The organism is Mesorhizobium loti CJ3sym, assembly GCF_000472785.1.
GTDB lineage: Bacteria > Pseudomonadota > Alphaproteobacteria > Rhizobiales > Rhizobiaceae > Mesorhizobium > Mesorhizobium loti_E.
Genome location: NZ_AXAL01000032.1, coordinates 1 through 57,671 on the forward strand (window position 1 = coordinate 1; position 57,671 = coordinate 57,671).

A 57,671-nucleotide genomic window follows, 5' to 3' on the forward strand; every position below is an offset into this window, starting at 1 on the left:
TGCTCTTCCGTGAACCGCTTTCTCTTCATCAGTCCGTCCTTCGATCAAGGGCCGGACTCTAATCTCACATGGAGGAAATTCTCAGTGGCAGGTCACCGAATGGAAGGAGGACTTCAACACCGCGAGGCCGCATTCCTCGCTCGGCTACCAGACCCCGGCAGCCTATGCCGAGGTCATCACCGCAACCGGCTCCGACGCTGTGCTGATGGAAGGCTCCGCGCCTCCGCCGGTTGCTCAACCCGCGCCACATGGCGTAACAAAAACGGTCGAGGCTCTAATCGCAGCTGGATGACAGTTCAGAGGCAGGTCACCGCATGACGGTTCGCTACGAGACCAGCAGGCCGGACGACCGCGAGGTTCGCGAGCGGATGAAGGCGATCGCGCAGGAGCGTCGCCGGTTCGGCTACCGGCGTCTTCTCGTGATGCTGAGGCGGGAGGGCCTGGTCGTGAACCACAAGAAGCTGTTCCGGCTCTATCGGGAGAGAAGCTCGCCGTTCGCCGCCGTGGCGGCCGCAAGCGGGCGATCGGGACCAGGGCGCCGATGCTGGTGCCGCAGAGGCCCGACGAGCGCTGGTCGCTCGACTTCGTATCGGACCAGCTCACCGACGGGCGCCGCTTCCGCATCCTTCCAACTTCGACGCTAACTTCATCGGTGGTTACATCAAAAGGCACGCCCACATCCTCGCATTCAGCAACAACTCCCTAAAGAAAGGCCCACCGCCCCCGGAGCCTATCAATAAGGTGGCTTGCGACCTGCGAACCTGACAGGTGAACGCCCAATTCCCCCATCGGAAGGTCTGGGCTGATTGTTGCAGAGCCCATGTTGAGACTCGTGATCACCACGTCATCCTCGCCCCATAGGAGGAACTTCGCGTGGAAACTCTCTGTCGGTGACACGACCTGAACGCCTCTTGCCAGTGCTTCTACTGCGACCGACATAGCTGCGCTGGCCTCTGCGATGGCACCGGAGTTCTGACTGTATACGACTACGGGGGTTAAACCTGTCCTCGAATGGAAGTGTTCAGCAGGAATTATTGCATTGGCAAATGCGGCATTTCCTAGCCGATCACTGGCAATCAGGAAGCGTTTTTCGGCGGTTCCACTCGCGTGGCGCAAGAGGGCTTCATGCATCTGGCCCGATACTACTCCCGCGGTCATTTTTCCTTGTTGAGGCTGAAGCCTGAGAGCGTTCCCCAAAAGGTAAAGTTCACTACCGACTTCGGGCCGAAAGCCGGGTTGCGCTATAAGTTTACAGAAGCTGCTAACCAGCTGCGCCACGATACCCGGCGATCGCAATATTGCAGTGACTTCGAGGCGATCAAACTTGCTGAAGAGCCAGCTGCAAGATCCTATTGCTCCGATCCAACCACCAAGCCCATCGTCCGCAACAATCAGTTTGGCATGCGACCCGGTGGAGCGCAGATGAATAGTGACGCTTCCTCTAAGAGAGTCATCACCCGAGATCGCCTTTGAGATCGCAGTCGCCTCCAAAAGAGTCTTTTCTTTTGGCTCGTTCGAGCTTCCGGCTCCCCAAAATATATCTATGCGCGCCCCCCTCCTTACAGCGCCACGCATAAGGTCAACGACATTGTCGAAGCTGTCCTTTTTCAAGAATGACGAGTGGAGGTATATTCGACGGCTGGCCGTCGCAAGAATGGCATGGAATGCATCCATGTGCTCTTGACCACCCACGATCAGGTCTGTGCGCGGATCAAAATCAATTCGGGCCATCAACGGCACGATCGGTTCGTCGTCCTTCGAAATGAGAGAGTTCATCACGACCTTCTTTCCCGATACGGGAAGCGAAAGGGCATAAACAACTTGGGATTTTAGCTGCGCAGGTGCCTTTGCTGGCAGACCCCTTAGATCATGACCGTCAGCAGTCACGATGATGTATTCGTCATCTCGCTCGATTAGAGTATCGCCATCAAAATAAATTAAAGTCTCATCAGGATTAAGAATCTCCTGAAATCTTGCTACATTTTGAGACGGACTCGTTTGAACCTTTTGTCCACGTACTTCGATCTCATGGACAGCGGCCCCACTCTCTTTGAAAGCCGTCAGCGCCCCAGCATTCTCGACCCGAACGTCCCTTTTAGGAAAGACCGTTCCAGTTATCTTATCGACCACGAAGGCAATCTTGCGAGAAAATCTTCGCTGAAGTGTGGGGATTTCCTCACCATGAAGGACAATTGCCGACCCATATGCGGTGGCCTGAAATGCCGGAACGCCATGCAGCAACACCGCTTCGATCAGCCGGAAGCGCATCATCCGGTAGACGATTTCCAGGATAACGCGCCTCGGGAGGTTCAACTCTCTCGCCATCTGTGTTGCTGATCGTGCCTTAATTGAAAATGCCCATAGGACAAGCTCATCAATGGCACTCCAGCCCCGTCCCTTCTCAAGAACAACCCGGGCCGAAACACGAAGAATGGGGATTGCGGCAATCGCCAGTGGACGGCTTTTGCTCGTGATCAAAATGTCACTCCTTCAAGAGCATCAGCCGCCCTAGTGACAACCGCCGCGGGTCCACCTCGGTATGCTTTTTGTGTAGTAAGGTACTCTAGCGTGTCCAGGAACAAACGTATGAATGCGAGGTCATCCTGTTCGACGGCGGAGGCGTGCCGCGTGCTTTCTTTTAAGAACTCCAAAGACCCGACGACGATTAGCTGCATTTTTGCCCGGCTTAGAAGCACGTTCATCCGTCGCGGATCTCTTAGAAAGCCGAGCGAGGCGACGCCATTGCGGTGATTGTTTCGTACTAAAGAAACGATCACCAAGTCTGCCTCGCTGCCTTGAGAAGAATCGACCGTTCCATGCATGCGGCTATCGTGGGTGAAACCTGAGAACTGCGCGATAGAACTCGCACCGCTATCTCGCAACACGTCCAAGTCTCTGGCCATACGCTCAACCTGAGCCCTATAGGGGGATAACACAGCCAGAGTGTTCAGGTCGGCAGGGGCGGGTTTCAAATCCGCGACCTTCAGACGACGGAGTATCTCTAAGACAATCTTGCGCTCAGACGGATTATGCCATCGTGGCCGCCCCTTCTCAACCGGCTCAGCTCGACCAGATCGGCTGGCAAATGGCATGTCGATGAAGACGATCGGCGAGCTTGGAATTTTACTATCGAACGTAAAAGGCAATGGTAACTTGGCGCTCTCAATCCTGTCATCACCTGTGTAAAGCCGGTTTTTGTAAAAGCAACGTGAGACCAACTCGGCGATCGCCGGATCCATTCTATGTTGGCACCACAATTCGCTTGATACAGTGCGTCTCTGCCCTCCAGCCACGGTGCGCTTACGCTCCTCCTCCTCAACGAGTGAACGAAAGGGCTCGAGCATACGAAGTGCGAGTTGTGTCGTCGTTTCTAACACCGCTTCGTCTCGGACGGCAGATCTTAGCTCATCCAAACCGCTTTCAAAGAACGTGGCTCCAAGTACATGTTCGACTTGCTGTAGTGCATTACGGACTGCGGTGTTATTTGAAAGAATTGACGTCAGCCGCTCCGCATCGAAGGGGGGGAGCTGATGATGATCTCCTATCAGCAGCCGGCGCCCTGACAGCGATAATGGAGCTATCAATTCCGGGCCTGTCGCTTTAGCCGCTTCTTCTATTAGAACCCAATCAAATTGCGCACCATCTTCACATAAACGCTCAACGTCGAAAGAGTTACTTGTTGAAAAAACAACGTTTGCCGATTCTAAAACTAATGCGTCTAATGCACGTAAGCCAATTTCCTCACGGCGGTTAAGCGGTCGGGTAACCTTGCCTTCATCATCAAATGTGGCGTGCAGCACAGCCTCTTTGAGCGACGAGATCCCGAGCTGCAAGGGGCCTGGAGCCTCATTTATCAAAGCTGAACTCAGAACCCGATCGAGATAGCTAGCCGCGGTCTTTCGAAGATCTTCATCCGTCGAGACTGAATCATCTCCTCCCCTAGACCGAACTATGATCGTTTCCGGCAGCGCCGCGACAACCTTCTTTCGGACGGTTGAGAGTAGGTGATCAAGTGCTTGATGGCTTTGAGCACTCAGGAGAATTCGGGCGGCTGGGTCGCCTTCAAGGCGTCGCCTGACTACCTCGGCGCTTAGTCGCGTTTTCCCGACACCTGGGGGCCCGACGACTAGATGGTTGGGCAATGTTTTCCAGATCTGTTCCAATGCTTCCCGCTTTGGGCCATCTAGGTCACGATATTCACTATCCTCTACCAAGACGTCCTGTGAGCTTCTTATCCGCCTTCTCAAGTCGACAAACAGCGATGCCAAATCCCGCTGCTCGCCAAGCGCCTTGGTTGTTCGCAAACGGCGCCGGATCAACGCTTCCGTCCCCGCTTCTCCGCTGCGCTTGAGAAACAGGTTCTTTTCGTCACGGATGAGATCCAGAACGTCAAACTCGTAGAGCGGAGAGCCGTTGGGGCCTTCCACTACTCCGAGAAAACGCGCCCTTATCTCGGTTGCATTTTTTGAGGATAATGTTCCTGATACACTGAGCCTCCAATCGACGTCAGTTCCAAGATCTTCTTTTTCGAATATCCGATCCATAACCTCGGCGGTGTTGCGCTCTTCAATTTCGGCCGCGAGATTGTCGCGAGCTGTACCCAAACGAGGGGCAAGGCGAACAACATTTCTCCCTCCATCCGTCTTCGCTGACGCGACGCTGACAGGCAGGATGTCCAACGATTTGACTAACGCCTCGACGACTTGAACAAGCAATACTGCTCGCTGCAAAGGCACGCTCTCGCGATTGATATCGTCGACTTTTGCAGGGACTATTGGAATAGTCCAGTCAATCGCCATACTTCTCAAGCGGCCGAGCAATGCCAGCGCGTCGTGCTTGTTGCGGGCAACTAGGACTTCGTGGTTAAGGCGATGAACCTCTCGATCGCCAGGCAGTCGAGCTCGATCCCTCGGAACGATCGAAACCACAGTAGCGATTTGCCAGGTGGGTGGACCTTCGTCCGTGAACTGTCGAACGCGGTACGAGAGAGCCTCTGTAATGATTGTCAACGTATCGAGCGTCTCCAAATCGTTCTGGTTGGAAACGACAATCTTGGCGCCACTCGCAATATCGCCCTCTATGTATGCTATTTGACCATCCAAATCGTCGATTGGGATGCCCCCATCAGTAGCCTGATCGATAGCTTCCGCCATTTTTCGGTTAGGACGGGCAAGTAGAATGAAGCGGGCCGCTTTCGTGGTCCCAAACCGGACGAGCTCGCGTAGTAGCGCGTCGACCGAACGCATGACCCAACGTGCATCAGCGGCGTCTTCTCTATGGGGATCAGTTAGTCGACGCAGAAAATCGATCTCGCCTTCGCTTAGATCAATTACGGGTCGGCCCCGTTGAAAAGGGTCATCCGACCGAAGCCGAGTCACGTCCACACCCAATATATCAGCAAAAAGCGCGCCTAGAGCTTTCCAATCGTCACCATAGGAATAAATCAGCCGGTCGATCCGCGCGCGCGCTTTCGCCAACATCGGATCAAGGGGTTTGGCCTCCCCCATGCCAACGCACCACTCGAAGCCTCCAAGTTTGAAGTCCGCAGAATTGCTGCCGTTCGTGAACACTGCATGCCGGTCAAGCCTTCCGTGAACCAGTCCCCGGGCATGCAATAGCCCTATGGCCTTTGCTAAGCGGGAAAGGTTGCTCCAAAGGATTGCTCGATTGGAGACGATGTCCAGCCCCTTCAGCCAATGGCGAGAGCTTAAGGTGCGCAGACGTGCCGCCAGCGGAGTGGCTGCGGCCTCATATACCACGCAAAATGAATCTGCGGTCTCGATCATCTCGATGATTTCGACCATGACTTCATCGGCGTCAGGATAGTTCATTACCCGATCAACCTGAAGCCTTTCATGGTTCCAGAGCTCCCTAAATTCCCCGTCTGCCTGATCTCCAGCTTTCCACCAGATCTTAAGTGTTCGATCTTCGCCTGTCTCCTTGACGACAGCCGTGATCAATCCAGGGCGTAGCTCTTCGACTTGAGGACGTTGTAGATAGTCTTCTGAAAGCGAGAAGGTATCTTCCAGTCGAATTCTCTGATTGCGTCGGGCCATGATTATCCACTATCTAGATCAATCCATTAATTCGCGAGTTTAGAAGATCATGCAACCACATCCCGGCAGAACCACCGACCCGCTCCTAGGAAAGATGTGGAAAACAAAAAGTGCCCGCTTTAACGCCCACACACGGCTCAAAGCGAAACAGTCGCTGTCCACCACAGCAACATCTTTCCTCGCCTTTTACCTGGTAATCGTGGCGCTCATACCTCTGCTCTATGAGGCAAGCCTCCCGCCGGGCGGACCGAAATTTCTGTCGGTTGTGTCCCTCATTATATCCATTTTCCTAATTATCATCACTTTGCTGGAGAGCGCCAAAAATTACAGCGGCGAGGCAGACGGGATGCAGAAGTGCGCGCTGGAGATTTCTGAAATATACAACCAATTTCAGGCGCTGACTTTGGAGGAAGCAAACAGCCGTAGACCTGAATTTAGCGCAACTTACAGTGATATTCTAAAGAAACACCAACTAAATCACAAAGATGTTGACTATATTAGATTTGAATTGATGTTCCATAAAGATATGCAAATTGGAATATTTTCTCTGACGTTAATGTTTATTCGCTACGTAGCTCTGATCATTGCAGAATATTGGCTTTATTTTGTACTAATAATTGGCCCCACGGTATTGGGCTATTGCTATAGATCAGAAATAGGGCTCTGAACAATTTGGTTTCCGCGTGTGCCCCATCCCTCGATAAATCGGCGGTTCGACAGGCGCGTAAGCGACGCCTAGTTTGATCTTACTACGAGTGAGCTGCGAAGGACATTCAACTTCAAAGTACGGGCAAAACCCGATGACGGTGTGAAGCCGATCGTGCTCTCCTCCCGTCCTGCGCATTCAAGTTGAACGCTCACTCAGGACGCTCAAGCCGCTTTATCAATCCCCCGAACCCGCAGGCATCGTCGTCCCCAGTGCACCGCCGGAGCTGCCCCTTTGAGCGCCAAACTCAGTTCCAAGGCCCGTTTCTTCGGCCCGAAGCAGGCAGAGCGTTGCTCTAGGACATCGCAGGATGAATGATCGAGGCTGAACTCGGCAGCGGGCAACTGGTGCCCGTGCCGGCCCTGCCGGTAAGGCATAGCCATTCCCACTAACCTATGCTCACCCAGGCATTTTGACGCGCAGATTGTAGATCTCAGCGACTATCTGGCGATTGAACGCATCGTCGAAAAGGTTACGAATCTGAACATCGACGTCATCGAGCTGGCATGGCTGACAACAGCTTCCTGGTATGAGATCGATGGCAACAGCTGGCTGCCCACAGCCCTAAAGGAGCCAAACGAGGCAATCGAGACGGTGTCGATCGCCAGCGAATGGGAGATGGTCCCATCAAGCGAGCCGGGACAGCGATGCCCCGGCTTTGCGTGTTGTGCGAGATTGGTCCCGGTATTGAACCGTCTCCGGCGACGGTCCCCTGGACTCGACCCTCGCGCTCAGCGCAATGGATGTGCGATTTTGCCCCATTTGCCTAGTATTGGTAGGTCAGAGCAAGCTTCAGCTGCTAGTCTCGTTACTGTCCTTGTCGGTCCCGTTATCGTAGGTCAAGGCGAGCGTGGACGTGCCAAGCCCCCCGCCTTCCGGTCCCTCGCACAGATCGTTGCCGAAAGTCGCCTTGCTCGCGCCTAACGCGTAATCCACCTCGGCATGGTAATCGTGCTGCCCGCGCCCATTTATGGGGTCGCGCAGATACTCAAAGGACGTGTTAAAGCCGATGCGCCCGCATAGCAACGGACCCGCCTCTTTCATGTTTTGGAAGAGGATGCCGTAGAGGGCGACCCTGCCTCCTACCCTCGGGCATTCCGCCAGGCGCGATGTAGTAAACCGTCTCGAAGTGATCTTTGCGGATGAAGAGCCGTTTGCGCTCAGCAGAGGCCTTCGCTTTCTTCGCCGGATCGTCGGCGCTAGGCGTTGGGGACGGCGGCTGAGGCTGTGACTTCAGGGCGGTGAGCTCAGCCTTCAGCGCGGCGTTCTCAGCCCGAAGTTTTGCGAGCTCACTGCTTTGGGAGGCAAACACGGGCTGTGTAGCCACCAAACCAATGGCCATCGCCGCTGCAGGTCTCTTCAAAGCAGACAGGCCAATCCCGCTCATCAGAGCTTACCTCTTGCTTCGTCGAGCTTTACCTTGATGCGGCCAACCAACTCGCCGACTGTGTTGATGTCATCAATATCGTTAGATTGAATCGCCAACCCTCTGTCGTTGAACTCCTTGATATTGTTGAAGACATTCGCGATAAGCGATAGAGGGGCGCCCTGAGAGATAATGTTGAAAGCGCTACCTGTCTTTAGGTCCGGTCTGTGGAAAAACGTAGCAAGCACTTTTAGAATGCCAGCGTTATCAAGCGGGGGCGGGATCTTCTTGAGGAGTGTATCGAAATTCGCCTTCTCAAGAACATCCGAGATCCGGTGGAGCGCCTTTGTATGGGACTCCAACGCAGTAACTAGCGCGCCTTGGTCGGAGATCCCTCTGCGGCGAGTCTTCGCTTCAACACGTGCTCCGCCAGGTGGCGCCGTAGCGCCACTTACTTTCCTAGCCATTGATGTCCCCCGCGCCTATTCGGCTCCCCCAGCCCTATGTATTAGGAGAGGCTAGCAACTTCGGGCAGAGATTTAAAGTACGTCAAAACAAAATACTTGAGAGAACGGTTCTGCCATCCACAATGGCGTAACGAGGGTCCTGCTTTGCTTGATCGACCGCAGCTTTGGCCGCGTCACTTGTTCCTCATTCTTCCGTTCGCGTCCGGTACGCCTATCTTGCCAGGGTGAATGGCAACCATGCGTCCATCTGGCCCCTGGAGACCCAAACATCCTTTGGCAATCGCGACCATGCGGCCATCTTTGCCCTGCAAACCCAAGGCACCGGATGGAATGGCGGTCATTCGTCCATCCTTGCCTTGAAGTCCAAGCGCGCCCTTAGGGATGGCTACCATGCGGCCATCTCTGCCCTGCAGGCCGAGCGCTCCTTTGGGAACAGCTACCATGCGGCCGTCACGCCCCTGTAGGCCCAGGCCGCCACGCGGGATCGGCACCATTCTCCCATCCCTGCCTTGAAGTCCTGTCCATCCGTCCGGGATGGCAATAGATGTTCCGTCAGAACCGGTCAGTTTTGTAGGCAATCAAGCCTCCCAGCCGGAAATAGCCGGCGCCATGGTGCGTTGTCGTGGACGATTGCGGATCAAAATACCCCAGAAAATCTCTGCGTTTTGGCCGGATCAAGGCGCCTAAGCGAACAACTCGCGGTCTCGGATCTTGAACGGATCTTTATAGTCCTCTGCCCACCACGGGTCTTCGCCAGCCTGAGGTGCTTTTTGCAGTGACAACGTTTTCTTGGCCTTTGCTGCGTCTTCTTGCGTAACGCGGAAATGATAGTCGTCGAAGATGCGCACCCCTTCCACCATGTACGATGTCGCGATCTTCTGATCGCGTATGAGCAACAGATTCTCCCCATTTTGAAGGTCTGCTGCGGCACTGAAATTGTAGGACCCGGTCCACACCCGAGCGTCGGGGGTGTTGAAATCGATAACCAGAAACTTGTGATGCAGGTTCGGCCCCATCCCGCTGGAAGGCTCGACCTTGAATGGCGTCGGCACGTGCTTGTTGAGCCGGGCGAAGTAGACCGGCGCCATATTGCCATTGGGCTTATGCACGATGACACCGGTGTTTTTGTCAGAAATTCCGTAGGTGAAGATCGGACTGTTGGTAGCAGCCTCGACGGCATCGGTCACAGCTCCGGGCGTGATACTTAGAAAGGCCAGAGAATACAGCAGGCAGGTCTTGGCCTTTTCAACGTCCTTGCCGATCTCGGCCAGGCGCGCGCGGGCTTTGTCATGGGGCGAAAAAGTGATGTTGGCATCGATGCCGGCCAAGCGGAGTGGATGCCAGTCAGGTGAGGGACTGCCTATGAATCCATCTTTTTTCCAATAATCTTCGAACGCTGCCTTGAGAGGAGCCACGGCTTGAGCTCCGGTCAAGAGCAAAGCATTGTTCGACTGGACATACAGACCGCGCCAGCTGAAATTGGTTGATCCGCAGACGGCGCGCGGCACCGCCGTGTCGACGATTATCATTTTGTTATGCTGCAGGCCGCCCATGTGTTCACGTTTGACGTTGCTGGAGCCTGCGGAGGCGATGAGTAATGTTTCGGACTGGGTTTCACCGCTAGTTTTTAGCCCGTGCTTGTCACTGTCATCAATGATGATCCTGAGGCGCGGACCGAGCGCCAGCAGGCGGTCCATGATCTCTTTCTCGCTCATGTCGTAAGCGACCATGCTGACCTTGGCGGTAGGGTCAGCCACCGCCGCATCCAGCAGGGCGAGAATTTCCTTGCGGGCCTCTAAACCCATCCATTCGTAGGCCTCTGCCGACTTCGGATGCGTTGGGACAAATTTAGTGCCTTGATCTACCCGGGCAGGCAGAAGTGTCTTTAGAGAGCCGCCATCCTGATACCTATCTACGAAAGCTTGAGATGCCACATAGCCCCGTGTGAACGCCACGTTGATCTGACCAGGATAGGTTTCCTTCCCGAGATCGATCGTCGCAGTCTGAGCTTTGCCCGGGGAAAGAGCTCCTGCGGGATCCATAAACAAGGGGGTGACTATAAAAGCGTACGGACCCGGCGGCGGGTCATCGTGCGGGAAAACAACCCACCTGAATTTCTGGATAGGCGCCTCGGTCGTCCGAAAAGTCTTATACCCCTTGGGATTCGGAGATCCTTCAAAATTGAGCCTGTTATAGACCGTGGAGGGTTTAGCCGCTCCCGGAGCTTGGTACTGGATGGCAAACCCCACGAAGCTGGTCGGCGGCTTTCCGGTTCGCCAGTTCATGGCGACCAGTGCCATTCTCTCGCCGCGATGAACCTTGAGCGTAAATGCGGCTTTAGCGTTGCTTCCAGTAGCCTGAAAATTGCTTGCCATGACCGTTCCCCCCATTACAGTCTGCGACAAAGCATGGTGACGCGTTTCATCGAAAAGTGCAATCCTGGACCTCGCACAAAGTAAGTATACGAATTCTGGAGGATGGCTCGAATGCTTCATCAGCAAGGCAGTGGAGTTCCTTACAAAAAGTGATAGGAATGCTCTCAGATGACATAGCGACGGGTGCTAAGGAGCAGAAATAAATCAAATGGTGGTGCTGACATTATCGCCGTTGAGTGGGGGGACTATTTTATGATGAAAGCACTTCGGACTGCGGTCTGTTTGCTGGCTGCTTTTGGAATATTGGCGCCAGCGAGGGCAAAAGTTCGTCAGCTTTCGCCGGCGATGCTGCAGCAACGGATCGCGGCGTGGGCGGAGCCTCACGTGAGCGAGGACCACCATGAGGGCCAGTACATGCGACAAGGGTGCAGCCACGCAAACCTGGAGCAGCTTCCCGACTGGAAAGGCCTGCCCGTTAAAGTCTGTACCTATACGGACACCCAGTTTCCAAAGAATCCGGTGAAGGCCACCGCATATCTGCTGTTTCCCAGTGCAGACCAGCTCGCAAGCTGGATCGTCAACGCATGCGTCGACGCCGGCCGGGATGACCTTACCACTTGCACGGGTCGGTTAGCATCACGCCTCTGGATGGCTTCGAATGCTCAGTTTCCAGTCGCTGGTTACGTCGTTGAGCCCGCTCAGGACAAAAAGTGGAAGTACCCGAATGAACCTTATTGCTTCCTTTTTCGTGACGGTGTGAGCGTGACGACCGCGAGCTATCCAGATACCACCCATGCGGTTGACAAGGCCTGTGGGCCCCCCGCTGCCGCTTTTGAAGCTCCGGTGAAGGCGTTTTCCTACGGCAGGCCAGTATCAGCAACACGCAAGTCTTACACAGCGGCCGGCGGCACTGGTGATGTCGGCGACGCAGACCTCCGATCGCCCCAATGGGCCTTCGCAGTCGGACAAGCGTTCCGGGCCGGCTGGCGAGCTGAAAGGAATCTACTGTTTCGTGCGGCGGTCGCGGACCTGAGCGCTTGCGATGGCAACATCTGGACCGATGAACGAATACCGAGTTCTTGCCAATAGGAGGCTCACCGAAAATCGCTCTCATACAATCGGTCGCAGGGTGGGCATTTGCCGGGGCGTCGCTCATGGCTGCGCCAACGTTCGCTACAACCCCCAACCGAGCCGACGTATTTTGCGTTCGAGCAGGCGCCACCCGGTTCCACCGGGCAAAAATCGAACCGTTTCGTTTTCAAACTGGTTGACGCGCGGCGAATGGCCGAAGCCGCGCCATCCTCAAACCAGGAACCAGCCTTCATGTGCAGGGAACAATTGACCCTCACAAGGTGCCGTACGATCCCGATTGGTCAATGTTGTGCGTCGAACTCGTCGACGAGCGGTCTCGGCAAATCTGCCTAAGTGGAATTGTCAGGGCTACTTGCTCGCAACCTCTCCGGCGATATTCGTTCCGCTCTTCCGAAATAGAGCGAACTGTGCCTCATTGCCGAAGAAATAGTTGAAATCGACGGCGTTCTGGCTGCCCGGAATGCGACCCCGGCCCGTGTATTGCCACAGGGTCCAAGGTTCGCCAGGGCCGATTGCAGCCGCGTTGGCACTGTAGTTTGCGATCCACAGCGGGTAATCCGCGCTGTCGCCAACGATCTCCTTCACGGAAGACGAGACCAGGTAGATGAGAGGCTTCTTCCCGTAGTAGTCTTCGAGATCGCGCGCCAGCTCGTATATTTTTGCGTGGGCCTTGCTGGCGGTGGAGCCGCAGTTTCCGACAAGGGGGTTGGGTGCACCGTTGTACCATTCCACGTCTATCGCAATTGGGAGCATGCCTTCGGTTCGCGGAACACGCTCCTTGATGTATGCAAACTGGTCTTGGGCTTCTTCGCAAAACCGAAAGGTATGGTAGGTGCCGACTGACAAGCCAGCGGCTCGAGCCTTGTCCCATGCGCGCTTGACCAAACCAAACTTCTGGTCTTCCTTGCTTTGGTCCTCGGGGTTCGAAGGCTTCTGGCCCTCGCTTGCCTTGAAATACACGAAGGATATGCCGGCCTCGCTCTTGATTTTCTCGAAGTCGAAACTGTCCTTTATGTTTCCCGGCGAGAGATCGATTCCTCGAATTGAGTAGGTCGCAGGCGTGTGGACGACGGTGATGTCGGAGCGACCCTCGATGGACGACCCTGTGAAAGCAACCTTGTCAAGGTTGAGCCCGATGTTTTGCCCGACCTTGTCGGCCAGGTCTTGTCCGGCAACGAAGCGATACGCGGCACGCTTGCCACCGCTGAACTCAATGGTGTCCACCATAAAGGGCGGGTAGGGCTGGCCGGTTTCGGGGTTCTTTCCGCCGAAGAAGTTCCGAGTATTGATCAGAGTTGTGACGTCCCGCAATGTGGGCGCGTACTGGGTCATGTCTAGGGCGATATTCCCGCCCGGATCCTGCGGTACGAGATCGGCGCTTGCGCCGTGCCAGGTTTCCACGGCTCGGAACAGATTCGTGAAAAACACGGTGCCGCTGCGATCTTTGAGCTCCCAGGCTTCGATACCGCGCGGAGCGGCCGCCGCGATCCACGCGGCGCTGCCCGGTGCGAAATCCTCTTCGTGACCGGCGCCGTCCTCGAACACGCTGCCGGAATAGCACGAACCTAGTAGCGCTATACTGGCCTGCGTGTATTGCGATACGTCCTGGAGAAGCCCGCGCAATTCGGCCAGTGAAAAGCGGTGGTCGTAGTCGAGGTCGCGATCATCGGTTATCTCGGCCAGCGCCAAGGCGCCGGTGCCCCCGCTGGTCCGCGGCTGCCATCCGTGCCCGTCAAAAATGAACATGAACCTGATCTTTTGGCCAGCGGCAGCTGCCGATTCGAACTTAGGGATATAGTATTCCGTGAAAATCTTCCTGATCCGATCAGCTGTGGCGTCGCCATTGTTCAGGACGATGGCCTCGTCGAAGCCCTGTCCCGAAATAAACTTGAGGATGGCCGGCTTATCAGCCTTGATGCCCTCCACCTCGTCTTCATCGACCTGGCCTTTGCGATAGTCCCACACCGAGACCACGAAGGCGTAGCTCCTGATAGCCTTATCTGGCAGGTCGATTGCCGCCATCGACTCCTTCACCAGCCAATTGACCTTCCTCCCAAGGTCATCTTGCCGGGTGTATGGAAATTCATCGAAGTACTTGCACCAGTCAGCGTCGGCCACCGATACAGGGTGGTTCTCGCAATCATACGCCGCTGAGGCGTCATCGACGAACGCTCCCAAAAGCAGCGCTACAAGCAAGGCGATCTTGCGCATCTGTCCCCCTGAGCTAGACGAACTTGTTTGCCGGCGGCTCAAACTGGGGCAATGCCGAACGTTTTGCGGAAGTCGGCCTCCGTGCCATAAAACACCGATGCGTCAACCGTCTTCTTGTAGTCCGGCACCTTTGCGGAAGCGGTATACTGCCAGAGCGCCGCCGGCTTCGACGCATCCGGGAGCACCGGCTTTTCTTGGATCTTGCGCCGAGGGTTATAGTCGAAGACCCAGAGCGGGTAGTCAGCAAAGTTCTTGAAGCGGTCCAGGGGCAGCGTCTGATCGCTAAACCAGCTCTTTCCCGTATAGAGAATGGGCGTTCTTCCCAAACGGCTCTTCAAGGTCTCGAGGCACTCCAGCGCGACTTCCTGGATATGATCCGCACCCTTGCCGGCCCAGTGGTCCGTCTTTCCCGTGCTCTTGTAGACGTCCCACTCGAGGTCGACGCCGGGGGCCATGTCCTCAGGGCCGAGACCGTGGGGGTCGGCATTTTCGAGGCATTGAATAAACCAATCCGCCTGCTGCTTGCCCTTGGCTCCGTAAGCCAGGAAATGATATGGACCGCGATAGACTTTGGCATCTCCCGTCAGGCTGCCGCAGCGTTTCCAAAAATCCGGGAATCTTTTATCCCTGATGTCGTGCCGCTGGCTTGTCTTCATTTGCACGAAACGAACTTGCTGGCTACGCAACTCGTTGAACGAGAAGTTCGGATCCGTGTAGTGACTGATGTCGATGCCGAACATCATGTCTGCGGGCCGAGGCGTTTTTGGATCGGTCACGCACTCATTCCGGGCGTTGACCTTGCAGTCATACAGGGCGTCGTCAGGGAAACTGAATTTCGCTGGGATCGCGAGTGTCCCACCGTTGGCAGGATTTGCCGCATCCCAAGGTTTGACGAGGTATTCGTTGAATATCTCACTTCTGGTCAAATCGTCAGTCGGCAGCTGGCCCGCCGGGGCCTTCTTTGCCAGCGAATTGTTTGTTCCGACATAGATTGCCGAAGCCAAGGTGGATAACAAAACAGAGCGGCGATTCAGTCTAACGGCACACATTTCTTCATCCCCCAAATGTAAATGGAACCTGCGGGTAGAATGAACTATCTGATCCGCTTTGCATACGGGCCTTATGCCCCAAGAAGGTCGTCCGCGCCGGGCCGGGTGTGAAAAAGCGGTTCCCGGACAGGGCAGGAACCAACTGAAAAGGCTAGCGATTTGGCTGTGAATATAGGAGATGATAGAAGCTCAGCACATGTCGTATTCACGAAAATGTGACCCATGCAGAGACTTCGGAGGCGATCAAGTTGCTGGCCCCAATTGCCGCCCGTAAGCATTGCGGCCCGAAAGACAAGTTGCAGCCGCCTTGCGGCGCGACTGGCCATGTTAAAATCGTATGACTGATCGCCAAAATGTTTGGGGATTATGTTGAATTACAGTCCTTTTCTATAGAAATAACGATATGTTCCCACTTTGCAGAAACTGCGATGGGGGGAACCAACGTGCCGACGCCGCCGCCCGATCTAGCCGGACTCGCTCGATACCCCAAGATGACGGGTTGGTTCAGTCCAGGGCTCTTGCTGCGACTGTTGTGGCGCGTCGTCCTCTCGGATCTTTTCGGCCAATACGCGGACAGGCGGCTTATCGTGGCGGCCCTCGACACGGTGCCCGAGGACGAACTCGTGAAGCGGGCTAGGCAATTTTTGCCGGGGCAAGACAACCAGGAAGTTTGGAACTTCGGTCCCGATAGCGACGGAGCTGTTTGGGTCGACTTCGTGGCCGATTTGGGAGACGGGTTCGATGCGACCTACGCGATCGCGTCGCTAATTAGCCAGGAGAAATTAACCGTCGGCGGACAGCAGACGAGGCGCGGGCAACTCCTGGTCATGGGAGGCGATGAAGTTTATCCACGTGCCGCCTCCGAAACCTATCAGAAGCAACTCCGCGATCCGTATGACTGGGCCTTTCCAGACCCTAATCCGGGGCTGCTCAAGGGGCCGCCGGTCTACGCAGTACCAGGCAATCATGACTGGTATGACGGTCTCGTTCTGTTTCTTGCCCTGTTCTGCCGCAAGGACCACATGCACCTTGGTGGCTGGCGCACACATCAGCGCCGGAGCTATTTTGCCGTGCAATTGACGGATCAGTGGTGGTTGTGGGCGATCGATGCCCAGCTCGTGGACGATGTCGATCAACCCCAGAAAGAGTACTTCCTCGAAATAGCCAAGGCGATGCCTGACAACGCGAAAATCATTCTCTGCGGGCCGGAGCCGGGATGGCTCTATACGGGCAAGGCTGGGAACAGGGCGCTTAGAGTCATGAGCTACATTGGATCGATCGCCTTGAAGCAGCGCCGTGGGCTGACAATTCCGCTGGTGCTGTCCGGCGACACCCATCACTACAGCCGATACGTCGCTGACGACGGCAGCGCGCAGTTCGTGACGTCGGGCGGCGGCGGGGCCTTCCTTCATCCCACGCATCAGGTCGAGCCGAGCGTTAATCTCGACCGGGTCAGTGATGGGTATTCCTGGCTGAGCGGGCAAATCAAGGGGCTCCGCCTCGGCGCGAATGAACAGGGCAGGGAGGCGGTCTATCCCTCGAAGGCGGACAGCCTGTCGATGCTGCGAGGCAACTTTGTGTTCGTTGCTTACAATCCGGCATTCGCGCTCGTCCTGGGATCTGCCTATTGGCTAATATCGCTCATGGGGAAAGCGCTGACCTATGACATCTACTATATCGCCCCTATTCTGCTGGTCGCAGGTTTCTGGGGATACACAAAGAACCAGGAAGGTGGTGGCGCCAAAACGGGGCTGGTGTCGTTGGCGAACGGAATTGTACACAGTCTCTGCGTCGCGGCAACCGTAACTCTGGTCGCTTGGTTCAATGGCCGCTTTGGCGGACTGGGCGGGTGGCCTCGGACGTCCTTCCTGCTGACCGCTGCCGAGACGATCCTGATCGGCGGCTTGGTGGGTGGCTCGCTATTTGGCGCCTATCTCTACGTGACGTCGCGTTGGCTCAACATGAACCACAACGACGCCTTCAGCTCCATGCGGCGCGACAGCCACCGCCATTTTCTGAGGATGAGGATCAAGGGGGATACTGTTACCGTCTTCCCGGTTGGACTCACGGATGTTCCGAAACGGAGAGATTGGCGGCTTAATTCCGAGAAGCTGGGAAATCCGGCGCCAGTCTACACGCCGCAATCAGCGCTCAAGCCGCAACTGATCGAGCAGCCATTCTCAGTTGGAGCCACACCGGCTCAAAACGATACGGACAGCCTAGCATAGGTCTAGACACGCTCCATTGGCCGTATTGAGCAGGATAACACCTGATGGCAATGGGTGTTTCATACAAGCTAATATATCACAGTGAAAAGTCAAATTTGTACAAGTGTAATTACGGCACTTAGAAAATTAATCAAAACCAATAGGTTGTGAAAAATTGGTTCTATAATAAATGTAGGGACACCTCATTTCAATGTTTTAATATTTAGTGCCGCCGCAATGCAAGCGGTGTCCGACGGATCAGCTGCCAGCGAGCGCGACAAATCATAGGTCCCATCACCGCCGGGTGTTCCTTTTATAATCGCAAGTTTCTGTTTTTGCAGATACTGAGTGGCTATGCAGCGAGACGTGATGAGGCCTGTTGGATTGTCGTCAGAGTCGTAGCTTACCGCCGCCACAGGCGCAGGTAACTCAACCGACCATAGTGCGCTGCTGAGGTTCTTCAGCCAATCGGCCATGCTGTAAGATCCATAGAACCCAGGGTAAAATTTCCGGCTTTTCACCGCTTTGATCCAATTGTTGAGGTAGGGGGAAAGCTGCAGTTCCCCTGCCGGCTTTTCGATGTCCAGGTACACAACAGAACCTTGACCGAAGCCAACGTCCGTCATGAATTGCGCCGCCTCCAGTCCATGCTTTATGCCGAGCTCCGGCTTCGAAACCATCAGGCTGAGATCTCCGCCGATGTACGTGGGAAAAAAGCCCCAGCCGCTCATAGCCAGATCAGATCGCCGATCATAGGTCCAGGTGAGGTCGGGCGTACCGCGGACATGGTTGAGATAGAAGCCGACAATATCGAATTTGAGCTGCTCGCGGAGCTGTTTGATGGCGTCGTCGCCCGGGTATGAGTAGCAGTCGACTGCGCTGTAAGTTCGCGGAGTTTTATCGTCTGCTCGTGCAGTGGGGACGTTGCCCGATGGCAACAGCAGCGATGAAGCCGCTGACGCAGAAGCTGAGAGGAATGCTCGTCTGGAAAGGCGTCCCATGGTTCGTCACTTCGCCCTTACTGGCCGGTCCTCTGGCATTGTTGTTGCTTGGATTAAATATTGCTATCGAAAGGTCTTGCCTCGCAAGTGCGTTAGTGTGAAAATATCGATACTCTCTAACTATTTGATAATATTCGTATAATATCCATTATGTTAAATCGGGATGCGAGAAGCGACCCACAAAGGTGAACCGTGAGTGACGTGAACATGCTTCGGGACCCTACGATCGCACTCCACGGTTTGGTCAAGGCTGATGACGCTTATGCCGTTTACTACGATGAAACGAACAACATCCGCCGACTGCATGTCCGCGCAGACGGTCTCAACGAGCGAGACCCAAAATGTTTCGTCATTGCCGGTGTTGCACACCGAGGACCGCCTCGGCCGATATCACTGGAGGCTCTTCGGTCGGAGCTTAGGATCCAAGCCAGCGCCAAAGAGATCAAACTGAAGCACATCGCCACTGGTAGCTTTCTGGAGGCGCTCACCTCGCCAAAGATGGAGGCCTTCTTAGCTTGGCTGTCAGCCCAGGATTTGTACACGCACTTCACCGTCCTCGACCCGCTGTACTGGTCGATCGTCGACATCATTGACTCGATCCTCGCTGAAGCCGGCGAAAATGCTCTCCTACCTTGGAACCAAGCCCTCAAGAACGACCTCTATACGGTCTTGCGACACGACTATGAGACCACCGTCGACATGTTCCGCCGCTACACCTACCCGGACGTGGGCAGAGCCCGGCGCCGGGAGTTTGTCAACGAGCTCCTGGATCTGTTGACGCATCGCGCAAACCTTCTCCCGCCTCTGCGACGAAACATGCTGAAGGGCGTCCTGCAAATCGCCACCCGTCTTGACGCCCTGCCCTTCCTCGAAGACGAGACGCCAAATGTCCTGATCGAGGGTTTTGGTCCGTTCTATCTAGAGCGCATTGCCATGCTCAAAAACTCGACCCACATTCTCGACGACGAATACGGAGTCGAGCCCTATCTCTCCGGACTGGGGCTCACGAACGGGGCCAAGCCCTTGGCGAACTACCGGTTCGCGTCATCCCATGACGAGCCGGGCATTCAATTGTCTGACGTCGTTGCTGGTCTCCTTGGAAAGTTCTTCACCTACGTCTGCGTCACGGCCGGCGAGGAGCTTGTTCAGGACCGTCAGAATCTCTCTGCTCAGCAGACCCGCACGCTGGAACGTTTGGCTGCGCTTATGGAACAGTCAGTTGAAGAGAACGCAGTATTTGCCCACTACATCTTGAGCGAGCGTGACAGGCACGGGGCAGCGTTCTTCCTGGATAGAACGGGTTCATGAGGGCTACGCGAACGCACTATGCGGCCGAGGTGGGTTACGACGCCGCAGTCAGGGGTAAATGATTGATCATCGACGCCTCCGAACGGCGTGTCTCTACGGGAGGAAAACCATGAAAGTCAGAGAAATTATTGCGGCGGCGGTGGTCCTGGCGTCCCCCACGCACGCCTTCGCGTGGGGTCAGGAAGGTCACGCGGCCGTTGCCGAGATCGCGCAGCACCGCCTCACCTCATCGGCTAGTGATGTCGTTCAGCGGCTCTTGCGGGCGCATTTGGGGCTGACAGGTCAGCAGGTCGTCTCGATGGCGTCGATTGCCAGCTGGGCTGACGACTATCGGGCAGACGGACACAAGGATACCAGCAACTGGCATTTTGTTGACATCCCGCTGGCGTCGCTGCCCGGAGGATCGAGCGCTACAACCGACTATGATGCGATACGTGATTGTGCCGATGACGCCACCTATGGAAGCTGCCTTCTAAAGGCCCTGCCCGCCCAGGAAGCGATATTGTCGGATGCAACAAAGGATGATGAATCCCGGTGGAAGGCCTTGGCGTTTGTGATCCACCTGACGGGCGACTTGGCCCAGCCCCTGCATTGCGTTCAACGCGTTGATGGGAGCCAGAAAGACCAGGGAGGAAACACCCTGACGGTGACCTTCAACGTCACCCGGCCCGCGCCCGACAACTCGACTTTTAGGGATTTCACGACCTTCCATTCTGTCTGGGACACCGACCTCATTACATTCAAATACTACGACTGGGGGCTGGCGGCCGCCGAGGCCGAGAAGCTGCTTCCGACCCTCGCGGCCGACCTGCTGGCCGACGACACACCGGAGAAATGGCTTGCCGAATGTCACCGCCAAGCCGAGGCTGCGTATCAGGCCTTGCCGGCAGGAACCCCGTTAAAGTCGGATATTGGTCATCCCGTGATTCTGGATCAGGCGTATTTTGAAAAGTTCCATCCTGTAGTCACGCAGCAACTGGCTTTAGGCGGCCTGCATCTGGCTGCGGAACTGAATGAGGCGCTTAAGGGCGGAAAGTAAGGGTTATCCCGCCCTCGCCTCTCGACTCAAGCAATGCGCACGACGATCTTCGGATCGGCGGCAAGGACCGACTGCGTAATCCCAGACGGTCAGCTCCGATCCTCTTTGCCCATTGCAGCAGATGTTGCGGTCGGTAGGAGATGTCGGCCCGCCAGCGAGCCATTGGAACGCGGGCACCGATGATGGTCCCCGTTGCACCCAACGACCGTTGGTCACTGGACTTCGGGTCGGATCAGCTGACCGATGGCCGTCGCTTCCGGATATTGACCGTCGTCGACGACTGCACGCGCCGGTGCCCAGGGTTGGTCGCGGATACGTCTCTGTCCGGCGTGAGGGTTGCCCACGAACTCGATCGGTTCATGATCGAACGCGGCAAGCCGAAGATGGTGGTCAGTGACAATGGCAGCGAACTGACCAGCAATGCGATCCCTGCCTGGGCCAATGCAAGCCGCGTGGACTGACATTATATCACGCCGGGCAAGCCAATGCAGAACGGCTTCATCGACAGCTTCAACGGTCGCCTCCATGACGAACTGCTGAACGAGATGCTGTTCACCTCATTGGCACAGGCTCGCGCGGTCTTGGCCAGTTGGCGGGCAGGTTACAACTTCAATAGCCCACATTCGCGGCTCGGATGGCAGACCCCTTCGAGTTCGCCCACACCTTCCCCCCGCGACGGGACGCAGCGCTGCGCACGATGATCAGCTCCGCGCCTGTGCCCGTCGTTCAAACCGCCCAATAGGGCAACGTCATTGCGTCCCATTCGCCGCTTTGAAACGCAAAAACCGCCCCGGTTAGACCAGGACGCTTATTGATTTATGATGAAATTGGTTGCGGGGCCAGGATTTGAATCTGCTGACTTCGCTTGCGAAGTCCCTTCAATAGACGAACTCGGTTGCAGCGCTGTATTGGCGGTAGCGCTCTCCCGACTCGACCCCCCGCATCATGGGATGTCATTGAGGGGGACGAACTGGGCCACCCCAAGTAGCAACCGCTATCGGCTTGTGAGATAAGGTGCAGGTATGCCGGCGTCGTAGCGTGCAGAGCGAGGTTTGGGAACCAAACTAATCCACAGAAATATTTAGTTGGTACTTCTGTTGGCACGCAGGGACGATGTTGGAGGCCAAACATTTGTAAACAAAGTCAAATTTGTTTCTCTTGGATTCCGCCTCTGGGCACCATTTTTCCAGTTGAACTCATCATCTTGGCCCAGCCCTCCACCAATGGCACAGCCCGACATGCCGCTGGACTCGCCCGCCGAAACAACTTTGCTCTCACCCGGCCGCATCCGGATTCAATTTGCTTGGTGATGGCCTCACCCTAGGGCAAACTCCCTGCCGGGGCTGCAGGAGGTGAAATGAAAGCACGCGCAGCGACGCTCGGGGATCTCGAGGATGTCTTCCATGGCCTGTCCAAGCGGATGTCGGACGAATACGCGGCGGCCGGCAAGGACAGCAAGGTCGCCTACGACAATCTGATGATGAATCTGAAGGAAGGCCGGGCGCACGCGCTGGTCGAGGGCGAGAAGGCCGTGGCGATCATCGCCTGGCATGAGAACAGCGATGCCGCCGATACGCTGTTTGCCGCGCAGGAGGATTTTTTTCGGGCCTCGACCGTGCGGTTCTGCAAGCGGCATATCAGGCACATCCAGGCACTCGCCGGCAATCTTCCCATCCATTCGCGCAGTTGGCTGCAGGGGCCTGACGTCGCCAGATGGTTCGGTGTCATCGGCTATGTCGAGAACGGCCAGGAGAATGGTGCCAACCTGTTTGAGCTGCCGCCGGCCCGTGCTGCGTAGACCGTCAAAACCACTATGAGGTGAAATCGGCCATTCGGGCGGATACCTCAGCATTCAAAGAAGCTGTCCGACGCGATCTCGAAGCTGCACCAGCAGGGGTCGACATGTGGTTTTCGCCGGCCTTCGGCCTGAAGCCTCCACCCACACCGGGAAGTCGCGGAGACGCTGGGTAATCACCCATCACGGCATGGCGTACGAGCCTCGTTGATTTCCAGGCGCTTCCTGCGACTATCGGCCTATGTGATTGCGGCAGATAGAGGTCGAAACAAATGTATCCCGAAGATTCCGATCATATGTTCGTCGACCTTGTACCCGAGCAATTTGGCGGGTCGGAAAGCATCGTGGCGCGATATCGCGGGCTTGTCGCCACCGCCTTTCGCTATCGATCCGGCGTTGCCGGTCTTCGCATCAGCAATGCGAAGGGCGAAATCGTCGTGCTGCCGTTCCAGGGACAGCAGATTTGGGACGCGACGTTTGTCAACCGCTCGCTGACCATGCGCTCGATGTTCGACGAGCCGGTGGCGACCCGGGATTATCTCTCCAACTACGGCGCGTTCTTCATTCACTGCGGCGCCACCGCTATGGGCAATCCGGGTCCGGTCGACCACCATCCGCTCCACGGTGATCTCCCCAATGCGCCCTACCGGGACGTGCAACTGATCGTCGGCAGCAATTCCGAAGGGCCTTTCATGGCGCTGACGGGACGCTGCCGACAGACCGTCGCCTTCAGCCACGACTACATGATGAAACCTACGGTGCTGCTGCAACTCGACGCCAGCGGCGTCAATGTCGATGTCAGCATCATGAACCTGAAACACTCGCCCATGGATCTGATGTATCTTGCGCACATCAATTTCAGGCCGGCGGACGACGGGCGTCTGGTCGACACCGTAGCAGATGATTCCACGGACATTGTCGTGCGCCAGGTGCTTCCGCCCTTTTTCACGCCGAGCGAAAACTACCTTGCCTACCGCGATGCCATAGTCGCCGATCCTTCGCGGCATCGTCTGCTGACCAAGGGCGAGCCGATAGACCCCGAACTCGTACTGACAATGAAGGCAAGGGCGGATGCCGAGGGCTGGGCGCACGCAGTGCAGGTCCACCCTGACCAGACAGCGGATTTCGTCAGCTTTCGCCCATCCGAGCTCAACTACGCCGTTCGCTGGATCACGCGCGGCGCCGACCAGGATGCGCTTGGCCTCGTGCTTCCGGCGACCGCCGAGCCCGATGGCTATCTTGCGGCCAAGGAAAGAGGCCGCCTGGTTCGCGTCGCCGCAGGGGAAACATTCCGCTGCGGCTTGCGATTTGGTGCAATGACCGCTGAGGAGGCCGCAAGGCAGGAACGGTTGATTTCAAAGGTTCGGGCCGAGAGCGCCTAGCGCGCGTCCCGTATCGAGAACGCGGCCCGCACGGCCCGGTTGACCGTCACCGGCGGGATCGACATGTGGTTCTCGCCGGCGTGCAGCTCGAAGCTGGCGCGGACGCCCGGGAGGATACCAAGGCGCTCCGCCATCAGCCGCGCGAGTTCGTCGGTGCGGGTGAGCTTTTTCTGCGCCAGGCGCTTTTCCTCGTCATCGGCACCGATCTGGAATGGTGCCAGCTTCTCTGTCTCGTACTCGCCGGCCGACAGGATCACGTTGGCCTTCAGGCCATCGGAGGCGGAAGCCTCGAATGTTTCGAGAAAACGGTCGATGGCGCGGTCTTCCCAATAGATGGCGGGACTGGCCGCGATGAAGGTCCGGAACGAATGCGGGCGCGTGAACAAAGCGTAGAGCGCGAACAGGCCGCCAAAGGAATGGCCGTAAAGCGCTTGGCGCTCCGCGTCGATTCTTGTCCGGCTGGCGACCCAGGGCTTCAGCTCATCCTCGATGAAGGCGACGAATTGCCGTGCCCCGCCAGTCCTGACTTGCGGCGCGCCGTCATGGAAGGGCGGATAGGTCTTGCCCGGCGGCGCGCCGAGGTCCCATGAGCGGCGCAACGGGTCATAGGCGCCCTCGACAGGATAGCCGATGGCGACGATGACGCCCCAGTCGACATTGGTGCCCAGGGGATAGAAGGCCTGCGCGCGCATGGCGTCGACCGCCGCGCCGACGACGGCGTTGCCGTCGGTCATGTAGAGCACAGGCCACCCGGCCTCGGGCGCCGGCCCGGACGGCACATGGATGAAGACCCGCCAGGGGTCGCCGCCGCGCTTGGGGACAAAATCGTGGACGGTGGTGTCGGCGATCAAGGCGGGCGATGCCTTTGGCGGGGCGGACATGGCTATCTCCGAGGGTACAAAATCAGCGGCGGCGCAAGAGCCACATCAGCACCGGGCCGCCGATCAGCGTGGCGACGATGCCGGCCGGGATCTGGCGCGGGAAGATGGCGGTGCGGCCGATCCAGTCGGCGCAAACCATGATCAGCGCGCCGGCGAGCACCGCGCCGACGGCTTGCGGCACCGCGCGCGACAGGCCGAGGCGGCGCGCAAGGTGCGGCGCCATCAGGCCGATAAAGGTCAGCGGTCCGACCACAAGCGTCGAAGCGGCGGTGAGCGCTGCAACCATCAAAAGCACCAAAAGCCGCGTTGCGCGCAGGTTGATGCCGAGGCTTTGCACCGCGGCGGGCCCGAGGGGCAACATGTCCAGCCAGCGCACAAAAAGCGGTGCGAGCAGGAACAGGCAAAGGGCAATCGTCGAGGTAAAAAAGGCCGAGCCCGCGTCGACGCCGTAAGTCGAACCGGTGAGCCAGTTGAGCAAAAGCATGGCGCGCGGGTCGCCCGTGGCGGTGAGCACCAGGATCAGCGCGTCGAACAACGCCGTCAGCGCGACACCGGCCAGCAACAGCCGCTCCGGCGCATAGGCGGCGCGGCGGCCGATCGCCAGCGTCACCAGCAGTGCGGCGAAGGCACCGATGGTGGCGGCGGCGGTCTGAACGGGACGGCTGGCATCGGACAGCGAAAACAGCGCCACCATCATGCCGAGCGCGGCACCGGCGCTGATGCCGAGCACTTCGGGGCTGGCCATCGGATTGCCGGTCAGACGCTGCATCATCAGCCCGGCCAGCGCCAGCATGGCGCCGGCGGCAAGGGCAGCAGCGACGCGGGGCAGCCGCCAGGACAACAAGGGCAGCAACTGATCGCCGGACGCGATTGTCCAGCCATGCGGCCCCGGCGCGTAAAGCAAGGCCAGCCCGAGCAGCAGAAGCAGGAGGCCGCCGATCGCCGCCAGCGCGAGGCCGGAACGGCGGGCACGTGGCAGGCGCTCCGAACCGAGCGCCGGCGTCTCAGTGCCAAACGAAAGGCGCGGCAGCAGCCAGAGCAGCAGCGGCGCGCCGAGAAGTGGCGTCATGGCGCCGGTCGGCAGCAGGTCGCCTTGCGGCCCGGTCGCGACCTGCACGCCCTGATCGGCGGCCCACAGCAAGGCACCGCCGATAAGCGCGCCATTACCAGTTGCTGGCCAAGCCGGCGGGCGCCACCGATGCGGGCAAGGGTGGCTGCGGCAAGGCCGATGAAACCGATGACGCCAACGGCAGCAACGACAAAGGCGATCAGCGCCACCGCCGCCGCCAGTCCGGCGAAGCGATAGGCGCCGAGCGGGACGCCAAGGCTGCGCGCGCCTTCATCGTCGAGGCCAAGCAAGGTCAACGGCCGCACCATCAGGCCGATCAGCAGCGCGGCAGCGCCCAGGCGCGGCAACAGCCATAGCGTCGTCGACCAGTCCTGCTGACCGAGCGAGCCGGCGCCCCAGATGAACAGGCTGGCCAGCCATTCATGCCGCAGCACCACCAGGGCCGCGCCGATGGCGCCGGCATAGAGGCTGACGACCAGCCCGGCGAGCACCACCGAAAGCGGCGACAGGCCCTTGTGCCAAGACAGCGCGAAGACCGAGGCAAGGGCGGTGAAGGCGCCGGCAAGCGCCACCCATTCGCGGCCATAGGCAAGCAGGGCCGGCGCAAGCAGCGTCGCCAATGCCAGCGCCAGATAGGCGCCGGCTGAGACGCCGACGGTTTCGGGCGCAGCCAGCGGGTTGCGCAGGATCTGTTGCAACACCGTCCCGGCCAAACCGAGAGCCGCGCCGCACAGAAGGCTGACGGCAAGCCTGGGCAAGAAGGCATAGTGGACGAGCACCTGCCGCATGTCCTCGATGTCGGGGCTTGCGAGCGCATCGAGCCACAGCGCCGGCGGCAATTGCACTGTTATGTTGGAGAGGGTCGCGACAGCGGCAGCGCCAACAAGCACGGCGCAAAGCAGGATCGCGCCTATGGGATACCTGTCTGACATGCGAGGCGACGACGCAGGACCGGAGATGAGGCTGGCGCTGTCGGACAAGATTGCTTGCTGCTCAGCCACCGGCGCGCTCCGCTGCCAGCGCCTCGGCCAGCAATCGGGCAAAGCGGCTCGCCGAAGGCAGCGTGCCGAACATCAGAACGGGGGCAAGACGCATGATCGAGTGGTTGCGCACGAATGGCATGGCGTTCCAGACCGGGCTTTCGGTCAGCGTGCCGCCCGCCCCTTGGGGCAAGGGTTCGAGATAGGCAAGGCGGGTATTGCTTGACGTCGCCAGCCCGTCGATGCCGACGGTTGCAAATCCCCAGTAATTGGTCTCGCCGGTCCAGGCGTTGGGGATGCCGATGCGGTCGAACACCGCCTGAAACAGACTTTTCTCGCCATAGACGCGCACATTGCGCGGATCGCGGAAGTTGACGACGTAGATCGGCCGCGCCGAGAGCGGCGCCAACTGCCGCCTAACATCGGAGAAACAGGCCTCCGTTGCCGCGATCAGTGCCTCCCCTTCGCTTTCCCTACCGACAAGCGCTGCCAGTTGCCGGGTCGCCTCGATGGCGCGCTGATAGGGCTGACCGTCCAGCGTGTAGATGCCGATCGTCGTCACCGGCGCCACGCGTTCGAGCAGTGGCTTGATGCCGTCGAGATAGGGGATGGAGAGGATGATGTCGGGGCGAAGCTGCTGCAGGAATTCGAGATTGGGCTCCAGGATCGTGCCGATATCGGCAAACTCAGGCGGCAATGGCGGCTCGACCACCCACTTCTCCCAGACCTCGCGGTCGGCGACCGCGACCGGCGTGACGCCGAGCATGAGCAAGGTCTCTGCCAACCCGTCGTCGAGGCAGACGATGCGCAGCGGCTTCGCCTCGGCCGCTCGGGGCATGAATGCGGCCAGTGGCGTTCCGAACAGAGCGAGTGCGCCGCGCCGAGTCATCCCGCCGCGCGAGCGATTGGCCGGGCCTGCCGGACGAATCTCCTGGTTTGTTTCCAACGTGGTTTTGCCTGTCCGGGACTCTGGCATCGAGCTGCTCTGCTGGGTGACTATAAAACATGACTTTCATAGTCAACATTGAAGATGCAGCGGGCATCAACAATCCAGCCGGCGCATGCCGACGCTGCGACTCCCCGCCGCAGTCGCGCACCGCCCTGCCGGCACCGAATTGATCGGCGGCATCATCTTTTCCCCGCGAACACGGTGCGTATGGAATGGGACGACGGCGTGCCATCCGCGCGCAGACGCGCGTTGCATTCGGGCCATGTGCCCGAAAAAGCGGTGACAAGTGCGGCCGGAACGTGTTGAAGATGACAGTCAACACGTGGAGGGGCGTGCGATCGGGTTGCACTCGGCAAGTGTTGATGGTTTGTTGCCGGGCAGCGGAGAACGAGTGATGCGAGAATCCATTGGTCAAGACGAATACGGGTCGGCGAACCCCTTCGATCCGGATGACCTGCCTAATTTGAACGCGATCGGGCCAGCCATTGGCGGCGGCAACGATTTCGAGAAGTATGCCGTGGCGGTGATCATCGTGTTCGGCGCCCTGATCATTGGCGGACTGATGGCCGCATCGATGACCTTCGGCCATCGCAACGGCTTCCTGTTCGCGCTCGGCGGCGCCACTTCGGCCTGGATCTCCGGAAATGCACTGTTGCTCGACCGGCCGCGTATCTACGCGCTGTTCGTCGGCATCGCCGCCCTGATGCTGATCGCATCGACCATCACATTGATTACGTGACGGCCGTTGCCCGGCCGTGAGCCGGCGCCTGTCCCGGAGTCCACCTCGATATCAGTATCCAAGCGCCTCGCCAGACGCGGCGCGGCTGTCGATGGCGCCGTTGTAGCGCGCCCCGCCGCCTTTCTCGATTTCCGCCAGGCTCTTGCCGCCAACGAGAATGCCGGCCGCCTGGCCCCAGGTCTGGTCACTCAGATCAAGGTGGTAACCCATGCCGGCCAGCAGCCTTTCGGTGTCCGGCGACAGCCCGAACGGCTCGACATAGACAGTATCGGGCAACCATTGATGGTGGATACGCGGCGCGTCGATCGCCTCCTGGATATTCATGCCATGGTCGATGACGTTGACGATCGCTTCCAGCGTGATGGTGATGATGCGCGAGCCGCCCGGACTGCCGATGACCATGAACGGCTTGCCGTCCCTGGCGACGATGGTGGGGCTCATCGACGACAGCGGCGTCTTCTTCGGCTGGATGGCGTTAGCCTCGCCTTGCACCAGCCCATAGAGGTTGGGCACGCCAGGTTTCTGGGTGAAATCGTCCATTTCATTGTTGAGCAGGATGCCGGTGCCGTCGGCCACGACGCCGGCGCCGAAGGAGCCGTTCAGCGTGTAGGTGACGGCGACCGCGTTGCCGTCCTTGTCGATGATCGAATAATGCGTCGTCTCCTTCGACTCGCCAAAGCCCTTCGGCATCAGGTCCTGCGACACGCCGGCCCGGAACGGGTCGATCTTATCGCGGATATCCTTGGCGTAGGCTTTGTCCAGCAGTTTCGAGACCGGGTTGTCGACGAAATCGGGATCGCCGAGGGCCGAGTTGCGGTCTACGTAGGCGTGGCGCATGGCCTCGACCATGACATGCACCGTCTCGGCCGAGCCGGCGCCGAGATAGGATAAGGGATAGCCTTCAAGCACGTTGAGGATTTCGCAGATGATGACGCCGCCGGAGCTTGGCGGCGGCGAAGAGGTGATCTCGTAGCCGCGGTAGGAGCAGGTCACGGGTTTCAGTTCGCGCACCGCATATTGTTCGAAATCCTGTTTGGCCAGGATGCCGCCCTTGGCACCGCTCGCCTTGACGATGGCGTCGGCGATGGCGCCTTTGTAGAAGGCATCGGGGCCCTTTTCAGAGATGGCCGAGAGCGAGGCGGCAAGGTCAGGCTGGGTGAGCCGCTCACCGATGCCGTAGGGCTTGCCGTCCGGTTTCAAGAAGGCCGCCGCCGCCGCCGGATCCTTCGCCAGCCGATCCGCGCTGCCGGCAAAAGAAGCGGCATCACCCTGATTGAGGATGAAGCCATCCTTGGCATAGCCGATCGCCGGCGCCATCAGATCCTGGCGGGACAAGGTGCCATATTTCTCGCGCGCCATTTCGAAGCCGGCCACCGAGCCCGGCACGCCGACAGCGAGATAGCCGTCCAGGCTGGCGCCTTTCACCGGATTGCCGTCCTTGTCGAGATACATGGTCTTGGTCGCCGCCAACGGCGCGCGCTCGCGAAAATCGAGGAAGGTCGATTTACCATCGGCGAAACGAATGGTCATAAAGCCGCCGCCGCCGATATTGCCGGCATTGGGGTAGACGACGGCCAGGGCATAGCCGACGGCCACAGCCGCGTCGACGGCATTGCCGCCCTTCTTCAGCACCTCGACGCCGACTTCCGACGCCAGATGCTGGGCCGTCACCACCATGCCATGCTCGCCCTTGGCCGGTGCGAGTGACGCAGCGAAGACGCTCGTCAATGGCGCGAGGGCGAAGGTGATGGAAAGACTGGCGGCGATCAGTGTCCGACGGGTGAGATGCATGGCGGGTTCTCCGGGCGGGGGCGCCTAGAAGACCGTGTTGGAGTGATCGAGTCTACTGACAATTGAAGGAGCGTGAGAAAGAGCCCCCTCACCCGGATTGCCAACCGAATTGCGAAGAGCAATTCGGGGCAATCCGACCTCTCCCCGAGGGGAGAGGAGCTTGCGCCAGCGCCTACCTCTTCTCCCCTCGGGGAGAAGGTGGCCGCGAAGCGGCCGGATGAGGGGGCTGGCTCGGCCTAGACAATCCCGCCCGAACCGCCCGCAACCGCAGGGCGTTCAGCCGCGACCTTCGCCCGGTAGCCTGCCGCGCGATAGGCGGCGACCGGGTCGATGGCGCCGCCGGTCTTCAGCCGCGCCATGGCCAGGATCGGCTCGACATCGGTGCGGTAGGCCACCTTTAGCGTCTGCGTCGCCATCAGCGCGTCATTGCCGTCCTGAAAGCCTTCGAGCGCTTTGCGGTCAACCAGCAGCGCCTGCGCATAGGCGCGCTGCACCTCGACCGCCGAAAGCATCAGGCTTTCAATCGGATCGGTGACGTTGTGGCTCTGGTCGAGCATATGGGCGGGCTCAAACCCTTCGGCGCTGGACAGCTCGGCATCCACCAGTTCGTTGAAGACCAGGAACAGGCGGTAGGGATCGATCGAACCGGCGTCGAGGTCATCGTCGCCATATTTCGAATCGTTGAAGTGGAAGCCGCCGAGTTTCTTGAACTGGATCAGCCGCGACACGATCATCTCGATGTTGACGTTGGGCGCGTGATGACCGAGGTCGACGAGGCAGAACGCCTTCTCGCCCAATTCCTTGGCGATCAAATAATTGGTGCCCCAGTCCTGCACGACCGTGGAATAGAAGGCCGGCTCGTACATCTTGTGTTCACTGAACAGCTTCCAGTCGGCGGGCAGGCCGGCGTAGATTTCCTTCATGGCATCGAGATAGCGCTCGAAGGCTTTGGCGAAATTGACCTGGCCGGGAAAGTTCGAGCCGTCGCCGATCCACACGGTCAAAGCCTTGGAGCCAAGCGTCTTGCCGATCTCGATGCATTCGAGATTGTGCTCTATCGCCTGGTGGCGCGTGCCGGCATCGGCGTGTGACAGCGAGCCGAATTTGTACGAGAGTTTCTGGTCCCTGGCATCCGAGAAGGTGTTCGAATTCATGGCATCGAAGCCGAGGCCAAAACGCGAGGCCGACTGCTTCAGCCGGTTCGGATCGGCCTTGTCCCACGGAATGTGCAGCGAGACGTTCGGCGTCGCCTGCGTCAACTGCTTGATGACGGCGCAGTCCTCGATCTTGTCGAAGATGTCGCGCGGCTCGCCGGCGCCGGGGAAGCGGGCAAAGCGGGTTCCGCCGGTGCCGACGCCCCAGGAGGGGATGGCCACGGCGAATTTCTCGACCTTGTCGCGGATGGCGTCGATGGCGATCCCGCGCCGGTCGAGGCGTTCTCCGAGCGAGGTGTAGTCGCGCTCGAGATCGGCCTTGCGGTGGGCGTTTTGGCTGGCGACGAGGTCGGCGGAGATAATGGTTTCGGACAAGTGCTGGTTCCTCCCAATATGTTCGGGCAGCGCTGCCCCTCATCCGCCTGCCGGCACCTTCTCCCCGTATAGTGACGGGGAGAAGGGCGAAGCGGCTATCGCGTAAAGCTCTGCGCGTTGCCGGCGTCGACGTTGATGATGTTGCCAGTCGATTTGGCTGACATGTCGGAGGCGAAGAAATAGATCGCTTCGGCGATGTCTTCGGGAAACACCGAGCGCTTCAGCATCGAGCGCGAGCGGTAGTGCTCTTCCAGATCGTCGGTGGACATCTTGTAGGCGGCGGCGCGCTGTTCCTTCCACTCACCGGTCCAGATTTTCGAACCGCGCAGCACGGCATCCGGATTGACGACATTGACCCTGATCTGGGCCTCGGCACCCTCAAGCGCCAGGCAGCGTGCGAGGTGGATTTCGGCGGCCTTGGCGGTGCAATAGGCTGCGGCGTTGGGCGAGGCGGCAAGGCCGTTTTTGGAGGCGACGAAGACGACATTGCCGCCGATCTTCTGGACGCGGAACAGCCGGAACGCTTCGCGCGACACTAGGAAATAGCCGGTCGACAATATGTCCATGTTCTTGTTCCACAGCGCCAGCGTCGTCTCCTCGATCGGCGCCGAGGAGGCGAGGCCGGCGTTGGAGACCAGAATGTCGATGCCGCCGAACTCGACCGCCGTCTCCGCAAAGCCTGAGACGACCTGATCCTCCGAGGTGACATTGATCAGCACCGGGCGGACGAAGTCCTTGCCGTAGGCTTTCGCGAGTTCCTCATTGGCGCTGGTGAGCGCGCCCTCATCGATGTCGGCCAGCACGACGCAGGCGCCTTCGCGCAGCAGCCGGTTGGCCGTGGCACGGCCGATGCCACCGGCGCCGCCGGTGACCAGAGCGATCTGGCCGGCGAGCGACTTCGGCTTCGGCATGCGCTGCAGCTTCAGATCCTCAAGTAGCCAGTATTCAATATCGAAGGCCTCTTGGGCGGGCAGGCCGACATAGGACGAGACGGTCGAGGCGCCGCGCATGACGTTGATGGCGTTGACGTAGAACTCGGCGGAGATGCGCGCGGTGGCCTTGTCGCCGGCGAAGGTGAACATACCGACACCTGGCATCAGATAGACCACGGCGTTGGGATCTCGGATGGCCGGCGAATCCGGATGCTTGCAGCTGTCGTAATACGCCTGGTAGCCGACACGATAGGCGGCCACGTCCTCGCCGAGGCGGGCGATGACGGCATCGACATCAGGCTTGGCCGGATCGAATTCGATGACCAGCGGGCGGATCTTGGTGCGCAGGAAATGGTCCGGGCATGAGGTGCCGAGGGCTGCCAGCGGGCGCAGATCCCTGGAGTTGACGAATTCGAGCACGGCGGCGGAATCGTCGAAATGGCCGAGCTTGTGGCTCTTCTCCGAGATCAGGCCACGGATTTTAGGCATCAGTTTTGCCGCGATGGCGCGGCGCTCAGTGGCATCGAGCGACTTGACGACTTCGCCGCCAAAGATGGCGAGGCCTTCGGAACGGCGCTCGAACCACTCGATCGCCTGATTGATCACCGAAATCGTCGTCTCGTAGCATTCCTTGGGCGTGTCCCCCCAGGTGAACAGGCCATGGCTTTCGAGAATGACGCCCTTGGCACCGGGATGTTCGAGGCAGAATTTTTCCAGCCACAGGCCAAGTTCGAAGCCCGGGCGCTTCCATGGCAGCCAGCCTATGGCATCGCCAAATATCTCCTTCGTCAGCGCTTTGGAATCTTTCGCTGCGGCGATCGCGATGATGGCGTCCGGATGCATGTGGTCGACAAAAGGCTTCGGCACATAAGCATGCAGCGGCGTGTCGATCGAAGCCGCACGTGGATTGAGGTTGAAAGTGCAGTGGGGCAGGAAGCCGACCATCTCGTCCTCGTGCTCAACGCCACGATAGAGGCCTTTCAGCGCGCGCAATTTGTCCATGTAGAGGGTGGCGAAACCGTCAAGCTTGATCGAGGCGCTGTCGCCACCCGAGCCTTTGACCCAAAGCACTTCGGCGTTCTCGCCGGTGAGCGGGTCTTTCTGCCAGATCTTGGACGAAGTGTTGCCGCCGCCATAATTGGTGACGCGCTTGTCGGAGCCAAGCGTGTTCGAGCGATAGACCAGAAGCTCGGGATCGCTCATCCCCTTGGCTTTCGCATCATCCCACAGATTGGCGAGGCGCGAGCCGGAGCGCTTGTCGAGCATAGGTATCCTCCCTGGGACGCAAAAGCCGCAGTCCATTTTGCCGGGAATGTCTACGCAAGCCGGCCTGATGTCAATCACAAACGATCAATATCGATCATATTGCACGCACAATGAAATTATATGATCGGAAATGATTGACACTGCTCGTTTTGGGTGCCTAGATGGCCAGGCAGGGAGGAACCATGCACGAAAAAGAGCGCCACAGGATCATTCTGTCCGCCGTCCAGGAAAAACCTGTGGTGACGGTGCAGGAGATGGTCGACCTGACGGAGTCCTCCGAGGCGACGATCCGGCGCGACATCGCGGCTCTTCACGTGCAAAAGCGCCTGCGCCGAGTGCGCGGCGGCGCCGAGGCGATCTCGCCGCCACAGTTCATCGGCCTGGCCGGCCGGCCTTTTTCCGTCAACGAAACAATCAACGCTTCGCAGAAGCGGGCGATCGCCCGCGAGGCTGTCGAATTGTGCGGGGATGGCGAGCCGATCATCATCAATGGCGGCACCACCACCTTCCAGATGGTGCATTTTCTGACCGGCCGTCGCATGCCGATCTTCACCAATTCGTTCCCGATCGCCGAGCATCTGCTCAAGCACTCCAAGAACACGGTGATGCTGTCGGGCGGCACGATCTATCGCGAGCAGAACATCATCCTGTCGCCCTTCGACAATGACGTAACACGCAATTTCTACGCGCGCCGCATGTTCATGGGTGCGCAGGGTCTGGGGCCGCTCGGCCTGATGGAAGGCGATCCGCTGTTGATCCAGGCGGAGCAGAAACTGATCGACCAGGCCGATGAGCTGGTGGTGCTGGTCGATTCCTCGAAATTCCGCAAGCGCTCCAGCCTGATCCTGTGCGGCCTGTCGCGCATCGCCACCGTCATCACCGATGACGGCATCGAGGATCGCGAAGCCAAGATGTTGGAGACCGCTGGTGTGACGCTGATCGTCGCCCGCAAGTCGGCGAAGGAAGAATCTTCACTGCAGGCCTGAGAGACCCTCACGCCGCAGCGACGATGGAATGCAACGCTCAAGGGAGGATATACGATGAGCTTTTTGAAGAAATTGATGGTGACGGCCGCGTTCTCGGCCGCCATGTTCGTGAATGCCGCCTATGCTGAAAACGTCAAGATCGCACTGGTGGTGAAGTCGCTCGGCAATGGCTTCTTCGACGCCGCCAACAAGGGCGCCGAAGAGGCGGCCAAGGAACTCGGCGATGTCGACATCATCTACACCGGCCCGACCAAGGCGACCGCCGAAGCGCAGATCGAAGTGGTCAACTCGCTGATCGCCCAGAAGGTCAACGCCATCGCGATTTCGGCCAATGATGCTGACGCGCTGGTGCCGGTGCTGAAGAAGGCCATGGAGCGCGGCATCACCGTCATCTCCTGGGATTCGGGCGTCGCCAAGGAAGGCCGCCAGCTTCACCTCAACCCGTCTGACACCGGCCTGATCGGCGAGACCATCATCAAGCTCGCCGCCGACTATCTGCCGGAAGGCGGCGACGTCGCCATCCTGTCGGCCTCCTCGACCGCGACCAACCAGAACGCCTGGATCGACGCGGCCAAGAAAATCCTGCCGGGGAAGTTCCCCAAGATCAAACTGGTCGCCACCGTCTATGGCGATGACGACTCGGCCAAGAGCACCGACGAGGCCAAGGGCCTTCTGAAGTCCTATCCGAACCTCAAGGCGATCATCGCGCCGACCACCGTCGGCGTCGTTGCCGCCGCCCAGGTCGTCACCGATGAAGGCCTGATCGGCAAGGTCAATGTCACCGGCCTGGCGCTGCCGTCGGAGTTCAAGAAGTTCATCGACAACGGTTCGAGCCAGGCGGTCGCCCTGTGGAACCCGATCGACCTCGGCTACTCCGCCGTCTACCTCGCCCATGACCTGGCGGTGAAGAAGGACGAAGCCAAGCCCGGTGCCACGCTGTCGATCGGCCGCGTCGGCAAGGTTACGCTCGACGACACCAACTCGGCTGCGATGGCTCCGCCCTTCCAGTTCGACAAGTCCAACATCGAGAAGTTCTCCAAGATCTATTGATCTGGAGCTCTCTCAAACTGACGCGGCGGGGGTCACGCCCCGCCGCGACTTTAAACGGACCTTGTTTCAGGGCTTGATACTGATATGGACACGACAGCCCACAACGGCACGGTGAAGGAACGGCCCTTGGCCTCCACGCCACGCCTGACGCTGTCCGGCGTCTCCAAGAGCTTCCCGGGGGTGCGCGCGCTGCACAATGTCAGCCTGTCGCTCTATCCAGGCCAGGTGACCGCGCTCATCGGCGAAAACGGCGCTGGCAAGTCGACTCTGGTCAAGATCATGACCGGTATCTACCAGCCCGATTCGGGCACGATCAGCATTGACGGCCAGGCCGTCACTCTGCCCAGCGCGCACGCCGCCTTCGGTCATGGCGTCACCGCCATCCATCAGGAAACCGTGCTGTTCGATGACCTTTCAGTCGCCGAAAACATCTTTCTCGGCCACGCACCCCGCTCTCGCTTTGGTACCATCGACTGGCGCACCATGCGCAAGAATGCGCGCGAAGTGCTCGACACCATGCATGCCGGCCATATCGATGCCGATGCGCGGCTCAAGGATCTCGGCATCGCCAACAAGCATCTCGTCGCCGTGGCGCGGGCCATGTCGATCGACGCACAGATCGTCATCATGGACGAGCCGACCGCTGCCCTTTCGATGAAGGAGATCGAGGAGCTTTTCTTGCTGATCGAGTTCCTCAAGAGCGAAGGCAAGGCGATCCTGTTCATCAGCCACAAGTTCGATGAGATTTATCGGATCGCCGACCGCTACACCGTGTTCCGCGACGGCGAGATGGTCGGCGAAGGCCTGATCAAGGATGCCGGCCAGAGCCAGATCGTGCGCATGATGGTCGGCCGCTCGGTCGACCACATCTTCCCGCAGCGCAGGGCAGAGATCGGCGCACCGGTGCTTTCCGTCTCCGGCCTGTCGCATCCGACCGAGTTCAACGACATCGGCTTCGAGCTGCACAAGGGCGAGATTCTCGGCTTTTACGGGCTTGTCGGCGCCGGGCGCAGCGAGGTGATGCAGGCGATTTCGGGCATCACGCGCACCACAAGTGGCACGATCATTTTGGAAGGCAAGGTAATCGCGCCGAAATCGGCGGCGGATTCGATCGAGGCCGGCATCGTCTACGTGCCCGAGGAGCGCGGCAAGCAAGGCGTGGTGATCGGCCTGCCGATCTTCCAGAACGTCTCGCTGCCGTCGCTCAAGCGCACCTCCAAATCAGGCCTGCTGCGGCTGGCGGAAGAGTTTGCACTCGCCCGCTCCTACACCGAGCGGCTTGATCTCAGGGCGTCCTCGCTCAGCCAGGATGTCGGCACGCTGTCGGGCGGCAACCAGCAGAAGATCGTCATCGCCAAATGGCTGGCGACCGCGCCCAAGGTGATCATCCTGGACGAACCGACCAAGGGCATCGATATCGGCTCCAAGGCCGCCGTGCATGGCTTCATGGCCGAACTGGTGGCGCAAGGCCTGTCGGTGATCATGGTGTCATCGGAACTGCCAGAGATTCTCGGCATGTCCGACCGCGTCGTCGTCATGCGCGAAGGCCTTGTCGCGGCCGTCTACGACAACAAAGGGCTGGACGCCGAGACGCTGGTCCGGACGGCAGCGGGGATCGCGGCATGAAGGCTTTCCTGAAGTATCGCGAGATCTGGCTGGCCACGGCCATCATCGTTTTGATCGGGCTGATCTCGACACGCTTCCCGGCCTTTGCCGATCCCGGCAATCTGCGCCAGGTGTTCAACGACACCTCGATCCTGATGATACTGGCGCTTGGCCAGATGGTCGTCATCCTGACGCGTTCGATCGACCTGTCGATGGCCTCCAATCTCTGCTTCACCGGCATGGTGGTGGCGATGCTGAATGCCGCGCATCCGGCGATCCCGATCCCGCTGCTGATCGTCATCGCGCTCGCCGTCGGGCTGGTGCTCGGCGCCATCAACGGCCTGCTGGTATGGCGGCTGAACATCCCCTCGATCGTGGTGACATTGGGCACGCTGACGATCTATCGTGGCGCCACCTTCGTCCTTTCCGGCGGCGCCTGGGTCAATGCCGACAAGATGAGCCCTGATTTCATCGGCTTTCAGCGCGCGGCCTTCCTCGGTGTTCCGGTGTTGTCGTGGATCGCCATCCTGGTCATCGCGCTGTTCTTCATCCTGATGACGCGCACCGCGCTCGGCCGCTCGATCTATGCGATCGGCGTCAATCCGACGGCGTCGGTCTATACCGGCATCGATGTCGGCCGCACGAAATTCATCGTCTTCTGCATCTCCGGCATGATCGGCGGGCTTGCCGGTTACCTCTGGATCTCGCGCTATGTGATCGCCTCGGTCGAGGTCGCCAACGGCTACGAGCTCAACATCATCGCCGCGTGCGTCATCGGCGGCATCTCGATCGCCGGCGGCATCGGCTCGGTTGGCGGCGCGGTGCTGGGCGCGCTGTTCCTCGGCATCATCTCCAATGCACTGCCGGTCATCAACATCTCGCCCTTCTGGCAGATGGCGATTTCTGGCAGCGCCATCATCCTCGCCGTCGTGCTCAATGCGCGCGGCGAACGCCAGCAGGGCCGCATCATCCTGAGAAAGGCCGAGGCGGCGACATGACCGACATCCCTGCCCCGCGCCATATTCCCGACCGGCTCGACAAGCCGTTCCGCTCGGCGATCTTTTCCTGGGAAGCGCTGCTGGTTGTGGTGGCGGTTGCCATCTTCATTATCAACAGCTTTGCCTCGCCCTATTTCCTCGATCCCTATTCGCTGTCGGACCTGACCTTCAATTTCACCGAGAAGGGCCTGATCGCCTTTGCCATGGCGCTGCTGATCATCTCCGGCGAGATCGACCTCTCGGTCGCCGCCATCATCGCGCTCGCCTCGACGATGATGGGTATGGCGGTGCAGGCGGGTGCGGACACACCGACCCTGGTGCTGATCGGCGTCGTTGTCGGGCTCGTTTGTGGTGCCTTCAATGGCTTGCTGGTGACAAGGCTTGGTTTGCCCTCCATCGTCGTCACCATCGGCACGATGAGCCTGTTTCGCGGCATTGCCTTCATCATCCTCGGCGACCAGGCCTACAAGGGCTATCCTGAAAGCTTCGCCTTCTTCGGCCAGGGCTATGTCTGGTGGGTGGTGTCGTTCGAGCTGGTGCTCTTCCTCATCGCGGCTGTCGTCTACTGGTTCCTGTTGCACAGGACGAGCTTCGGCCGCCGTGTCTTTGCCATCGGCAACAATCCCGTGGCCGCACAGTTTTCGGGCGTGCGCGTCGGCCGCATCAAGTTCATCCTGTTTTGCCTGACCGGCCTGATGTCGGGCATCGCCTCGGTGCTGATCACCTCGCGGCTGGGCTCGACCCGCCCGTCGATCGCACAAGGCTATGAGCTCGAAGTCATCACCATGGTGGTGCTCGGCGGCGTGAGCATCCTCGGCGGCGCCGGCAGCATTGTCGGCGTCGTGCTCGCCGCCTTCATCATGGGGCTGGTGACCTTCGGACTTGGCCTGCTCAACGTGCCCGGCATCGTCATGTCGATCTTCATCGGCTTGCTGCTGATCATCGTCATCGCCCTGCCGATCGTCTGGCGACGGCTGCGTGGTAACAGCTGATGGCCGATATCATGGAGACCAAGCCGGACAACGAGCCGCTGGCCATGCCGCTGGAAACAATGTTCCATATGGCATGAGTGCGATCCGCCATATCGCCGTCATCGACATCGGCAAGACCAACGCCAAGGTGGCGCTGGTCGATCTCGTCACGCTGAGCGAAGTCGCACTGCGCCGGACAGCCAATGCGCCAGTCGGGCGGACGCCCTACCCGCATCACGATGTCGAGGCGCTGTGGACCTTCATCCTCAACAGTCTTGCCAGCCTCAACCGCGAACAGCGCATCGATGCGATTTCAATCACAACGCACGGCGCAACCGGCGCGCTGGTTGATGCCGCGGGCGAACTGGTGCTGCCCATACTCGACTACGAGTTCGACGGACCCGATAGGCTTTCGGCAGAGTATGATGCAATCCGCCCGCTCTTTGCCGAGACCGGTACGCCGCGCCTGCCGCTCGGCCTCAATCTCGGCGCGCAGTTCTTCTGGCAGCAGAAGCGCTTTCCGGTTCAGTTCGCCAGGGCTGCCGCGATGCTGATGTACCCGCAATACTGGGCGCTGCGGCTCACAGGAGTGGCCGCCAACGAAGTAACGTCGCTCGGCTGCCACACCGATCTGTGGAACCCGTGGAGTGCTGACTTTTCGACGATGGTCGACCGTCTGGATTGGCGCGGCCTGATGGCGCCGGTGCGGCCGGCGAGGGATCGGCTCGGCCCGATCCTGCCCGCGCACGCCGCGCGAACCGGGCTCGATCCGCAAACGCCGGTCTTCTGCGGCCTGCACGATTCCAACGCCTCGCTGCTGCCGCATCTTCTGTCCGATGCCTCGCCCTTCTCGGTCGTCTCGACCGGCACCTGGGTGGTGTCGATGGCGATCGGCGGCCGAGAGATTGCGCTCGATGCGGCGCGCGATACGCTGGTCAATGTCAGTGCGCTTGGCGCTCCCGTTCCCTCGGCCCGCTTCATGGGTGGCCGCGAATTTTCCGTGTTGACCGCTGGCAAGCCACAGAATGCAAGCGGAAGCGATGTGCTTGCGGTGCTGGCAAGCAAGACGTTGCTGCTGCCGTCAACTCAACAGGGGTCTGGACCGTTCCCGCATCATGCGGCGACGTGGCTCAATGCTGGAGACATGAACAAGGGCCAGCGCTTCACCGCCATCTCGTTCTATCTGGCGCTGATGACGGCAACCTGCCTCGATCTGATCGGCGCCGACGGCCCGACAACGGTCGAAGGACCCTTTGCCCGCAACCGGCTGTTTGTCGGCATGCTGGCGGCGGCGACCGCGCGTAGCGTCGTCGCATCCGAGGCCGCAACCGGCACCAGCATTGGCGCAGCATTGCTGGCATCGGATCAGGTAACGACGCACGGCAAGGGCGAAAGAATAGAGCCGCCTGCCGACCCGGTCTGGGCCGACTATGTCAGCGCATGGCGCGCGGCGGTCAAAGCGCTGGGCTGATCAGAGGATCCGCTTGCCGAAGGCCGACATCACGAAGTTGACCGTGTCAGTGCCGATCCGAGGCTCCAGATCCGCGGTCAGGCCGGAAACATCCATCGACAGCAGGCCGCCGGAGAGCGCGATCGCCTCCATCGCCTGATGCGTTTCGCGCACCGTCAGCCCGCCGGAGCCAGCCGTCCAGCCGGCGAATTCGGTCGCTGTCGGCGAGTAGCTGACATGGAAACCTTGCGTGCCCGAGGTGGCGATACGGATCGCCTCATGCATCAGGTCGCGCATGCCCATGGCGTCGATGTCGGTCATGGTGAAGGCCGACACGCGCGAATCCTTCAGCACCCGCGCCTCGGCGGGATCGGCATGGCGCAGGCCAACGATGACGACATTTTCCGGCGACAGCTGCGGCTGCAGCGCGCCGGCCTTGTGGTCGAGACCAAGGGTACGCGCCAGCACCGAGCCCTCCGGCAGGTCGATACCGTCCTCGTCCTCGGGCATCAGGGCAGCGATTGAATCGATCCAGATCAAGCCGAAGGAATGCGTCGCGCGTGCCGTCGCGGTCAGCGCCTTGTGGGCGATACGTCGATCGACGCCGGCGGCGAGCCGGATCAGCCCGGAGGGTGGCCGCTCTATATCGGCCAGTTCTACGACGTCGAAATTCATCGCCTCCAGCCGCGCGCCGGTTCCCTCCCGGGCGAGGATGCCAGCGGCTTCCTGGTCAGCCGAGATCGACACCATCTTGCGGCCGGAAAAGTCGGCAACGTCGTGCATCGGGGCTTTTTCGACATATTCCGAAGTCATCGCCAAAAGCATCGCGCCATAACTCATGCGAAAGGCGACGCGATCGCCGACGGTCGGCCTCGGATCGGCGTCCTGCACATCGAGCAGCAGATGGTCGCTGGAGGCGCCGAGCACCCTGATCCCCCTGGCGATCGGCGTCAGCCCCTCGACCAGCACGTCCTCGCGGCCGATATTGGCGATGGCGCGCAGCCGGTCGCCTTCGTCGGGAAAGACCGGCTGGTTGCCGAAAGCGTCGTAACCGGACTCGCCGATCGGCCGTGACGGCTTGAGCTTGACCTCGATGATGTCGCTGGTCAGGCGGCAGGCATCGGGTTCGAGTTCGGCCCACGGAACATCGCGGAAGGTCTCGACACCGCCTTGCAGGATCGCCTCGCCGACCCTGAGATTGTTGATGCCGGCCGGTAGCTTGCCTTCGAGCAGCAACGTCAGCGAGGACGAGGCGCCGCCGGAAATGAAGTCGAGGCTTTTGCCGGACAGGCGTTCGGTCTTGTAGGCATGGGCAACGAGTTGCCCGAGATTCTCCGGCGTCGGCATGATAGCGCCGAAGCAGCCGAGATTGGTGCCGATACCGGCGATGCGCACGCCCTTGAATTCGAGGATGCGCTCGACGGTAGGGATCAGGTCGCTCGGCCAGATGCCTTCGCGGAGATCGCCGAGATCGATCATCAGCATGATATCGTGGACGCGGCCCATGCGCTCGGCGATACGCGAAATCTCGCGAATGGTGGCGAGTTCCGACTGCAGACTGATGTCGACCGTGCGCACCACCTCCTCGACGCGCGCCATGGGCGGGCTGCGCAGCAGCATGATCGGCGCGTTGATGCCGCTGTCACGCAGCCGGCGGATGTTTTCGAAACGCGATTCGGCAATACCGGCAACGCCACCGCGCAGCATGGCGCGCGCCACTTGCGGCATGCCACAGGTGCCCTTGGTGACACCGAACACCTTGATATCCGACAGCGCGCAGCGTTCGACGATGGTGCGGGCGTTGCGCTCGATGCGGCCAAGGTCGATGGCGACTTGCGGTCCCGACATTTTTATCCCCTGTAGACCAATCCTTGTGGATCGATCTCCGGCTTTCGCCCGGCGACGAGGTCGGCCAGGAATTTTCCCGAGCCGCAGGCCATGGTCCAGCCGACATGGCCGTGGCCGGTGTCGAGATAAAGGTTGCGGTATTTTGCCTGACCGATGACCGGCACCGAGTTCGGCATCATTGGCCGCAGACCCGCCCAGAGCACGGCCTTCTTCTCATCAAAGGCGCCGGGGAACAGATCCTTGCCGGTCCTGAACATGGTGGCAAAGTCGCTCGGTTTGTGGGTGCGGTCGAAGCCGGTGAATTCGGCGGTCGAAGCCAGCCGCAATCGATTGCCAAGGCGCGAATAGGCCATCAGCTGGTCCTCGTCGGCGCCGCCCATGGTTGGCCCCTTGCTCTCGTCTTCAAGGGGAACCGTCGCCGTGTACCCTTTCACCGGATAGACTGGCAGGTCGATGCCATAGCGGCGGCCGAGCAGGCCACTTTCCGGACCCATCGAGATGACGACTGCGTCACCCGTCACCGGTCCGGCTGAGGTCATCACCGCGCGCACCCGGTCGCCCTCGATGTCGAGGCCTTGAACCGTCGTGTCATAGAGAAATTTCACGCCGAGCTTTTCGGCCGCATAGGCAGCGAGCCCGTCGACGAAGATCCGGGAATCACCGGTCTGGTCGATCGGCGAATAGACGCCGCCGGCGATCTTTTCCTTCACCCCGGCGAGGCCGGGTTCCAGCTCGACCAGCCGGTCGCGGCCGACGATCTCGATCGGCAGGCCGTGCTCGGCCAGATAGCGATAATTGTCGGTGCCGGTGTCGAGACTGTGCTGCGAGCGGAAGAAGTAGAGAATGCCTTTCTTGCGCTCGTCATAGTGGATGCCGGTATCGGCCGAGATGGCGTTGATGCAGTCGCGCGAATAGAGCGCCAGACGCAGCTTGACCTGGCTGTTGGCGCGCAGGCGCTCTCTTGTGCACTGGCGCAGGAAGCGCAGGCTCCAGGCGAGAAAATAGGGATCGAAGCGCAGCCGCACCTTGATGCCGAGATCGTGGTTGTACAGTGCGCGCAAAAATGTCGTCAGCGCCGCCGGCGAGGCCCAGGCGGTGGCATCACCCGGCGACACTAGGCCGGCATTCGACTGGCTGGTGCCGCGCGCCGGCGCCGCATGGCGCTCGATCACGGTGACTTCGTGGCCGTCGCTGGCCAGATAATAGGCGGCCGCCGTACCGACAACACCGGCTCCGAGCACCGTTATTTTCATGCCATCCCCCAAAGCTCTTCGCGGCGCGGCGCCTCCACGCCGGATCGCGAATGCTTTCCATAGCGCTTCGCCGCGCGCCTTGCGAGCCCTGAGGGTTGGCTCAGCCCCGCGCGGAATTCTTGCTGGTCAGGATACGTTCCCACGCGAGCGCGTCGGCAACGATCTGGTCGAGGTCGTCGCGTTGCGGGGTCCAGCCGAGTTCCGCCCGGGCAAGGTCCGAGTTGGCGACCACCGCAGCGGCGTCGCCAGGGCGCCGATCGCCCATCTTCACCTCGAAATCATGGCCGAAGGCGCGGCGCACGCTGTCAATGACCTCGAGCACCGAATAGCCATGGCTGTAGCCGCAATTGGCAACGAGGCTTTGTCCCCCGGCGCGTAGCCGCTGCAAGGCGAGGCGATGCGCCGCGGCCAGATCGCTGACATGGATATAGTCGCGCATGCAGGTGCCATCAGGCGTTTCATAATCGGTGCCGAACACCTGCATGAACGGCCGCTTGCCGAGCGCGGTCTCGCAGGCAACCTTGATCAGATGCGTGGCGCCCGGCGTCGACTGGCCGGTGCGACCCTTGGGATCGGCGCCGGCAACGTTGAAGTAGCGCAGCGCCGTGTACCGCAAGGGATGTGCCATCGCCGCATCGCGCAGCATCCATTCGCTCATCAGCTTGGACAGGCCATAGGGCGATTCCGGCGCCAGGCGGGCATCCTCGCGTACCGGCTCCAGCCCGGCGCCACCATAGACGGCGGCGGTCGAGGAAAAAATGAAGTTGGGCACGCCCTCGCGCACCGCGGTTTCGATCAGCGTGCGGGACTTCGAGGTGTTGTTCTCGTAATAGGCGAGCGGGTCGGCGACCGATTCCGGAACCACAATCGAGCCGGCGAAATGGATGATGGCGTCGACATGGTTGTCCCTGATGATCGAGCCGACCAATTCCTTGTCGGCGACATCGCCGACGACGAGCTTTGCCTCCGGCGCCACCGCCCACTCGAAGCCTGTCGAAAGCCGGTCGAGAACGACCACGCTCTCGCCCGCATCCAGCAATTCCCAGACCATGTGGCTGCCGATATAGCCGGCCCCCCCTGTCACCAAAACTGTCATCCGCGACCTCGCATCTCAAGATTTATCGGAAACTGTCTCAAACCCCGCTCTACTGGAAAGCCCGCCGCATGGCCATTAGAACTCGTGGTAACCGGCATGACCGGCATGTGGCATCGTCCTGAAACAAAGTTGATCCACATCAAGGGAATAGGCCACGATCCGTGGTCGTTAGGAACAGGTCAGGGGCGTGGCATTTTGACCAAAAAGGTCCGGTGGACGACTATTAGGGCAATGATTATGATCCCGCGCAAAATTGGGAAGTCGACATGAACTACCAGCGGTTCTTCGAAGAAGCGATCGACCAGCTCCATGCAGAGCGTCGCTATCGCGTCTTCGCCGACCTTGAGCGCATCGCGGGCAAGTTTCCGCGCGCCATATGGCGTTCCAATGGCCGTGCCGAGGAAATCACCGTCTGGTGCTCCAACGACTATCTCGGCATGGGCCAGCATCCCGATGTCATCGCCGCGTTCCAGAATGCGGCCGGCAAGATGGGTTCGGGCGCCGGCGGCACCCGCAACATTTCGGGTACCAGCAACCCGCTGGTCGAGCTTGAACTGGAGCTTGCCGACCTGCACGGCAAGGAAGCGGCACTGGTCTTCACCTCCGGCTTCGTTTCCAACGAAGCCTCGATCTCGACCATCGCCCGGCTTTTGCCCAATTGCCTGATCATCTCGGACGAGTTGAACCATGCCTCGATGATAGAAGGCGTGCGGCGCTCGGGCGCCGAAAAGAAGATCTTCCGCCACAATGACGTCGCGCATCTGGAAAGCCTGCTGCAGGCGGCGGGTCGCGAACGCGCCAAGCTGATCGTCTTCGAAAGCGTCTATTCGATGGACGGCGACATCGCGCCGATCAGGCAGATCGTCGAGCTCGCCGAGCGCTACAATGCCATGACCTATATCGACGAGGTCCATGCTGTCGGCATGTACGGACCGCGCGGCGGCGGCATTACCGAGCGCGAGGGCATCGCCGACCGGATCGACATCATCGAAGGGACGCTTGCCAAGGCATTCGGCACGCTGGGCGGCTATATCACCGGCACCAGTGCGGTGATCGACGCGGTGCGTTCGTACGCGCCGGGCTTCATCTTCACCACGGCGCTGCCGCCGGCGATCGCCGCGGCGGCCACGACCTCGATCCGCCATTTGAAGCGCTCCCAGGCCGAGCGCGACGCCCAGCAGCAGCAGGCGAGCCGGACCAAGCAGATCCTGTCGGCGGCCGGCTTGCCGGTGATGGAATCGCCAACCCATATCGTGCCGCTCCTGGTGGGTGACCCCGAGCTTTGCAAGATGGCCAGCGACCGCCTGCTCGGCGTGCACGGCATCTACATCCAGCCGATCAACTACCCGACGGTGCCGCGCGGCACGGAGCGGCTGCGCATCACGCCGACGCCGTTCCATTCGGACACGCTGATCGCGGGACTGCAGGACGCGCTGGTCGAGACATGGGATGCGCTTGGCATTCCCTATGGCTCCGCCGGCCGGCCCGCAGTGGCCAAGAGCGATCGGATTGTTCCGCTTCTGGTGACCAAGTCGGGCGGCTGAGCCCGTTTTGAAACTCCGGCGGCCACATGGCTCGCCGGAGAGACTTTCAATCCCGATTCCGTCAGATCAAACAGTCTTCATCCATTTCGCCAGCCGGTGCGAAGCTTCCTCGATCTGATCGAGGCGGCGGTGGAAGCACAGCCTGAGGAAGGCTTCGCCGCCGGGACCAAAGGCGGTGCCGGGCGCCAGGCCGACATTGGCCTTGTCGACGATGTCGAAGGCAGCCGTGCGGGAATCGGTGATGCCGTCGACGGTGAAGAACAGATAGAAGGCGCCCTGCGGCACGGTAAACCGGGCGCGGCCGGTGGCGCCAAGAATGCCACAGACCAGATCGCGTGCCTCCCTAGCCCGCTCCACCTGTTCAGTGACGAAAGCATCGCCCTCGTCGAGCGCGGCAACGGCGCCGCGCTGCATGAACTGGGCGACGCCGGAGTTCGAATATTGGATCAGGTTCTCGAACACCTGCTGCAGGCTCGGATGCGTCTTGATCCAGCCAACGCGCCAGCCGGTCATCGACCAGTTCTTGGAAAAGGAGTTGACGAACAGGATGCGGTCTTCCGCCGTCGCGATGTCGAGGAAGGACGGCGCCCGGCCATGGCCATAGTGGAACAGCGAATAGATCTCGTCGGCAATGATCCAGACGTTCTTGGCGCGCGCGAGATCGAGGATCCCCTGCAAGGTCTCATGATCGGCGGTCCAGCCGGTCGGGTTCGACGGCGTGTTGATGAACAGCGCCTTGGTACGCGGCGTGATCGCCGCCGCGATCTTCTCGACATCGCAGGACCAGCCATTGCCGGAATGGTCGAGCGTGACCGCCACCGGAACGGCGCCCGACAGGGCAGCGGCGGCATCGAAATTCGGCCAGGCTGGCGACAGATAGATCACCTCGTCGCCCGAGCCGGCGAGAGCGGTCAGCGACATCTGGATGGCATGCATGCCTGATCCGGTGACGATGAATTGTTCCTCGGGGAACGTCTTGCCGAAATGCCTGGCGTAGTAGCGTGACAGCGCCTGCCTGAGATCGGGAATACCCCGCTGCCAGGTGTAGAATGTTTCGCCGCCGGCCAACGCCTTCGACGCGGCATCGGTGATGAAGGCGGGTGTCGGCAGATCACCCTCGCCGGCCCAAAGCGGGATCAGACCCTCACGCAGGCGGCCGTAGTTGACGACAGCGACAATGCCGCTTTCAGGTGCGGCACGGGCTTCGGCGCGAAAGCTGTCGATCAGGCTCATGGACAAATCCGTTTTTGATTTAGGGTAGCCGCTCTTTACCAGATGCTTGAACAGAAAACCCCGGCCGCGAACGGCCGGGGTTTTGGTCCAGCAATACCTGGCTGAATTACCGCTTTGCGAGCAGATCGCGGATTTCGGTGAGCAGCGCTACATCGGCAGGCGGCGGCGCTGCGGGGGCCGCAGGCTTCTCGCGCTCGAGCCTCTTGCGCAGATTGTTCACGGCCTTGACCATCAGGAAGATGATGAAGGCGAGGATGATGAAGTTCAGGACCGCGGTGATGAAGCTGCCGTAGGCGAGCACGGCGCCGTGCGCCTTGGCATCAGCCAGCGTCGCGGCTTTGTTGTCCAAGGACAGAGGCAGGAAATAATTGTTGAAATCCAGTCCGCCGAAAATCGCACCGACGATCGGCATGATGACGTCGTCGACCAGCGACTTGACGATAGTGCCAAAGGAAGCGCCGATGATGACGCCGACCGCAAGGTCCATCACATTGCCTTTGGAAATGAATTCCTGGAATTCTTTCAGCATTCGACCCTCCTTGTCATGGCCGGCCGTGCTGCCGCTCCGTCCTTGCGGCATCGACCTGAAGGCAACATAACAAAAACCTGCGGTTGCAACATCGGCAAAAAGGAGAAAACAACTGCTTTCTCCTTCCGTTACGGCAACTTGACCTTTCTCCTGAATCTTACACCTGCGGTCATGCTGCCAAAGCCGCAATGGACTCCAGCGCCAAGCTGTGATTGCGTCCGGACAAGCCGGATGGAAAGACGGCAAAGGAGGAAATGCCAGGCGTGCAGGGCTTGTTCATCGTCATCATTGCGATCGCCTATGTGACGCTGCTGTTCGCCATCGCCAGCCTGGGCGACCGCCGTTCGGCCATTTCAGGGCCGGGCCGGGCACGACCGTTCATCTATGCGCTCAGTCTGGCCATCTACTGCACCTCGTGGACCTTTTTCGGCTCGGTCGGTCTCTCGTCCGAACGCGGCCTCGAATTCCTCGGCATCTATACCGGCCCGGTGCTGGTGTTCGTGTTCGGTTTTCCGCTGCTCAACCGCATCGTGCGGCTGGCCAAGACCGAGAAGATCACCTCGATTGCCGACTTCCTCGGTGCGCGCTACGGCAAAAGCTTCACCGTCGCCGCGATCGCCACGCTGATCGCCACGATCGGGGCAGTGCCCTATATCGCGCTGCAACTGAAGGCGATCTCGGGTTCGGTCAGCCTGATGGTCGAGCATTATACAGGATCGCCTCCCTCCTTCGATCCGTTCGTCAGCGACATCTCGCTGGTCGTCGCCATGCTGCTGGCGCTGTTTGCCGTGCTGTTCGGCACCCGCCATGCCGACGCCACCGAACACCAGGACGGGCTGGTGCTGGCGGTGGCGGTCGAGACGGTGGTCAAGCTCGCCGCCTTCCTGGCGATCGGCCTGATGGTCACCTTCCTGATCTTCGGCGGTCCGGGCGACATGTTCGCAAAGCTGGCGCAGAATGGGCAGGTGCGGCAGGCGATGGGCTACAACACTTCGCTTGCCACCTGGCTGGTGCTGACGGGCCTCAGCGGCTGTGCCATCATCATGCTGCCGCGGCAGTTCTACGTCACCATCGTCGAGAATCGCGGCGAAGCCGAGTTGCGCACCGCGACCTGGGTGTTTCCGCTCTACCTGGTGGCGATCAACCTGTTCGTGCTGCCGATCGCCTTCGCCGGCCTATCGCTGGTCGGCACCGGGACCAGCAGCGATCTCTATGTGCTGTCGCTGCCCCTGTTCAGCGGCCATGATTTTTTGGCTATGGCCGCCTTCATCGGCGGGCTGTCGGCGGCAACAGCCATGGTGATCGTCGAAAGCGTGGCGCTGTCGATCATGATCTCCAACGACCTCGTCATTCCGCTGTTCGTGCGTCGCCTGCTCAAGACCTCGACCTCCGAGAACGAGGACTGGTCGACGCTGATCCTTAATGTGCGGCGCGGGGCGATCTTCATCCTGTTGTTCATCGCCTTCCTCTACTACCGCGAGAGTACCAACTCAGCGCGCCTTTCATCGATCGGCCTGATGTCGTTCGCGGCCATCGCCCAATTCGCGCCGGCGCTGGTCGGCGGGCTGATCTGGCGCGGCGCCAACGGCCGGGGCGCCGCACTCGGTATGGTCGCCGGCATCATCGTCTGGGGCTACACGCTGCTTCTTCCGTCGCTTGTCGCGCCCGACATCGACATCGTCGTGCATGGGCTGTTCGGCTTCGAGGCGCTGCGGCCGCAGGCGTTGTTCGGCACGGTGGCCGAACCGCTGAACCACGGCGTGTTGTGGAGCCTGTCGATCAACACGCTGTTTTTCGCCCTTGGCTCGCTGTCACGCGCGTCGGTGCCGCTGGAGCGCATCCAGGCTTCGATCTTCGTGCCCAGGGATGCGGGCCCGATGCCGAGCCTGCGCCGCTTCCGCACCGCCATCACCGTCAACGACCTCAAGGACACCATCGGGCGCTACCTGGGCGTCGAGCGCACCGAGCGCTCCTTCCAGTCGTTCGAGAAGACCAACGGCACCTCGCTGCACGGCAAGGAGCAGGCGAGCATGGATGTCATCCGCTTTTCCGAGCAGCTTTTGGCCAGCGCCGTCGGCTCCTCCTCGGCAAGGCTGATCCTGTCGCTGCTGTTTCGCCGCCATGACCGTGAATCCCGCGATGCCTTCCGTCTGCTCGACGACGCCACCGAGGCGCTGCAGCACAATCGCGACCTCTTGCAGATCGCGCTCGACCAGATGGAGCAAGGCATCACCGTCTTCGACCGCGATTTCCGCCTGATCTGCTGGAACCGCCAATACCGGGCGCTGTTCGACCTGCCCGACGAGATGGGCCAGGTCGGTGTCTCGCTCGACCAGATCCTGCGCCATCTCGCCGAGCGCGGTGACATCCCCGCCGACCAGCGCGTGGCGATGCTCAACCGGCTGACCAGCTTCGTCAGCCCCTGGCAGATGGAGCTGAAGACCAGCGGCCGCATCCTGGAGCTGCGCTCCAATCCGATGCCGGATGGCGGCATCGTTGCCACCTATGCCGACATTTCCGGACGCGTCGAACAGGATCTCGCGCTGAAACGCGCCAATGAATCGCTGGAGCAGAGGGTCAAGACGCGCACCATCGAGTTGACCCGGGTCAATGAGGAGCTGGCGCAGGCGCAGATGCTGGCCGAAGAGGCCAATCTCGGCAAGACTCGCTTCCTCGCCTCCGCCGGCCACGACATCCTGCAGCCGCTGAACGCCGCCCGGCTCTACTGCTCCTCGCTGATCGAGAAGGCCGGCAAGGGCCCGGCCGGCAAGGCCGCGGTTAACATCGAATCCTCGCTGGAATCGGTCGAGACCATCCTCGGCGCCGTGCTCGACATCTCGCGCCTCGATGCCGGCGCGATGAAGCCGGACGATACCGCCTTCAACCTCGACGGATTGCTGCGCCAGATCGGCAATGATTTTCGGCCGATGGCGGCGGAGAAGAAGCTCGGCCTGACGATCATGCCGTCGTCGCTGACAGTGATGACCGACCGCAATCTGTTGCGCCGCCTGATCCAGAACCTCGTTTCCAACGCCATCAAATACACGCGGCACGGCCGCATCCTGGTCGGCGTTCGGCGGCGCGGGGAACTGGCGGAAATCCAGGTGATCGACACCGGCATCGGTATTGCCGGCGACAAGCTGAACACCGTCTTCCATGAGTTCACCCGGCTCGACGAAGGCGCGCGCGAAGCCGAAGGCCTCGGTCTCGGCCTCTCGATCGTCGACCGCATCGCCAGGGTGCTGCGCCTGGAGATCCGTATTTTCTCCAATCCGGGCAAGGGTACGCGCTTTTCCGTCATCCTGCCCGTCGCGGCGGTACAGGAGCCGCGACGCGAGGTCGAAACCAAGGCTCCTGCCCGGGCCGCGGCTTCGCTGGCCGGGCTCAATGTGCTCTGCATCGACAACGACGCCCGCATCCTCGAAGGCATGCGGCTGTTGCTCGAAGGCTGGGGATGCAAGGTCGACACGGTGTCCGGCTCAAGGGATCTGGAGCGGGCCGTGATACAGCGCCCCGATATCGTGCTTGCTGACTACCATCTCGACGGCGAAACCGGTCTCGACATCATCGCCCGGCTGCGTGCCATCCATGGCGACCACCTGCCGGCCGTGCTGGTCACCGCCGACCGCTCCAACGAGGTGCGAGCGGCGGCAGGCGGGCTTGAGATTCCGGTGATCAACAAGCCGCTGAAGCCGGCGGTGCTGCGCTCAATGATGGCCAGGGTCCGGCCGCTGGTATCGGCCGCAGAATAAGGTCGCCAAGACCCAGGCCCTGCTCTTGGCTCAGCGATTTCCAAGGCTTTCAAGGTAAGCGCAGAACATATCGGCCATCGCGTCGGCAAAGGTTTCGATCTCGGCTGGTGTTCGCGGACTTCCCGAAAAATCCTTTCCCACCGCGCTAAGCGTGGTTGTGATCAGATCGCCCGCCAGGGCACGGACGGCTTCCGAAGCTTCGGGCAGCGCCTGCCGCAGGAATATCTGAACGGTGCGCTCTCCCGAGGCCCTCGCCTGATGCGCCTCGGGTGCGTCGCGATAGAGAGGGGCGGCGTCGTTGAGTGCCACCCGCACGGCAGCCTCTTCGCACGCGCGTGGTGGTGAAACGCTGCGCGCCTTCGCTCGCCAAAACCTGAACAGCAGCCTCCAAAATCGCCGCAACAAGGCCCGTGGCGCGGGCCTGTTTTGGCTGTTTTCTCGTGGAAATCGAAGGGTTTGAGCGTTCCGCCATGTCTCGGCTCGGCAATGCGAATTGGAAACCTGAAGGATTATTCGTATTTTTCAGCACAACACAAGAACGCAGCCCTTTCCGATCGGAGACTTTCATGACGACGCTGACCAACGCCCCGCTGGCGCCCCTGCTGGCCCGTCTGTTCAAGGAAGCTAATGCCGCGACCAGTCCTGCAGTGGCCGAGCTCTAGCACGAAGGGCGGGCACGCCTGCTCAACAGCAAGACCGAATATGTCGATTTCTACGGACGGCTGAAGGATCTCTGGCTCGCGATCTCGCCGGAGACCGGCACTCTGCTCTACATGCTGCCGCGCAGCAGCGGCGCGCGCATCATCATCGAGTTCGGCACCTCGTTCGGCATCTCGACGCTCTATCTTGCCGCAGCGCTCAGGGACAATGGCGGCGGCCGCCTGATCACCACCGAGTTCGAGCCGTCCAAGGTGATGCGGGCCAAGGCCAATTTGACCGAGGGCGGCCTCATCGACCTGGTCGAGGTTCGCGAGGGTGACGCGCTGCAGACGCTGAGCGCCGACCTGCCGGAGACGATCGACCTGTTGCTGCTCGACGGTGCCAAGGCGATCTACCCGGAGATCCTCAGCCTGGTCGAGGGTCGCTTGAGGCCAGGCGCGCTGGTCATCGCCGACAATGCTGATTTCTCGCCCGAATATCTGGAACGGGTGCGCTCGCCGGCATCGGGTTACATCTCCACGCCGTTCGGCGAGGACGTCGAACTGTCCGTGCGGCTCGGCTGAACGGTCTCATAGCCGCATAAGGTTCAACCACGCGGCTCAAACCACCATGTCGCCAGAGCATGATGCCGAAAAGTGTGAAGCGGTTTTCGGACGACATCATGCTCTATCCCTTTGATCTAGAGGCGGATTCAGATTGCAGGTCGATTCGACCTGCAATCATCCTACTCTGGGGCGGCCGTAGGCGTTTACGTCAACCAACGCGCAATCTCTGGGCCTTCTACGAAAATCGGGCCTCCATGCGCAGGTGACGTCATGATCAACACGCTTTTTTCCTCCTGGCGGGCCGCCCCGCGCCCGGCTCTGCTGGGGCTTCTGCTCTTCTTCTGTGCGGGTTTCGCCGATGGCGCACTCGTGCCTTTCTTTCCGCTCTGGGCGAGCAGCGAGGCGAACATCCCTGTCGGCGCGATCGGCCTGCTGTTCGGCTGTTATGCCGGCGGCGAACTCCTGGCGGCGCCGCTGATCGGCGGCATCGCCGACCGGGTCGGCCGGCGGCCGGTGCTGATCGCCTCGTCGCTCGGCGTCGGTGCCGGCTTCCTGGCCCTGTTCTTCGTGCACGGCGTTGTTGTTACCGCGATCGTGCTGCTTTTGACCGGCATGTGCGAGTCGGTGCTTCATCCGACGATCCTGACCGTCATCGGCGATGTGACGGCGCCATCCACCCATCCCCGCTGGTTCAGCATGGCGCATGTGAGTTCGAGTGCGGGGCAGATCCTCGGACCGGCCTGCGGCGCCCTGCTGGCGCTGCTGTCGCTGCGCAGCGTGTTTCTCGCCGGCGGAACGATGCTTGTGCTGGGCGGGATCGTGATGCTTTTCGTCCTGAACGAGACTATTGGGATCGGCCGCGCCACCGGCGACGATCGCCACGGCGGCGAGGCCGATGAAGAGGAGGCGGAAGGCTTGTCCGCGCTGCTGCCGGCGTTCCGCGACGGCCGGTTGGCCAAGCTCCTGCTCTGGGTCGTGCTGTTCGAGGTCGCCGGCAACTGGATCGAGGCGGTGATCCCGCTCTATGCGCATGACGCCGGAACGCTGACAGCTTCAGGCGTTGGCGTCCTGTTCGCCTACGCCGCCGCCTTGATGGTCGGCCTGCAGATGCTGGTCAGCCGGATGGTCGAGGCGCGGTCGGCCCTGTGGCTGACGGTCGGTGCCGGCCTGGCTACGATACTCGCCTTTGCGCTGCTGGCCGCCTCGCCGGCGATGTTGGCGCTCATCGGCGCCGTCAGCCTGTGCTCGATCGCCCAGATGCTGGTCGGGCCGCTGGTGCCGACCGCCGTCAACGCGCTGGCGCCTCCGGCACGACGCGCCTCCTACATGGCGGCGTCATCGGTGGCGGTCGACCTCAAGGACTCGCTTGGGCCCTCAATCGGCACCGCGCTTTACGCGCTGGCACCGCGCCTGCCCTGGATCGCCGGCATTCCGCTGGTGGCGATCGCATCGCTGGGCCTCGGTGCCGCGATCGGCCGAGCGCGGCGACCTGCAAGCGAAACCCGACAGGATCGGAGTGCCGAAGCAATCGAGACGGAAGAGCCATCTCAGCGTGGGTTGCCAAATCCGGCAGCTGAATAGAGGTGAGCGCCAGGGTTCCGGCACTCAGTGCGCTGGCTGTAGCGGGTCGCTGCCGATCTTGGACAAGAGGATCACCGCCTGGGTGCGGCTATCGACGCCAAGCTTCTGCAGGATGGCCGAAACATGCGCCTTGATCGTCGCCTCGGAGACGCCGAGTTCATAGGCGATCTGCTTGTTGAGCAGGCCTTCTGCCAGCATGCCGAGCACGCGGGTCTGCTGTGGCGTTAGGGCGCGCAGCCGCTTGATCAGGTCCGATATTTCGGGATCGCGTTCGACGCCGAGGTCAACGCCGATGGGTGCAGCGATATCGCCAGCAAGCACCGACTGCACGGCGTTGCGGATCTCCTCCATGCTGGCCGATTTGGAGATGAAGCCGGACGCGCCGAGATCGAGCGCGCGCCTGATAGTCGCCGGATCGTCATGCGCGGAAACCACGACCAGCGGCACCGCCGGATGGATGCCGCGCAGCGAGATCAGGCCGGAGAGGCCGCTGGCGCCCGGCATCGACAGGTCGAGCAGCACCAGATCGACATCTTCGTTGGCCACGACCAGCGCCTTGGCGGTATCGAAATCGCCGGCCTCGTGGATGACGGCGACATTGCCGATGCCGGCAAGCGCCTCGCGCAGCGCGCCGCGAAACAGCGGGTGATCGTCGGCGATGACGAAAGTATAGCCTGACGGCAAATTTTCCTCCCGAATCCCCGATTTACTGCTTTTTGCGGGATCAGTCGGACGATTATGAGGGGCCGCGCGCTGTTTTCAAGCGGCAAAACCAGCGCGCCGCGTTTTCCCTACCTTTGCCAGCTCAGGTCTTCTGCGAGTTGAGCTTGGCGCCGTCGCCATTGTCCTTGTCCATATCCTTGACGATGCCTATGAAGCCCTTCAGGAAGCGTTCCATGTAGCTCATCGTCTTGTCGAAATCCTCCTCGCTCGGCAGTTTCGATTCGAGGCGGGCGGAGAGCGAATTCTCGAGCTTGGTGACGCGCTCGTCCATTGCTTTCATCGAGGTCTGCAGCCGGTCGATTTCGTCCTGGTAAGCGGCGCGTTCGTCGGCCGCCATCTTGCAGACGAGTTGGCCGGAGCGTTCCTCGCAGATCGACATCGCACCGGTCTGCGTATCCAGGCGGACATAGCCATTGGCGGATTTTTCCAGCCGGTAGCGGTCGGTTTCTTCCGAATAGGCTGACGCCGCGACCAGCGAAACCAGTGCGGCGGGGATCAAGATGTGTTGCAGACGCATATTGTCCTCCATGGCCAAGGCCTGAAATATCGCATGTTTGCGCCGGAAATGGGAAAGACCCTTGGCATGGCCTTCCCCGCACGACTGGTTCGGAACCTTTTTGACGCAATTCCGGACGGAAAACCGTTTCACACTTTTCCTGGAATTGCTCTATAGCGCACCCATGTCTCAGTTTATCTACAAGATAACCCCGCAAGCGCTTTGGCGCGAGGCCGAAGCCAATGGCCGCTTCACCGGTGCGCCGATCGACATCGCCGACGGCTTCATCCATTTCTCGACGGCGGCGCAGGCCAGGGAAACGGCGGCAAAACATTTTGCCGGCCAGAGCGACCTCCTGCTGGTCGCTATCGACGGCGCCAGCCTGGGGCCTGCCCTGAAATACGAGGTTTCACGCGGCGGCGCGCTGTTTCCGCATCTTTACGGCGTGCTGGAGTTGAAAGACGTAGTGTGGGTCAAGTCGTTGCCGCTTGGCGCCGACGGCGTACACCAGTTCCCGGCGCTGGAGGGGCAATGAGCGTGCTCGACCGGCTTGGCCAAAAACTGCTGTTCACATTTGATCCGGAAACCGCGCACGGCATGTCGATCGCGGCGCTGCGCTGCGGCCTGCCGGTCGGCGCGCGGACGGTGCGTGACGTCAGATTGAACGTCAGCCTTTGCGGGATCGATTTCCCCAACCCGCTCGGCATGGCGGCCGGCTACGACAAGAATGCCGAGGTGCCCGACGCGCTGCTTGGTCTTGGCTTCGGCTTTGCCGAGGTCGGTACGGTCACGCCGCTGCCGCAGGCCGGCAATCCGAAGCCGCGCATCTTCCGGCTGACGGCGGACGAGGCGGTGATCAACCGGCTGGGCTTCAACAATGAAGGCCACGCGGCGGCCGAAAAACGCCTTGCCGCCCGCAAGGGGCGCCCTGGTATTGTCGGCGTCAACATCGGCGCCAACAAGGACAGCTCCGACCGCGTCAGCGACTATGAGCGCGGCGTTACCCGTTTTGCTGCTTATGCAAGCTACCTGACCGTGAACATCTCCTCGCCCAACACGCCCGGCCTGCGCAACATGCAGGCGCGCGAGCAGCTCGGCGAACTCCTGTCCCGGGTCATGGCCGCACGCGCCGCGGCAACCGCCCAGCCGCCGGTCTTCCTG

General features: G+C 60.4%; 40 protein-coding genes and 6 pseudogenes (1 of these 46 running past the window's edge). 24 read left to right on the plus strand and 22 right to left on the minus strand.

Annotated elements, in window-relative coordinates:
* Positions 1 to 43 precede the first annotated feature (43 nt).
* On the plus strand, positions 44 to 292 hold the full coding sequence (locus tag A3A9_RS43130) for an integrase core domain-containing protein (protein WP_080681082.1): 249 nt from the start codon (positions 44 to 46) through the stop codon (positions 290 to 292).
* A 19-nt stretch (positions 293 to 311) separates the two neighbouring features.
* Positions 312 to 628: pseudogene (locus tag A3A9_RS43135) on the plus strand (IS3 family transposase); the annotation flags it as partial.
* Positions 629 to 702: 74 nt separating this feature from the next.
* On the opposite strand, the gene A3A9_RS0131555 reads toward A3A9_RS43135, so the two are convergent.
* A complete protein-coding gene (locus A3A9_RS0131555) occupies positions 703 to 2,478 on the minus strand; it encodes a hypothetical protein (protein ID WP_152536216.1) in 1,776 nt (591 codons plus the stop codon).
* Entirely contained in the window at positions 2,475 to 6,056 is a 3,582-nt protein-coding gene (locus A3A9_RS39870; protein WP_051371313.1) for a DEAD/DEAH box helicase, read from the minus strand. Before A3A9_RS39870 ends, A3A9_RS0131555 begins: the two co-directional genes overlap by 4 nt.
* A gap of 49 nt (positions 6,057 to 6,105) precedes the next feature.
* Between A3A9_RS39870 and A3A9_RS0131565 the strand changes: the two genes are divergently transcribed.
* Entirely contained in the window at positions 6,106 to 6,723 is a 618-nt protein-coding gene (locus A3A9_RS0131565; protein ID WP_033838920.1) for an SLATT domain-containing protein, read from the plus strand.
* A gap of 1,425 nt (positions 6,724 to 8,148) precedes the next feature.
* Here A3A9_RS0131565 and A3A9_RS39875 read toward each other — a convergent pair.
* The 3 genes from A3A9_RS39875 to A3A9_RS0131585 form a co-directional block, all read right to left on the minus strand.
* Positions 8,149 to 8,595 (minus strand): hypothetical protein, encoded by a 447-nt coding sequence (locus tag A3A9_RS39875; RefSeq protein ID WP_027062197.1) that lies wholly within the window; start codon positions 8,593 to 8,595, stop codon positions 8,149 to 8,151.
* 173 nt (positions 8,596 to 8,768) lie between these two features.
* A complete protein-coding gene (locus tag A3A9_RS44350; RefSeq protein ID WP_152536217.1) occupies positions 8,769 to 9,089 on the minus strand; it encodes a hypothetical protein in 321 nt (106 codons plus the stop codon).
* A 189-nt stretch (positions 9,090 to 9,278) separates the two neighbouring features.
* A complete protein-coding gene (locus A3A9_RS0131585) occupies positions 9,279 to 10,970 on the minus strand; it encodes a phospholipase D-like domain-containing protein (RefSeq protein WP_051371323.1) in 1,692 nt (563 codons plus the stop codon).
* A 252-nt stretch (positions 10,971 to 11,222) separates the two neighbouring features.
* Here A3A9_RS0131585 and A3A9_RS0131590 point away from each other — a divergent pair, with 252 nt between their 5' ends.
* Positions 11,223 to 12,059 (plus strand): hypothetical protein, encoded by an 837-nt coding sequence (locus A3A9_RS0131590; protein WP_027033120.1) that lies wholly within the window; start codon positions 11,223 to 11,225, stop codon positions 12,057 to 12,059.
* Positions 12,060 to 12,410: 351 nt separating this feature from the next.
* Here A3A9_RS0131590 and A3A9_RS0131595 read toward each other — a convergent pair whose 3' ends face one another.
* Both A3A9_RS0131595 and A3A9_RS0131600 read right to left on the minus strand, forming a co-directional pair.
* The gene (locus tag A3A9_RS0131595) at positions 12,411 to 14,273 is read right to left on the minus strand and encodes a glycoside hydrolase family 25 protein (protein ID WP_027033119.1); all 1,863 of its coding nucleotides are present in this window, start codon (positions 14,271 to 14,273) and stop codon (positions 12,411 to 12,413) included.
* Between the two features lie 38 nt (positions 14,274 to 14,311).
* On the minus strand, positions 14,312 to 15,277 hold the full coding sequence (locus A3A9_RS0131600) for a glycoside hydrolase family 25 protein (RefSeq protein ID WP_157279975.1): 966 nt from the start codon (positions 15,275 to 15,277) through the stop codon (positions 14,312 to 14,314).
* A gap of 536 nt (positions 15,278 to 15,813) precedes the next feature.
* On the opposite strand from A3A9_RS0131600, the gene A3A9_RS0131605 reads away from it, so the two are divergent.
* Entirely contained in the window at positions 15,814 to 17,550 is a 1,737-nt protein-coding gene (locus A3A9_RS0131605) for a metallophosphoesterase (RefSeq protein WP_051402052.1), read from the plus strand.
* Between the two features lie 182 nt (positions 17,551 to 17,732).
* Here the strand turns inward: A3A9_RS0131605 and A3A9_RS0131610 are convergent, their stop codons facing one another.
* Entirely contained in the window at positions 17,733 to 18,530 is a 798-nt protein-coding gene (locus A3A9_RS0131610; RefSeq protein ID WP_080680385.1) for a glycoside hydrolase domain-containing protein, read from the minus strand.
* A gap of 192 nt (positions 18,531 to 18,722) precedes the next feature.
* On the opposite strand from A3A9_RS0131610, the gene A3A9_RS39880 reads away from it, so the two are divergent.
* The 5 genes and pseudogenes from A3A9_RS39880 to A3A9_RS39890 all read left to right on the plus strand — a co-directional run bounded on the left by A3A9_RS39880 (position 18,723) and on the right by A3A9_RS39890 (position 24,054).
* Positions 18,723 to 19,838, plus strand: a complete 1,116-nt coding sequence (locus A3A9_RS39880) for a DUF3800 domain-containing protein (RefSeq protein ID WP_027033115.1) — start codon at positions 18,723 to 18,725, stop codon at positions 19,836 to 19,838.
* Positions 19,839 to 19,947: 109 nt separating this feature from the next.
* The gene (locus A3A9_RS0131620) at positions 19,948 to 20,877 is read left to right on the plus strand and encodes a S1/P1 nuclease (protein WP_032932986.1); all 930 of its coding nucleotides are present in this window, start codon (positions 19,948 to 19,950) and stop codon (positions 20,875 to 20,877) included.
* Between the two features lie 149 nt (positions 20,878 to 21,026).
* Positions 21,027 to 21,619: pseudogene (locus A3A9_RS41395) on the plus strand (integrase core domain-containing protein); the annotation flags it as partial.
* Between the two features lie 615 nt (positions 21,620 to 22,234).
* Entirely contained in the window at positions 22,235 to 22,675 is a 441-nt protein-coding gene (locus tag A3A9_RS0131630) for a hypothetical protein (RefSeq protein WP_027062199.1), read from the plus strand.
* Positions 22,676 to 23,016: 341 nt separating this feature from the next.
* Positions 23,017 to 24,054: an aldose 1-epimerase family protein gene (locus A3A9_RS39890; protein WP_161634558.1), complete on the plus strand. Its 1,038-nt coding sequence runs from the start codon at positions 23,017 to 23,019 to the stop codon at positions 24,052 to 24,054.
* Here the strand turns inward: A3A9_RS39890 and A3A9_RS0131640 are convergent.
* From A3A9_RS0131640 to A3A9_RS0131650, 3 genes and pseudogenes are all read right to left on the minus strand, one after another.
* Entirely contained in the window at positions 24,051 to 24,935 is an 885-nt protein-coding gene (locus A3A9_RS0131640) for an alpha/beta hydrolase (RefSeq protein ID WP_027062200.1), read from the minus strand. The two genes, A3A9_RS39890 and A3A9_RS0131640, sit on opposite strands and share 4 nt — an antisense overlap.
* 22 nt (positions 24,936 to 24,957) lie before the next feature.
* A pseudogene (fhuB, locus tag A3A9_RS41400) lies at positions 24,958 to 26,936 on the minus strand (Fe(3+)-hydroxamate ABC transporter permease FhuB).
* A 61-nt stretch (positions 26,937 to 26,997) separates the two neighbouring features.
* A complete protein-coding gene (locus tag A3A9_RS0131650) occupies positions 26,998 to 27,873 on the minus strand; it encodes an ABC transporter substrate-binding protein (protein ID WP_033838922.1) in 876 nt (291 codons plus the stop codon).
* Positions 27,874 to 28,327: 454 nt separating this feature from the next.
* On the opposite strand from A3A9_RS0131650, the gene A3A9_RS46400 reads away from it, so the two are divergent.
* Entirely contained in the window at positions 28,328 to 28,672 is a 345-nt protein-coding gene (locus tag A3A9_RS46400; protein ID WP_080680926.1) for a hypothetical protein, read from the plus strand.
* A gap of 51 nt (positions 28,673 to 28,723) precedes the next feature.
* Here the strand turns inward: A3A9_RS46400 and ggt are convergent, their stop codons facing one another.
* The 3 genes from ggt to A3A9_RS0131670 form a co-directional block, all read right to left on the minus strand.
* Positions 28,724 to 30,463, minus strand: coding sequence for a gamma-glutamyltransferase (ggt, locus tag A3A9_RS0131660; RefSeq protein WP_027062202.1), 1,740 nt, complete (start codon positions 30,461 to 30,463; stop codon positions 28,724 to 28,726).
* A gap of 236 nt (positions 30,464 to 30,699) precedes the next feature.
* Positions 30,700 to 31,992, minus strand: coding sequence for an L-rhamnose catabolism isomerase (gene rhaI, locus A3A9_RS0131665; RefSeq protein WP_027062203.1), 1,293 nt, complete (start codon positions 31,990 to 31,992; stop codon positions 30,700 to 30,702).
* A 95-nt stretch (positions 31,993 to 32,087) separates the two neighbouring features.
* Entirely contained in the window at positions 32,088 to 34,190 is a 2,103-nt protein-coding gene (locus A3A9_RS0131670; protein WP_027062204.1) for a bifunctional rhamnulose-1-phosphate aldolase/short-chain dehydrogenase, read from the minus strand.
* Between the two features lie 182 nt (positions 34,191 to 34,372).
* On the opposite strand from A3A9_RS0131670, the gene A3A9_RS0131675 reads away from it, so the two are divergent.
* The 7 genes and pseudogenes from A3A9_RS0131675 to A3A9_RS0131700 all read left to right on the plus strand — a co-directional run bounded on the left by A3A9_RS0131675 (position 34,373) and on the right by A3A9_RS0131700 (position 41,271).
* A complete protein-coding gene (locus A3A9_RS0131675) occupies positions 34,373 to 35,176 on the plus strand; it encodes a DeoR/GlpR family DNA-binding transcription regulator (protein ID WP_013897232.1) in 804 nt (267 codons plus the stop codon).
* 54 nt (positions 35,177 to 35,230) lie between these two features.
* A complete protein-coding gene (gene rhaS, locus A3A9_RS0131680) occupies positions 35,231 to 36,226 on the plus strand; it encodes a rhamnose ABC transporter substrate-binding protein (RefSeq protein ID WP_027062205.1) in 996 nt (331 codons plus the stop codon).
* Between the two features lie 84 nt (positions 36,227 to 36,310).
* Positions 36,311 to 37,852, plus strand: a complete 1,542-nt coding sequence (locus tag A3A9_RS0131685; RefSeq protein WP_027062206.1) for a sugar ABC transporter ATP-binding protein — start codon at positions 36,311 to 36,313, stop codon at positions 37,850 to 37,852.
* Complete coding sequence (locus tag A3A9_RS0131690) at positions 37,849 to 38,829, plus strand: ABC transporter permease (protein WP_027062207.1); 981 nt, start codon at positions 37,849 to 37,851, stop codon at positions 38,827 to 38,829. Before A3A9_RS0131685 ends, A3A9_RS0131690 begins: the two co-directional genes overlap by 4 nt.
* Complete coding sequence (locus tag A3A9_RS0131695; RefSeq protein ID WP_027062208.1) at positions 38,826 to 39,821, plus strand: ABC transporter permease; 996 nt, start codon at positions 38,826 to 38,828, stop codon at positions 39,819 to 39,821. Before A3A9_RS0131690 ends, A3A9_RS0131695 begins: the two co-directional genes overlap by 4 nt.
* A pseudogene (locus A3A9_RS46405) lies at positions 39,821 to 39,898 on the plus strand (L-rhamnose mutarotase); the annotation flags it as partial. The gene A3A9_RS0131695 and the pseudogene A3A9_RS46405, both read left to right, overlap by 1 nt.
* Positions 39,895 to 41,271, plus strand: a complete 1,377-nt coding sequence (locus A3A9_RS0131700; protein ID WP_027062209.1) for an FGGY-family carbohydrate kinase — start codon at positions 39,895 to 39,897, stop codon at positions 41,269 to 41,271. The pseudogene A3A9_RS46405 and the gene A3A9_RS0131700, both read left to right, overlap by 4 nt.
* Here A3A9_RS0131700 and A3A9_RS0131705 read toward each other — a convergent pair whose 3' ends face one another.
* The 3 genes from A3A9_RS0131705 to galE all read right to left on the minus strand — a co-directional run bounded on the left by A3A9_RS0131705 (position 41,272) and on the right by galE (position 45,447).
* On the minus strand, positions 41,272 to 43,098 hold the full coding sequence (locus tag A3A9_RS0131705; RefSeq protein WP_027062210.1) for an alanine racemase: 1,827 nt from the start codon (positions 43,096 to 43,098) through the stop codon (positions 41,272 to 41,274). It lies immediately after the preceding gene.
* A gap of 2 nt (positions 43,099 to 43,100) precedes the next feature.
* Entirely contained in the window at positions 43,101 to 44,351 is a 1,251-nt protein-coding gene (locus A3A9_RS0131710; protein WP_027062211.1) for a D-amino acid dehydrogenase, read from the minus strand.
* A gap of 100 nt (positions 44,352 to 44,451) precedes the next feature.
* Positions 44,452 to 45,447 (minus strand): UDP-glucose 4-epimerase GalE, encoded by a 996-nt coding sequence (galE, locus tag A3A9_RS0131715; protein WP_027062212.1) that lies wholly within the window; start codon positions 45,445 to 45,447, stop codon positions 44,452 to 44,454.
* Positions 45,448 to 45,713: 266 nt separating this feature from the next.
* Between galE and hemA the strand changes: the two genes are divergently transcribed.
* The gene (gene hemA, locus A3A9_RS0131720; RefSeq protein WP_027062213.1) at positions 45,714 to 46,991 is read left to right on the plus strand and encodes a 5-aminolevulinate synthase; all 1,278 of its coding nucleotides are present in this window, start codon (positions 45,714 to 45,716) and stop codon (positions 46,989 to 46,991) included.
* Between the two features lie 66 nt (positions 46,992 to 47,057).
* Here the strand turns inward: hemA and A3A9_RS0131725 are convergent, their stop codons facing one another.
* Positions 47,058 to 48,224 carry a pyridoxal phosphate-dependent aminotransferase gene (locus A3A9_RS0131725; protein WP_027062214.1) on the minus strand — a complete coding sequence of 389 codons (1,167 nt, stop codon included), beginning with the start codon at positions 48,222 to 48,224 and terminating at the stop codon, positions 47,058 to 47,060.
* A gap of 106 nt (positions 48,225 to 48,330) precedes the next feature.
* Positions 48,331 to 48,753 (minus strand): large conductance mechanosensitive channel protein MscL, encoded by a 423-nt coding sequence (gene mscL / locus A3A9_RS0131730; protein ID WP_027033086.1) that lies wholly within the window; start codon positions 48,751 to 48,753, stop codon positions 48,331 to 48,333.
* A gap of 263 nt (positions 48,754 to 49,016) precedes the next feature.
* On the opposite strand from mscL, the gene A3A9_RS0131735 reads away from it, so the two are divergent.
* Positions 49,017 to 52,505, plus strand: coding sequence for a PAS domain-containing hybrid sensor histidine kinase/response regulator (locus A3A9_RS0131735; RefSeq protein WP_027062215.1), 3,489 nt, complete (start codon positions 49,017 to 49,019; stop codon positions 52,503 to 52,505).
* Positions 52,506 to 52,535: 30 nt separating this feature from the next.
* On the opposite strand, the pseudogene A3A9_RS41405 reads toward A3A9_RS0131735, so the two are convergent.
* Positions 52,536 to 52,977 (minus strand): annotated as a pseudogene (locus A3A9_RS41405) (hypothetical protein).
* Positions 52,978 to 53,071: 94 nt separating this feature from the next.
* Between A3A9_RS41405 and A3A9_RS41410 the strand changes: the two are divergent.
* Positions 53,072 to 53,728 (plus strand): annotated as a pseudogene (locus A3A9_RS41410) (O-methyltransferase).
* A 252-nt stretch (positions 53,729 to 53,980) separates the two neighbouring features.
* Positions 53,981 to 55,291 (plus strand): MDR family MFS transporter, encoded by a 1,311-nt coding sequence (locus A3A9_RS39915; RefSeq protein WP_245279168.1) that lies wholly within the window; start codon positions 53,981 to 53,983, stop codon positions 55,289 to 55,291.
* A 24-nt stretch (positions 55,292 to 55,315) separates the two neighbouring features.
* On the opposite strand, the gene A3A9_RS0131755 is transcribed toward A3A9_RS39915, so the two are convergent.
* A complete protein-coding gene (locus A3A9_RS0131755; RefSeq protein WP_027062216.1) occupies positions 55,316 to 55,975 on the minus strand; it encodes a response regulator in 660 nt (219 codons plus the stop codon).
* A gap of 121 nt (positions 55,976 to 56,096) precedes the next feature.
* Positions 56,097 to 56,531: a hypothetical protein gene (locus A3A9_RS0131760; protein WP_027062217.1), complete on the minus strand. Its 435-nt coding sequence runs from the start codon at positions 56,529 to 56,531 to the stop codon at positions 56,097 to 56,099.
* Between the two features lie 163 nt (positions 56,532 to 56,694).
* Here A3A9_RS0131760 and A3A9_RS0131765 point away from each other — a divergent pair, with 163 nt between their 5' ends.
* On the plus strand, positions 56,695 to 57,045 hold the full coding sequence (locus A3A9_RS0131765; protein ID WP_027062218.1) for a DUF952 domain-containing protein: 351 nt from the start codon (positions 56,695 to 56,697) through the stop codon (positions 57,043 to 57,045).
* Positions 57,042 to 57,671 carry the 5' portion of a quinone-dependent dihydroorotate dehydrogenase gene (locus A3A9_RS0131770; RefSeq protein WP_027062219.1) on the plus strand. The gene runs 450 nt beyond the window's last position, so the window shows 630 of its 1,080 coding nt (coding positions 1-630); it begins with the start codon at positions 57,042 to 57,044; its stop codon lies beyond the right edge, outside the window. Before A3A9_RS0131765 ends, A3A9_RS0131770 begins: the two co-directional genes overlap by 4 nt.

Excerpts from the sequence above, each read along its gene's own strand:
- A3A9_RS39870 (WP_051371313.1), bottom strand. The coding sequence starts at position 6,056 with ATGGCCCGACGCAATCAGAGAATTCGACTGGAAGATACCTTCTCGCTT.
- A3A9_RS0131565 (WP_033838920.1), top strand. The coding sequence starts at position 6,106 with ATGCAACCACATCCCGGCAGAACCACCGACCCGCTCCTAGGAAAGATG.
- A3A9_RS39875 (WP_027062197.1), bottom strand. The coding sequence starts at position 8,595 with ATGGCTAGGAAAGTAAGTGGCGCTACGGCGCCACCTGGCGGAGCACGT.
- A3A9_RS44350 (WP_152536217.1), bottom strand. The coding sequence starts at position 9,089 with ATGGTGCCGATCCCGCGTGGCGGCCTGGGCCTACAGGGGCGTGACGGC.
- A3A9_RS0131585 (WP_051371323.1), bottom strand. The coding sequence starts at position 10,970 with ATGGCAAGCAATTTTCAGGCTACTGGAAGCAACGCTAAAGCCGCATTT.
- A3A9_RS0131590 (WP_027033120.1), top strand. The coding sequence starts at position 11,223 with ATGATGAAAGCACTTCGGACTGCGGTCTGTTTGCTGGCTGCTTTTGGA.
- A3A9_RS0131595 (WP_027033119.1), bottom strand. The coding sequence starts at position 14,273 with ATGCGCAAGATCGCCTTGCTTGTAGCGCTGCTTTTGGGAGCGTTCGTC.
- A3A9_RS0131605 (WP_051402052.1), top strand. The coding sequence starts at position 15,814 with ATGACGGGTTGGTTCAGTCCAGGGCTCTTGCTGCGACTGTTGTGGCGC.
- A3A9_RS0131610 (WP_080680385.1), bottom strand. The coding sequence starts at position 18,530 with ATGGGACGCCTTTCCAGACGAGCATTCCTCTCAGCTTCTGCGTCAGCG.
- A3A9_RS0131620 (WP_032932986.1), top strand. The coding sequence starts at position 19,948 with ATGAAAGTCAGAGAAATTATTGCGGCGGCGGTGGTCCTGGCGTCCCCC.
- A3A9_RS0131630 (WP_027062199.1), top strand. The coding sequence starts at position 22,235 with ATGAAAGCACGCGCAGCGACGCTCGGGGATCTCGAGGATGTCTTCCAT.
- A3A9_RS0131640 (WP_027062200.1), bottom strand. The coding sequence starts at position 24,935 with ATGTCCGCCCCGCCAAAGGCATCGCCCGCCTTGATCGCCGACACCACC.
- A3A9_RS0131650 (WP_033838922.1), bottom strand. The coding sequence starts at position 27,873 with ATGACTCGGCGCGGCGCACTCGCTCTGTTCGGAACGCCACTGGCCGCA.
- A3A9_RS46400 (WP_080680926.1), top strand. The coding sequence starts at position 28,328 with ATGCGAGAATCCATTGGTCAAGACGAATACGGGTCGGCGAACCCCTTC.
- ggt (WP_027062202.1), bottom strand. The coding sequence starts at position 30,463 with ATGCATCTCACCCGTCGGACACTGATCGCCGCCAGTCTTTCCATCACC.
- A3A9_RS0131670 (WP_027062204.1), bottom strand. The coding sequence starts at position 34,190 with ATGCTCGACAAGCGCTCCGGCTCGCGCCTCGCCAATCTGTGGGATGAT.
- A3A9_RS0131675 (WP_013897232.1), top strand. The coding sequence starts at position 34,373 with ATGCACGAAAAAGAGCGCCACAGGATCATTCTGTCCGCCGTCCAGGAA.
- rhaS (WP_027062205.1), top strand. The coding sequence starts at position 35,231 with ATGAGCTTTTTGAAGAAATTGATGGTGACGGCCGCGTTCTCGGCCGCC.
- A3A9_RS0131685 (WP_027062206.1), top strand. The coding sequence starts at position 36,311 with ATGGACACGACAGCCCACAACGGCACGGTGAAGGAACGGCCCTTGGCC.
- A3A9_RS0131690 (WP_027062207.1), top strand. The coding sequence starts at position 37,849 with ATGAAGGCTTTCCTGAAGTATCGCGAGATCTGGCTGGCCACGGCCATC.
- A3A9_RS0131695 (WP_027062208.1), top strand. The coding sequence starts at position 38,826 with ATGACCGACATCCCTGCCCCGCGCCATATTCCCGACCGGCTCGACAAG.
- A3A9_RS0131700 (WP_027062209.1), top strand. The coding sequence starts at position 39,895 with ATGAGTGCGATCCGCCATATCGCCGTCATCGACATCGGCAAGACCAAC.
- A3A9_RS0131705 (WP_027062210.1), bottom strand. The coding sequence starts at position 43,098 with ATGTCGGGACCGCAAGTCGCCATCGACCTTGGCCGCATCGAGCGCAAC.
- A3A9_RS0131710 (WP_027062211.1), bottom strand. The coding sequence starts at position 44,351 with ATGAAAATAACGGTGCTCGGAGCCGGTGTTGTCGGTACGGCGGCCGCC.
- galE (WP_027062212.1), bottom strand. The coding sequence starts at position 45,447 with ATGACAGTTTTGGTGACAGGGGGGGCCGGCTATATCGGCAGCCACATG.
- hemA (WP_027062213.1), top strand. The coding sequence starts at position 45,714 with ATGAACTACCAGCGGTTCTTCGAAGAAGCGATCGACCAGCTCCATGCA.
- A3A9_RS0131725 (WP_027062214.1), bottom strand. The coding sequence starts at position 48,224 with ATGAGCCTGATCGACAGCTTTCGCGCCGAAGCCCGTGCCGCACCTGAA.
- mscL (WP_027033086.1), bottom strand. The coding sequence starts at position 48,753 with ATGCTGAAAGAATTCCAGGAATTCATTTCCAAAGGCAATGTGATGGAC.
- A3A9_RS39915 (WP_245279168.1), top strand. The coding sequence starts at position 53,981 with ATGATCAACACGCTTTTTTCCTCCTGGCGGGCCGCCCCGCGCCCGGCT.
- A3A9_RS0131760 (WP_027062217.1), bottom strand. The coding sequence starts at position 56,531 with ATGCGTCTGCAACACATCTTGATCCCCGCCGCACTGGTTTCGCTGGTC.
- A3A9_RS0131765 (WP_027062218.1), top strand. The coding sequence starts at position 56,695 with ATGTCTCAGTTTATCTACAAGATAACCCCGCAAGCGCTTTGGCGCGAG.